This is a genomic window from Methanolacinia paynteri, from assembly GCF_000784355.1.
Taxonomy (GTDB): domain Archaea; phylum Halobacteriota; class Methanomicrobia; order Methanomicrobiales; family Methanomicrobiaceae; genus Methanolacinia; species Methanolacinia paynteri.
Genome location: NZ_KN360931.1, coordinates 134572 through 192242, shown reverse-complemented (window position 1 = coordinate 192242; position 57671 = coordinate 134572). Strand labels below are relative to the sequence as shown.

The window sequence follows — 57671 nt, the reverse complement described above, 5'->3', positions numbered from 1 at the left end:
CTATACTATCACCTCTCACGGTTACGGTTCATAAGGGCACCACGGGTCTTCTCCGCAGACCTCGCCTGTGCCGTAATACGGTTCCATCAGCCCGTCGCACCACCTGACGGGAACGGTTTTCGATCCTGCATATGCACGTGCCCGGCATCCGCCGCAGATATCAGTGTACCCGCACCTGCCGCACTTCCCTGTAAGAAGGCCCGGATCGCGAAGAGCCGCAAAGAGCCCGGAGTTCTGCCAGATATCACCGAAAGATTTCTCACGGAGATTCCCGGCACTCAGCGGGAGATAAGGACAGGGAGTGACTTCGCCGTTGGCATATATCCTGCAGTAGGATATTCCGGCAATGCACCCGCGTCCCCATCGCTTGTTGTCAATCCCCGATTCTTTCGCAATCCTCCTGAACTGCGGCGCACACGTCGGCCTGATATTCAGGTCGCTCTCATTGTATTTTTCAAGGATTTCCCTTATAATGGTTTCATAATTATCCGGGTCCTGGATTTCCAGGTTCTCTCCCCTTCCCGTATGAACGGGAAAGAAGATCTGGTAATCTGAAACGCCCATCGAAGATCCCATTCCAATAACCGATTCGACATTTTTCATATCCGGGCTGACCATGGTCATATTAATCTGGACATCGATATCTGCATCTTTGCAATACTCAATAGCAGATACGGCCTTCTCCCACGCACCCGCAGTTCCGCGGAACTTATCATGGAATGCCGGATCGACCGAATCAAGGCTTATAGCAACGGCTTTCAGCCCTGCATCCTTCAGCCTCCGGGCCATATTTTCGTCGAGGGTAAAACCTGAGGTGCCCATCGCCATCCTGAGACCTTTTTTCGTCCCGTAAGCGACAAGCCCGCAGATATCGTCACGCATCAGAGGCTCTCCGCCGCTGAGGATCAGCAGAGGACTTCCTGATTCCGATATCGAATCAATTACCTTTTCAGCCTCTTTTGTCGACAATACGTCTCCGGCCTCGGATTTCCCCGCGTCGACATAGCAGTGATCGCATTTCAGCGGGCATCGCAGCGTTACGTTCCATGAAATCAGCCGTGGCGGAGGGTATTTTCCGTTCAAGCTTTCATTTCCTTTATCGAGTGTTCAACACGTTCTCCCATTTCGGCATCGGCACTTTTCAGGTTCCTGATCATTCTCTTCCGGATCTCCATGTCGGCATGCATAAGGGAGTCGGCAATATTTCCGACGAGATGATCCTGGTCGATCTTTGACAGGGACCGGTACCTCTCCCCGGCCTGCCGGAAGTCGTTTGTCTTTTCAATCCTCTTTCGAACCATCACACCCTGAAGTGGTTTTCCGGGGTAAGTTGGAGCACCGCTTTCCTTTGGCAGCCCGCCTCCGAGACTGTTGGGCTCGTAGTTTGCAGTCCCGGAAAACTGGGGAGTTATTGTCATATATCCGTCCTGCTGGTCATTTGAAACTTCAACTTTAGGACGATTAACCGGAATCTGCAGGTAATTCGGACCAAGCCGGTGGCGGTGTGTATCCGCATATGAAAACAGCCTTCCCTGCAGAAGTTTGTCGGCGGAGGGCTCGACACCGGGGATCAGCGAAGCAGGACAGAAAGCGGCCTGCTCAATCTCCGCAAAGTAATTCTCCGGGTTTTTATTGAGGACCATTTTTCCGACCGGCATCAGCGGGTACCTGTCCTCGGGCCAGGTCTTTGTTGCATCCAGTGGATCGAATTCAAGTTCGTTTTCGTCCTCGAATTCCATAAGCTGAACATTAAGTTCGTACTCGACCTCCTTTCCGGATGCGATCCAGTCGTAAAGATCTCTTGTTGCACAATCGGGGTCCTCACCTGCAAGGCGGGTCGATTCAAAACGGTCGATCGTCTCGATCCCTGCCGCAGGTTTCCAGTGGTACTTGACGTATATGCCCCTGCCCATTTTATTGACCCATATGTATGTATTGACACCAAAGCCCTCCATCTTCCTGTAGCTCTTAATTGTTCCGCGATCCGAAAATAGCCAGATGATCATGTGGGTCGACTCGGGAGACAGCGAGATAAAATCCCAAAACCTGCTGTTCGCAGAGGAACTTGTCGGATAATTCGTATCTGGTGCGGGTTTGAAGGAATGGATCATATCGGGGAATTTGATTGCATCCCTTATGAAAAAGACAGGGATGTTGTTCCCGACAAGGTCGTAATTCCCGTCTTCGGTATAGAATTTTACTGCAAATCCACGGGGATCGCGAACGGACTCGGCAGAACCGCGTGAACCGACCACCGTTGAGAAGCGAACAAGAACAGGCGTTTTTACATCAGGATTTTGAAGGAATTTCGCCTTCGTATAAGGCGCCATGCTCTTATAGACCTGGAAATATCCATGTGCTCCTGCACCTTTCGCATGGACAACCCGTTCGGGGATTCTTTCACGATCAAAATGTGCAAGTTTTTCTATAAGATGTACATCCTGCAAAAGGACAGAACCTCTCTCTCCCGCAGTCAGGGAATTCTGGTTGTCGTTAACCTCCACTCCCTGGTTTGTTGTAAGGGTCTTCTTCATGGTTTTTCACATTTTAACAGATGCGTTAGATTGATTATATTATTTTCGGACTCCCGGATAAACCTAAAAAATCTCGGTTGAAGAATTTATTCACAAAAAAGATCTCGTCATGAAAATCTTCGAAGAGACAAGAAAAAGTACAAGCGGGGAGGGATGCTTGTATATCTCCTTCCTTTCTTCTGTCACATATTTTTTGTCAAGGCCATAAGCCCCTTCGGGGCAGGCCCAGCTCAGTCCACTTCGTGAACTTTCGCAAAATGAAGATAACCCGGTCTGGACACCACCCATCCGGGTGGCTCAATAAAATAAGATTTCATGAAATGAACTGGTGACCAAAGGTCGCCTTTAGGTTTCGAAAGGGCGACAGCCCTTCGGTTGCCACACTGCCGGATTTGTGAAAACTAACGATTCTCATCCTTCCTGCTCTCCATCTCATCCTCAATTTTCTCGATCAATTCACTGGTATTATCCGCATCCGTAATCTTCAACAGAATTCCGGCGGACTCAAAGACATATTCAGCCGATCTCCCGGTAAGTTTCTGTTTGGAAAACACCAGATCAGGCTTATATTTCAGCAAAAATTCCGCAGAACGCATTCCTTTCTGCTTATCTAATCCGGTGGCCGGATTTTGCAATATTTCTTTTCGCAGCAGCTTTGCATCCCTGAAATTAAAATCCAGAATTGCGAAATATGGCGCCTCGCCAAAATGAAGACTGATATCTCCTTCCCTGTTCTCAAGGGGCACGGCATACCGGATGAAGCTTCTCTCCTTCGGCTCATAATGTATGACAACTCTTTCAACATTGGGAACAAGGTCGCGAATCTTTGATTCAATCCTTTCACTCGCAAGATGTGCCTTTGAAAGGTCGGTTTTTTTCATGTTTACAACCGCTTCAACAAAGATATATCGCCCGGAATTTCTGGCGTTGAGCTCTTTGGTGCAGATCACGACAGGGTCCGAATTAATTGCGGATTTTATCAGGTCCCTTGTTTTGTAATCAATCGATGCATCAAGAAGAGTTTTCATGCTGTCTTTTAAGATCTCCCATCCCGAATATGCAATGAAACCTGCAACTATTATCGCTCCGATACTGTCCACCGGAACTCCGAAATACTGGGCAAAGAGTGCAAAAAATACAACAAGTGTCGAAAGAACATCGACCTTATGCTGTTTCCCGTCCGCAATTAATCCCGGTGAATTATATTTTTTCCCGATTTTAACTTCATATGTTCCCAGGAGATACGGGACAGATGCGAGTCCTGCAACCGCCGGCAGCACCCATCCGCTAAACTCCAGTACCGTACTGTCTTCATATATTGCATTGACCAGGATCTCCCAAGCTGTCAAAAAGACAAGAAAGGCGATAATTATGGATACAAAATTTTCGATTTTGTAGAGGCCGTATGGAAATTTGCTGCTTTTAAGGCTCGAAAGCCATATTCCGGCAATCAGGGCGAGGGAAGCGAAAATGTCTATCAAAGAATTGATTGCATCTGCCTCCAGTGCAAGGCTGCCCGAAATCCATGCAAGATAGAGCTTGACGATTACAAGGAAAGTATTGACGGCAAGCGAATAAAAGGCAACTTTCCTGATAACGGAATCCTCTTTTTTCCTCTTAGAAATCAGATCGTTCTCTTTTTCTTCCTGCATGGCGTCTTCCTTTTAGTGATGTAAAATTCCAGGGCAATTTCTGAATTTTCGATTTCCCGGTTCTCTAATTATCTTTTTAAACCGACAATACTGAATAATTTATCCCCCGGACAGACGACAAAAAGGCATCTTTATACTAAATACCAAAACAAACGGCATCGCACCATTCTCAACTGCAGTCTTTAAGCAGGACTAGTTATCTCCGCCGGTGCCGGAGTTGTGATCTTTTTCATCCGCCCTGAACACCGTAATTCCAACCATTTATAACTATATTTTGTTTCTCTTAATCCCCGGAACATATTACTCTCAAGAATCGAACCCTGTTAATCCCAGAACAAACATAATTATGAAATCTCAGGAAAAAAAGGAATCATCCCGACTTAATGATTTTTTTGAACATTAGAATGAGAGAGTATGAGAGGTCGTCGTGCCGAGGAGATCAATTAACGTTCCCCCCGAAAATAAGATTCATAGTTGCGGAAGCCAGGGATTATTAAAATAAAATTAAGATGCAATTTTATATATTGAAACACCTTCTTCTGAAAAAACCTCTTTAAGCCCTGAAGAAGGCAGGGACACATTATATTTATTTAGTTCAGACTGTCCCACAAAAAGATATACCGCATTATACTTCTGCATAAGATCAACGGTCATGGACGGGTCCTCATATATCGACTGAATATCATCTTCTCTCTCTTCAATCCTGACATCCCCGTTTCGCCAGTGTTCTTCATTATTTATCTGCCCGAGAATAGTAGACAGCCCGGTCATCACAGAAACACGTCCGAGATATAGATCGCCGCCGCCTGCAGCCTCAACTACAACATCTGAAGGTTCCGCATTTTCCAAAAGATAGGATATACCATCATAATCAGAAGGATTATACTCCTCCATCCAGTTTTTCCCGTCAAGACTGCCTCCGTTGGGGTAACCAAAGGTATCACCAACGCTGATATTAACAGGAAATAGAATAAAAATAATAAACAAAGCAGATACTATTGCAAGTACATGCTTTTCTTCCAAAAAGGTCCAATAATTTTCGACCCATTTCCCAATTATGATTGATACCGAAAGCAGAAGCATTATGCAGGCAACTACCCCGAATTTTACAGAAGTGTTATATTGCGTCGCAATAGCTCCCTGGATACCGTCATTTATGTACAGGAATTCTGTGATAAATAAAATTCCAAGCCCTGCTACCCCGAAAACCGTTTCAGGTAGTATATTGCGTTTTCCGACCAGTAAGAGTATACAAAAAAGCAATATTCCTGCAACAGGATAACCAAATAAGCAAAATAGAACAGGAATTAGGATTAACCAGGGATATTTTTTCAGGACATCCATTCCATGAATAATTATCACAGCGATTATGAAAAGGTATAAACCTAAAAACTCAATCAAACCCGTAGGATTTGATATTTCCACACCGCTGACAGCACTATTTACAGAAATCATTGACAGAAGGAAAGGAAGGTATACAAGTACAGACAATACAGGCACTATGGCGAACGGGATTATTTTCTTCAGATCATGGTTTTCATATTTGTACCAGACCGCAAAACCTATACAAAGATAAACTGGAGCATAGATGATTACGTCCCAGGTATGCATGCAGGGCATTGTACCAAGTGACAATGACATAAGAAATACCAAAAGATATCTCCCCTCTTTTTCCAGGTTTTTCCAGTTGACAATCATTACTGTCAGCATGCATAAGAAAAACATCTGGTTAAACCAGCTGAATACCATACCGTGAGGAGCACCTACAAGGATTTTAAGAAGAGGAATGGGATTCACACCATTTGCAGTATTAATTATATTTGACGCAACACCAGCAACTCCCAGATCGCCTAATTGAAAAATATACCATAACATAACTGCATTCGGAATAATCATAACCAAAAGAGGCAGCCATTGATGGCGCTTCAGGACCAGATTTCCGATTGCATAAGCTGAAATAGCAAAAAGGCCAAAGACAGTCGGAAGAGCCAGATTAAAAGCAACCGTATGAATCCCGCCAGAGAGAATACCTAAAATTCCCATCATCCAGTGACCCAGATAATAATAAACCGTGAGATCTTCACCGGCAAACCACGGATCAAAAGGTGTTACAACTGGCTGATTCATTATACTGCCAATAAAAGCAGCATTCATATATTGTTCCGGGATCTGAGTAATTGCAAGATTGTCAAATTTGATCCTGAAAGCAAGAGTGATAAGAAAAACTCCGAAAAATATGATATCCCATTTAACAAATCCTTTAATTTCATTAATGCTGTAAAATTTTTTCCATACTGCAAATAGACCTGCGAGAGCAAAAGGAATAAGAACAAGATAAACAGGGAGTTTCGCAAAACCAAGATACCAGGAAATTAGTGTAAGGAGAAGCATCCCGGAAGGATAAGCTAATCCATAAGACAAATTTCCAAATACAGGCCTAAGATATGGATAAATTGCAATCTGGCAGAATTTGATTACAAGCAACCAAATTATCACTGTAATGATCTGTGCTTCTAAAGATATCATCGTAATTTCATTCTTTTATTTGTAATATCGACAACAATTCCATTTCAACAACTATTACTGTTATACCTGATATATAATATTCTTATATTCATGCCTTAACTAACCTTTTCAGGTCATTTCCCAGCGAATCAAACATTCTGTCATTATTTTACCTATCATTTATTTTTTCAATTTGTAAAATTACGCTTTTATCGTATCGATCCCTATTTATTCTATAATCTGCATAATAATGAAATACCAGGGGATTACCGGAATTGCCACGACTTGATGATTTTCTTGAGCCATTAAACGAGGGAGTGTGGGAGGTTGCGATACCGAAAGAGTCGGTTACAGTTCCGCTCGATGCCGGGTGGAAGAAATCGGCACTCAATGTCCCGTCTCCCGGGACCATAGCAAGTTATCGGAAAGGACAATATCACGTCCACGAGACCAAAGACGAATGGAAGGTCCACCTCGACAGGTACGATCCGGATGAGCACCCGGTAATGCATCTCCTCGACGACGCCCCGCTTCTTCTCATGATCGGCGATACGTTCATCACGCTGATATCGAATATGAGGAGGAACGAATCCGGCGACACGAGGAAGATTCTTGAAACCCAGGATAAGGAATGGCATCTCCAGTTCATTACCGGAATATTTCTCATACTCGCCGGGCTGGATATTGCGCTGGACCCTCTCGGTGCCTTCCTCGGAACAATGAGCCTAATCTTTCCCATGGGAATCGTGATCCTTGGAATACTTGTCATGTTCGGGAAATTATGGAAAACCCATAACGAGCCATTCATCGAGGGAGATATCTTCAGGGGGCTGGTTATAATAGTTGCAGGAGTTCTTTCGTTCTCCATCCCACCCGATTTCTGGATTCTTATCTTTACTGCCATCCTTTCCCTCTGGATGTTTGCAAGTGCAGTCATTCTCTTAAAGAGGGTTAGGAAAGGAAGGTCCGCCGTCCCGGAAGGATTTGTCAGCCGCCTGGCCATTGGCATTTTTTCCCTTTTAATAGTAATTGGATCATTTTTCACCCCCATATACCTGATTGCCATATTAACGTTGGTGGTAGGAATCCTGCTAATCCTTATAGGGATCATGCTTGTAATCAACGGACTGAGGCTGAGGGGAATGATGAAAGCCCCGGTTACTGCCTGAATATCCCGGCAGGGCAGCCCAAAAAATAAAATTTTTACCTGGAACTCTTTTCAACACGAAGATGCTTTTCAGACATCCTCGAAAGGACGTTGTCGAAAACTTCAGGGATCTCCTTTTCTATGACATCCAGACCTTCGGCGGTGATACCACCTTCCGTAGCTACCCCCGATATAAGGGAACTGAAATCATAATCCATCCCCGACAACAGTTTTGCAGTTCCGATAAATGTCTCCCGGACCAGGAATTCTGCATCTTCTTCTGATATCCCACCTCTCCAGACCGCGGCAAGGGCATACTGCTGCATGATCGAGGCCATTATCGCCGGTGAACTGCTCGTAAGATCCGACAACAATGAGATCCTGTCTTCAGTCGTCACATAAGGCCTGCTTATCGAACCGAAGAGTGATAATATTTCTTCCCTGGCGGACTCCGGCACTCCTTCCCCGAATACAAGAACAGATACCCCTGCCCCGTATTCCGAAGTGATGCTCGGAATAATCCTCACGACATTAACACCCGACAATTCCGAGAGTTTCTTTAACGAGACATCCGATGCAATCGAGACAACAATTTTTTTCTCATCAAGAAAAGGCCGGATTTCAGGAAGGACATCCTTTACTTCGGCAGGCCCGACACAGAGAAATATGATATCCGATCTCGCGGCGACCTCTCCGTTTCCGGCACACCCGATTGCCCCGTAATTATTTACCAGATCGTTCATCTTTTCCGGCGTCCTGTTGTAAATAAAAACATCGCCGGGAGAAACTTTCCCCGATTCGATAAATTTGCGTGTAAGCATACTCCCCATGCTGCCGGTTCCGATTATTCCGATACGAGACATTCTTCATCTTATACGAGAGAAAAAATGAAAAATTTATCCGGCTGATTCAAACAGTAAAAAAATCCCCTGGTTAAGCGGAAGAAAACAGGTACAAAGATCAAACTTCGATAATTTTTATTTTGGATTTTTCAGTTCTTTTTTCAACTGGCTGAGTTCATTTTCCAGAGAATCTACTTTTCCTTCAAGAGTCCTGATATCATTCTTAATTCCGGGATAAACCGAATTCGGCTCATAAACTCCTATTTCATTCTCTTTTTCCGAATTGCCTATGGCATCGGAGATCAATTTAAGAGCAAATTCATTCTTCGAGATAGTCACTCCTAACTGCTTCTCTTTCTCGGCCCTCAGCTTTTCAAATTTCTTAAATAAGTCCTTTGGAAAATATAAGGACACTTTTGTCTTAATATCAGGCATTTCTGCTATAATCACAGTTTTAAAAATTTATAAATATAGCAACTTAGAGCACAGTAACTTACGTTAAAAAAGATTGCCGGATTTATTTGAATTTATAGTTCAGAACAGAAAAATCAGAACTCTTTGACTTTTTCCCGGGCACGGGACTCTTCTTTCCTGAGACGTGATATCTCGGCTTCAATATCCTTTTCATCAAAAAACCCTTCCTCTTTCATATCGAAAAGCATCTTCTTCGCACCCGAAATCGCGATCCCCGATACAAGATAATCATAAAATGAATTAACCGCTTCAGGGGAGGACTCTGCAAGTGACCGGAAGCCCGCCTTTGCGGATTCATGCATCCTCCCGTACTCCTCGACAACAGGATCGATGATTGTTCTTCCGGAACCCGTTTCATCGGCAACATCAAGGACCCAGTCGCGGGTTTCGGAAGCGGAAACAGATACGGCATACATCAGGAAAAGTTCGTCGACCAGTTCTTCCTTCCGCTCCCTCGTGCGCAACTTGCCGAATAAAGGTGAAATGCCCTTTTTAAAACGTGCACCAATCTGCAATACAGGAGAATAATACCTGGTGCCTGAAGGATAGATCCCTTCGGACTGGATCTTGTCCACGCGTGTATCGGCGTCATACAGGAGACGGTCGAGCACGCCCGGGGATACAAGTCCCGCATCATACATACGGCGGTAGCACTCCTGTTCATGCTCGATCGCCTTTATCCAGAAGAGTTCACGAATTGAATCACCGCCGGGGCAGTCCCTCCAGAAATCTGCAAACTTTTCCCTGAGGGCTTTAACGGCGGTATCATACTCCGAGGATGCACTATCAAGAGTTTCAGCCGGAATGTATCCTTTATCCTTCATCCCTAAAAGCGCCTTTCTGCTCTCATTCGCCGACCTGACCGAAAGCCACAGCCTCTCGAACTCAAGGACGTTGTCGGGCCTTTGCAGCTTAAAAAACCTGATAAGAGGGCCTGTGGTCGTTCCCTGGACAATAATTGTAAAGACGACTACGACAACGGTGAATGCCGCTATCATATCGCGATACGGAAATTCCTTCGGAAGCGAAAGTACAAGCGCAAGACATACCGCACCCCTCAGGCCGCCCCAGAAGATTACAGTCTGGTATGACCGTGACACGGGCCTGTCTCTCTCGATAATATTTGTAACCGAATAAAGACCATAGACCGACACCGCCCGTGCAACAACTACTGCAACGATTACGGCTCCTGCCAGAGCTACAAAATCCCATGAAAATATTAACGGTTCACCAAGACTGGTAATAGTTATTCCGACAAGAAGGAATATCATGCTGTTTGCCAGAAATCCGATATACTCCCAGAATTTATACAGGTCCTCACGGACAGCGGGGCCGAGCCTCCTGGAAGTCATCCTGTTGACAATAATTCCTGCGGCTACAACCGCCACTACTCCTGAAAGATCAAAAACCGCTTCAGATACCAGAAAAGCCGAATATGCTATCACGAGCGAGACGGTCTGATGGAGGTGGGGATGATCCGGAGACGCCCTGATCGTCCCGTATATTGCAAAAGCCATGATCGACCCGATGAAAATACCGCCGGCAAAGGAAACAAGTAGAGAGTATGTAAAGAAAACCGATATTTCCTCTATTGAAGATGCACCCCCGGAATATGCCTGGAGTGCGACAATCCCCATGATAATATTGAATGTCACAATTGCAGACGCATCATTAAGGAGGCTTTCTCCTTCGACAAGCGTGAAGAGCCTTTTCGGAACGCCCAGATCCTTAAAAAGTGCAATTACCGCGACGGGATCGGTAGCGGATATCAAAGCCCCGAAAACTAGAAGATAAATCAGCGGAACTGGGGTCAGGTATGATAAAAGAAGGCCGATGACAAACACCGATATTACCAGTCCCGCTATCGCCATTACCAGAACGGGAACGATGTTCTTAAAAAGGAGCCGTGAATTTAGTGCTATCGCCGATTCGAAGATCAGGGGAGGCAGAAAAATATACAAGATTAAGTCACTGTTCGGAACGTAGCCCGAGATAGGAGATAAAAAACTGACATTGGGTGCAATAAAATAAGCCAGGACAAACCCGATTATGAAAAGACCGATAGTGTAAGGAAATTTAACTCTCCTGAGTATTATCGACATGACTATGGCAATTGCCAGGAGAAGAATGATGATTCCTTCTTCACTGAGAATGACGGATTCGGGCATTTGCCTGAATTTTAGAGATATTATGATATATAGATATTTTTTTCTCCCGGAAGATTTGGTATCTCCCGATCACGTCTTTGACAACCCCTCGCCGCCAACCGCTTCGCAGGATGGCGGATCGGCCCCGACCTCGGGGCCTCTCTATTGTGATAGTCTCTCAGGGGATAGACGAGTATCCCCTGAGTGGCGAGACGTGATAAATCTACGACGACTATGGGAACGGAATATCCCAAAAAATGTTCATGTAAAAAACAAATTAAGCAGCCCGGGGGACCCTTGCCGGTCCCCGGGGCGTGCAATGGGAGAACTATCTTCGGGCAAGGCCCCTGGGCAGGGGCCATCCGGCGGCCTGGCCGCCGGTGCCGGGGTTGCCGAAGTAAGATATGTAAGCATAAGAGTGTGTGCTATCCCGGGATTATCTATCCACGTGAAACAACTAAGAGCAAATTTTTGTACTTGATGTTACAAAAAATAAAAATATAGTTCTAAAAATATTACTAAATTACTAACTTTTTCATAAAACAAGCCACCCTCGGCCATTTTTGGATATATTTAAGTAACCTGTGATCTCATTCTCATTGTGGCCGGAGATGCAGAATCCCACAGACCATCCTTCAGAAAAAATCTCTCCTGATGAAGATACCGAAAAGAAAAGGCAGGAAAATATCCGGAAGCTCATAGGCTACCTGAGGAGCAACGATCTCACCTTCAGGTGGAAAGCCGCGGAGATACTTGGGGATATGCGTGCAAAGGAGGCGGTTGAACCGTTAATCGAAGCGCTTTCGGACGAATATGTCGACGTAAGCTGGATCGCGGCCAAATCACTGGGAAAGATCGGGGATAAAAGAGCGACTCTGCCGCTGATAAGATGCCTTGAAAGCGAGGAGCAGTGGCTGCGAAAAGGTGCCGCAATCGGTTTGGGCATGCTCGGGGATAAAAGAGCAGTCAAGCCGCTGATAAAACTCCTCGACGATGAAAAGACCAAAGTCAGGATCGAGGCCGTAATAGCCCTCAAAAAGATCAATGACGAACGGGCGACAGGCCCTGTAATTGAAAAATTAAAAGATCCGCAAAAAAAAGTTCGGGTGGAGGCAATCGACGCACTCGCCGTACTCGATGGTGAAGAGGCTGTAGAGGCCTTAAAAAATCATCCTTCGGATCCGGAGATAAAAGACAAAATATCAGGAGCAATCGAAATCCTCGAAAAGAAGAACAACAATAAAAAATAATGCAATTTTAATGAACCCGATACAGACAAGATATTTATAAATTAATTTTAAATCACTCATAAGTGAAATCCCATGACTTTTTATCGCTGCAATATATGCAATGTTTTTGAATACAACCCAAAAAGAGGGGATTCTATTACAGGAATAAAGCCGGGCACAGACCCCGGGGAATTCCCGGAAGACTGGAGATGCCCGATCTGCCATTCAAACAGGACGCATCTTAAAGAGATCGAAACTCACAGGCAGCCTTCACAGACCATGCAGATCTTCACATGTCCGGTCTGCGGTGCAAAGAGCGAGATCAGTCTGACGGAGATAACAGGGCCTGAAAAATCAGGATATCTTGAGAAATGGGAACGGAAGACCGACAATATCGAAAGAGACATGGAGCTCATTCATAAGATCTCGGCATCGGGAGAACCTGTAACAGAGCCGATGAGAACAAAAAAGAGCGTTCCGTCATGGGACGACATCATAATCGCGGGAGCCCAGCTTGCAAAGATTCCCCTGAATAAGGATGAGGATGTAAAGACTGCAACCGTAATAGGGCCCAATGCAAAATATCCCCTGGTAATCGAGACACCAGTATATGTAACTCATATGTCGTTTGGAGCCCTTTCACGGGAGATGAAGATCGCTCTTGCAAAGGGAAGTGCGGCAGTTAAAACTGCAATCGGCTCGGGCGAAGGAGGAATCCTTGAAGACGAACGAAAGGAGGCATACAGGTACATCTTCGAATACGTCCCCAACCGTTACAGCGTCAGCGTGGAAAATCTCAGGTCCGCTGATGCAATCGAGATAAAGATAGGCCAGTCGACAAAGCCCGGAATGGGTGGAGAGCTTCCGGCCGAAAAGGTTACCGAAGAGATCGCCGCAATAAGAGGTTTTCCCGAAGGAAAGGACATCATAAGTCCCGCCTCCTTCGGCGACATCAGGAACAGGGACGACCTGAGGGAGAAAGTCGAATGGCTCAGGGAGACGTCGGGGGGAAGACCGATTGGAATAAAAATTGCCGCAGGAAATATCGAAGCCGACATGGAGGCCGCCGTATACGCAAATCCCGACTTCATAACAATTGACGGAAGACCCGGCGGGACAGGAGCCGCGGACGTGATCATCAAGGACGCAACATCGGTTCCCACAATATTCGCCCTTCACAGGGCCAGGAGATATCTTGATGAAAACGGAAGAGGCGACATCTCCCTGGTGATCACAGGAGGACTGAGACTTGCATCCGATTTCGCCAAAGCGATAGCCATGGGTGCAGACGCCGTCGCAATAGGAACCGCCGCCCTCATGGCCGCAGCCTGCCAGCAGTACAGGGTCTGCAACACAGGCGAATGTCCCGTGGGAGTTACGACACAGAATCCCGATCTCAGGAAAAGGCTAAGGGTTGATATATCCGCAAAAAAACTCGAAAACTTCCTAAAGGTATCGACAGAAGAGCTGAAGGATTTTGCAAGACTTACAGGCAACGACGATATACACGATCTCTCGATTGAGGATCTCTATACTACAAGTTCTGAAATTTCAGGGAATACCCTGATAAGGCACGTATAAAAATTATGTTTCACTACTTTTGGCAACCCCTCGCCGCCAACCGCTTCGCAGGCTGGCGGACCGGCCCCGACCTCGGGGCCTCTCATTGCGATAGCCACTCAGGGAACAGGCGAGTATCCCCTGAGCGGCGAAACGCGGTAAATCTATGACGATTACAGGAAAAGAATATACAAAAAAGCGGGTTCTCCGCTAGTCTGCGTGAGTATAAAAGCAGGTATAGTTACTTTTGGCAACCCCTCGCCGCCAACCGCTTCGCAGGCTGGCGGACCGGCCCCGACCCCGGGGCCTCTCAATGACGATAGCCACTCAGGGGACAGACGAGTGTCACCTGAGCGGCGGGACGCGGTAAATTCATGGCGTGTACGGAATAGAACATACCATAGCAAACTAAATTCAACAGCCCGGGGGACCCTTGCCGGTCCCCGGGGCGTGACGTGAGAAGATTATCTTAAGGCAAGGCCCCTGGGTAGGGGCCGTCCGGCGGTCAGGCCGCCGGTGCCGGGGTTGCCAGAATAAGATATGTAAGCAATACAGAACGTATGTGAATATGTCCCGAAATTATATACACACGTGAAATAAGCGAAAAATCAAAAAAAAGTGATTAAGCCAGATCCCCGGCTTCTTCATCTTCTGCATTCGTAATAATCTGGACGTTGGCTATGTCGTGCTGCCTTTCGGCAAGCTTGTTCGCCTTGAAGATATTCTTTCCCCCTTTTCCGATGGCGATACCCATATCCTCCTCTTCCACATCAACAAATGCCTCGAACTCTCCTTCCGCGTTCTCCCTTATGTCGACGGAGATAACCCTTGCAGGAAGGAAGCAGTTCTTGATGAACTGAACGGGGTCGTTCGAAAATTCGACTACCTCGATCTTCTTTCCCAGCTCATCGGATGCCTTCTTGATGCTGACACCGCTCTTGCCGATTGCACGGCCCATGTCACCGGGATTGATAACGAAGATTAAGCGCTCGTTCTTTTCGTCGACAACACAGTCGCGGCTTCCCGCACCTGTGATGTCTTCGAAGCTCTTCATCAGCTGAAGTGCCCTTTCATTGAGTACAATCTCTGACATCTTTATTCCTTCTTAAGAGTAAGGATGTCGGATTCCCCCGCATCCTCGATTGAAAGAGCACTTACCATGAACGGATTGCCTGATGTTTTTCCGAGCTGAACGCTGGAATCATTTGATTTGTATACGAAGATATCCTTTTCCGAAAGATAATTCCTAAACTCTTCAGGGCAGTTGCCTGCGATAATTACCATCTTTGAGTTTCCACTCTCTACGGAGTTTTTGGTTTCATTTTGACCGAAAATTACTTTTCCGGATTTAATTGCGCGTCTGAGCGATGTTTCAAAATCCATTTGATTTCACCTGAATTTGGTATAGTTTTCCTTAGTTAATTTTACATCTATAAATTTATGATGATCTGTTTGCAATCAGCTTCACATCACCTGTTCCAAGCTGGATCGGCTGTCCCACAATGACATTTTCAGTGACACCCTCAAGGATGTCCTCTTCATTCGCCACCGCAGCATCCAGAAGATGGTTTACCGTAACCTCGAAAGCTGCACGTGAAAGCACACTCTCTTTCTCCCCGGCAATACCATGACGACCGATCTGCTTGACTTCACCTTCCATGCACATCATATCCGCAACAAGCATTATATGACGGACATCGACCTCGATACCCTGTTCACGCAGTGTGCTCAGGGCCTCATCGATAATTGCATTTCTGCCTGCTTCAATACCGAGAACTTCCGATATTTCAGCGATGTTGTTTGTTCGGGTACGGGTAGTATCTACGCCATCGACCTCAAATACACCTTTAAGGTTGGAGCCTTCAGTATAAAGAATATACTCTCCGTTTTCCTTTCTGACGACAACACGCTCTATATCGTCGATACCCTGGACGATTACGTTTCTTACGTACTCCGCAAGGGTGAAGAGGTTCTGGTAACTCTCCGGGTCCTTCGGTAGGAAGGTAATCTTAAGATGCTCGGGGTCGGCCTCTGAATCGAAATCGCGGTAATGTGCACGATCGCGAATCTTTTTCGGAGCCCTGTCCATGATCTCTTCGACAGATATTTTCCTCTTTTTGCAGACGTCCTTATTGAGCACGACCTCGACAACCATCTCGACCATATCGGTCTTGATGTCGCCGAATTCGTGCAGGTGTGCGGCTTCGATCTGCCAGCTTACTTCACGGGCACGGTCACGGTTGTCCGAGTAACCCTCTTCAAGGAAGATGGTCATCGTCGGAGTGCTAGGAGACTTCCTCGCATCCATGATCTCGATAAGCCTCGGAAGACCGAGGGTTACGTTGATTTCAGCCACACCCGCGTAGTGGAAAGTACGCATCGTCATCTGTGTACCCGGCTCTCCAATCGACTGTGCCGCGATGATACCGACAGCCTCACAGGGTTCGATACGTGTTTTACCGTACTCTTCAAAGATCCTGTTCATTATCTCATTGAACTGGTTCTCGGAGAAGTCATTCTCCGACAGGAACTTTATAAGATCGTTTTTGGTCTTTACAGGAAGATCAGCTGCATCAATCTTTTTCTCGAATTTGGCATCCATAGTATTACACCTCCTCCCGCATGACACTCTCGACAATTCCCTTTACATCCACGGGATCGCCCATACTGCTCTTTGCAGGATCGGTCGAGTCTTCACCGTACCTGAACTGGATGATACGTCCTCCGGATGTCCTTACGGTTCCGTCGTAGCCGACTTTTAAGTCCTGGAGAGCGTTGATCATACGCCTCTGCAGGTAACCGCTCTGTGACGTACGAACCGCAGTATCGACAAGACCTTCACGGCCACCGATAGCGTGGAAGAAGAACTCGGTTGGAGTCAGGCCGCTCTTATAACTGTTCCTGACAAAACCGTGAGCCGGAGCACCCCTGTCGCCCTTCTTGAAGTGCGGCAGCGTTCTGCCCTCGTAACCACGGGTGATACGCTCACCACGAACAGCCTGCTGACCGATACAACCGGCCATCTGCGTCAGGTTAAGCATAGAACCACGGGCACCACTTACCGCCATTACCACGGCACTGTTGGACAGACCAAGGTGGCGTCCCGCAATGTCTCCAGTGCGATCACGGGCCTTTCCGAGAACCTGCATGATCTGCATCTCGAGAGTCTCTTCAAGAGTCCTTCCGGGCATCGGTTCAAGCTGACCCTCTTCATAGATCCGGATACGGCGTTCGACGTCATCTTCGGCTTCGTTGAGAACTTCGTCGATCTGGCCGTACTCGATCTTGCTCAGGTCTTCGTCATCGATACCGAACGAGAAACCGTCATACATGATTCCGCGGATCGACAGTTTCGTGACATCGTCGACAAACTGCCTGCCCCTGTCAAGACTTACCTGCCTGATGATCCTCTGGAGGATCTTTCCTTTGAATGCACCGATGGATTCCTTGTCGATTACACCGCATATCAGCTCGCCGTCTATGATCTTTACGTATGCATCCCTCTCGCAGTCCTCTTTCTTGCATGTATCGCAGTTGATACAGGAGCTTGCCTTATAAACCATGTTCAGGTTATCAGGCAGGATCATCGAGAACACCTGCTTGTTGGACCAGTATTCGATACCGTTCTCCACTTTACCAGGTGCTGGGAGATGTTCGGGGGTGCTCGCCCTGAGAAGGTACAGGACACCTTTCTTGTCGAACCACTTGACCTGGTGGGTCAGGATGAAGATACCCGAAATGTGATCGTGGATACCGCCGATAATCGGACCGCCGAACCTCGGGGAGAGAATGTTCTCCGCAACGCTTGCAAGCATGAAGGCCTCTGCACGGGCCTCTTCTGTCTGTGGAACGTGAAGGTTCATCTCATCACCGTCGAAGTCAGCGTTATACGGAGGACAGACCGCAGGGTTCAGCCTGAATGTCTTTCCGTCCATCAGCACGACACGGTGGGCCATGATACTCATCCTGTGAAGCGACGGCTGACGGTTGAACAGTACGATATCGTCGTTCCTGAGCTGCCTGTCGACAGTCCACCCGGGCTCGAGCATCTCGGCGATGTTCTCGCGGGTCATATCGGAGAGACGTACACGCCTTCCGTCCGGCCTGATGGCATAATTCGCACCGCATGGGGAATTGACATCAGGTCTTACCGGACCGGTCAGGACCATCTCCCTGATCTCTTCGATATTGAACGGTGTGACCCTGATCGGGACACTCATCTCGTTTGCAACCGCAAGCGGGATTCCTACCTGCCCGATGGACAGGTTGGGATCAGGCGAGATGACTGTACGGGCCGAGAAGTTCACACGCTTTCCTGACAGTGAACCACGGAAACGCCCGTCCTTTCCTTTAAGACGCTGGGAAATAGTCTTCAGCGGCCTTCCGCTCCTGTGGCGGGCGGGAGGACAGCCGGCTACCTCGTTGTCGAGATAGGTCGTGACGTGATACTGGAGAAGTTCCCACAGGTCCTCGATAATGAGCTGCGGGGCTCCGGCATCCTGGTTCTCCTTGAATCTCTGGTTGATACGGATGATATCGACGAGCTTGTGGGTAAGGTCGTCCTCCGACCTCTGTCCGTTTTCAAGGATGATGGAAGGCCTCATTGTGACAGGCGGAACCGGGAGAACGGTCAGGCATGTCCACTCGGGCCTTGCGACCTCGGGGTTGATTCCGAGAAGCCTGAGATCCTCGTCGGGTATCTTCTCAAGCCTTGCACGAATATCGGCAGGTGTCAGCTTGTGATCGATCTTCCTTCCGTTCTCGTCGGTCATGACCTCGGAGAATGTCGTAGGCTTCTCGAAGTTGATCTTGAGCTGCTGTTCGCCGCAGTAAGGGCAGACACGTTCCTTCTTGATATCCTTTTCAGAGATAACGTCCTCGTTTCTCTCGTCTTCCGGACCGAGAACCTTGTGGATCTCATCCTCGCTCAAAAGCAGTCTGCCGCACTCACGGCAGGAGACCCTTAAGAGCTTCCTGATAAGTCTCGTATATCCTACATGGATAACCGGTTTCGCAAGCTCGATATGGCCGAAGTGGCCCGGACAATCGCTTGCACGGTTTCCGCAGGTCTTGCATCTCAGACCCGGATCAATTACACCGAGGTGGAGATCCATCAGACCCTGGGGGTAGGGGAAACCATCGTCGTCATAGGTATCCGCCCAGATGATCTTCCTGACACTCATCTTGCGGATATCTTTCGGAGAAAGTAACCCGAACTCTATTTTTCCTACTCTTTTTGGACTTGCCATATTTTCGGCCCCCTTATACCTGGTCCTCCAGGTGAAGCCTGGGTGCAATACCCATACTCTTCATCTCATCAAGGAGCAGTTTGAATGCGTAACTCATCTCGACCGAGTAGATATCGGTCTCATTACCGCATGCAAGACATCTCGTCACATTGCGGTTGTGGTCGAGGAACGCAATCATACCGCACTTTGCACAGACATACTGCTGGACTTTGTCGGACTCATCGAGGAGACGCTCCTTTAAGGCCATTGCAGCGCCGTGTCCTATAAGCACATCACGCTCCATCTCTCCGAACCTCAGACCTCCTTCACGTGCACGACCTTCTGTCGGCTGGCGTGTGAGAACCTGAACAGGTCCGCGTGAACGTGCGTGCATCTTGGAAGATACCATGTGGTACAGCTTCTGGTAGTAGATTACCCCGACATAGATGTCGGCCTTGAACTGCTTTCCCGTGATACCGTCGTACATCACTTCACGGCCGTTGTGGGCAAACCCGAGAGCCTGAAGCGAGTCCCTGAGCGTATCCTCTTCTTCCCCGGAGAAGGCGGTCGCCTCGATTCTCCTTCCTTCGAGCGAACCGACCTTTCCTCCGAGCATCTCGAGCATGTGCCCGACAGTCATACGGGATGGAATCGCGTGCGGGTTGACAACAAGGTCTGGGGCTATTCCTGCCTCAGTAAATGGCATATTCTCCTGCGGGATGATAAGACCGACAACTCCCTTCTGACCGTGCCTCGATGCGAACTTGTCGCCGACTTCCGGAACACGGATATCACGTGTTCTTACCTTCACGAGACGTGAGGAGTTCTCTCCTTCGGTAAGAATGACAGTATCGACGATACCGCGCTCGTTGCTCCTCATCGTTACCGAGGTGTCACGGCGCTTCTCTACAGAGATCAGCTCTCCGCTGGGCTCTTCAAGGAAACGCGGGGGAGATGTCTTTCCGATAAGAACATCCTTCTCGCGTACGACCGTCTCGGGATTGATTATACCATCGGAATCGAGGTTCTGGTAGGACTCCGCACCGTGCGAACCCGAAACTTCCTCGTCCGGTACCTCGATCTTGTCGATCTGTCCTCCCGGATAACGCCTCTCCTCACCGTCATATGTCCTGAAGAAGTGCGATCTTCCTACACCGCGCTCGATGGAGGCCTTGTTGAAGATGAGAGCATCTTCAATGTTGAATCCTTCATATGAAAGAACGGCGACTACGAGGTTCTGTCCTGCAGCACGATCGTCCGACCCGATAACCTTCGAGGTCTGTGTGTGGACAATAGGCTTCTGGACGTAGTGCAGAAGATGACCTCTCGTATCCGGCCTGAGCTTCATGTTCGATGCGCCGAAACCAAGCGCCTGCTTGATCATACCGGCACCCATCGTGACACGCGGAGATGCATTGTGCTCGGGGAACGGAACATGCGCCGCACCGATACCGAGAATCAGCGAGGGATCGATCTCAAGATGGGTGTGCTCGGGAGTGAGGTCCTCCTCTCTTATTGCAATAAAGAGATCCTCTTCTTCCTCGGCATCGATGAACTCGATAAGTCCGCTGGATATGAGATCAGGGAATTCTATATCGTTGGTATCCAGTTTCCTGATATCATCGTTGGTGATAAGGGGTCTTCCGTTCTCGACGACGATCAACGGGCGTCTTGCACGGCCCCTGTCGGTATGAACGACAATATCCCCGTTAAATTCCTTGTATGAGATATTGATCTCGGTGGAAAGTTCCCCGCGCCTTCGCATCTTCCTGACGTTCTGGACGAGGACGGTGGGGTCCTCGCAGAGCCCGATGAGTGCTCCGTCTACAAAAACCCTTGATTTTTTAACTATATTTGCGCTCATAGAAACTCCTGTTTTAACTCCTCGACACCGAGATTGTACAGCACTCTCATAACGACCTGCTCGTCCTTTACACCCTTTGATATCTCGACCATCTGGGCGAAGTTCTTAACAAGACCACAGTTAGGACCTTCAGGAGTCTCCGACGGACAGATCCTTCCCCACTGTGTCGGGTGAAGATCACGGGCCTCGAAATGCGGCTGTGAACGTGAGAGAGGAGATATTACACGCCTCAGGTGAGAGATAACCGCCATGTGATCGACGCGGTCGAGAAGCTGGGATACACCGGTCCTTCCACCGACCCAGTTTCCTGTTGCAAGCGGGTGCAGGAGACGCTCGGTAAGAACGTCGGCACGGACCGCGGTGCTTATAGAGAGATCGCGGTGCCTCATGCTCGCACGCTCAAGCTGGTATTTTACATCTCTTGTGAGCCTGTTGAGCGAAATACGGAAGAGGTCTTCCATAAGATCACCCGCAAGCTTCAGGCGCTTGTTGGAGTAATGATCCTTGTCGTCGATCTTTCTCTTCTCGAGAACGAGATCGAAGCAGGCCTCCGCCATCCTTCCGAGGAAGTGAGCCTTTGCGAGCCTTACACTCTGGACGTGGGCGGCATAGCCGGGATCTTCCTCTTTTATGCCGTCGGGCATGAGTTCGTTTAAGTGCGGAAGAAGATAGTTGTCAAGAACGAACTCCGCACGCTTCCTCTGGTAATCGCGTGTCTGGTTCGGTGCGAGCTTCTTTCCGACATACATTATGCCCTCTTCGACAGTGTCGCATTCTCCCTCTTCGAGATTCTGGAGCATGAATGTAAGGATATCTTCGTCTGTCGAGACCGCGTTAACGATATCGTGGTCGCCGGTAAGGCCGAGCGATCTCATGAGATCGACGAACTTCAGGTGACCTGCCACGGACGGGAAGGACACCTCAAGAAGGTTCCTCTTGTTCCTCTCGACGATAACAAGCGCACGGTAACCGCGATACTGTGAGAATACCTTTGCCACAAAGATCTTTTCATTGTAGCGTTCGGTGAACTCGGTCATGATCTTGTTTGAGGCGAGATCCTCAAGCGTCATCAATACGCGCTCGGAACCGTTTACTATGAAATATCCGCCGGGATCGTGCGAATCCTCACCGTGCTCGATTCTCTCCTCATCGGACATCCCGTGCAGGTTGCAGGCCTTAGAGCCTACCATCACGGGAAGCTGACCGATAGTAGTCGTTACAGGATCGCTGCGGACATCTCCCTGAACGAGGACCATGTCAAGCAGTATGGGAGCCGCGTATGTCAGGTTTCTCAGTCGTGCCTCACTTGGGAAAAGGCTCGACTGGGAACCGTCCGCTTCACGGACAACCGGTTTTTCAACCCTGATATTTCCTAATTCCACCCACACGGGGTCATTGTCCTTGCCCCTCTGGGCAATATCTGTCTCAATGACCCTCTGTTCATCAACCACTTTCTGGAGATTGTATTCCAGGAAATAGTTGTATGAATCAAGCTGATGTCTTGCGACGTGTTCTCTTGAAAAGTAAGATTTTGATAATGTCTTTCGATCTAACAAAAAGACCACCCGGATAGTTTTTATTTCTTAGGCCTTTTTACAACCTGACGATACGCTTCAGCACGCCCCGCAGTCTGACTGTTGCGAACAATTCTGATTACATCATTGATCTTTGCGCCAATTTCCTTTACCGCCGGATCATCATGGTAAATCTTAGGAAGTTGGTCGCGGGTGATCTTGTAGGAGTTCAGAAGCTCTTCTACTTCCTCCACGCTCATAATCTGATGGTCTGGAACCATCATGTGTCCAATAACAGAAAAATTGGTGCTCATCTTTTGCCCCTGCCATATGTATTAATCTTTTTCAGATGTATCACCGCTAAAAAAACATGTACTCAGCCACACGAGTAAATCGTGTTAACGGGCCCGGAGGGATTTGAACCCCCGACCACCTGGTTAAAAGCCAGGCGCTCTGCCTAACTGAGCTACAGGCCCATTAGTATCTCCAATCAGCATTATTACAATGCATTGAAAGCACTTAAACTTATCCCTGTATTAAATATTAAAAATCTGAAACGACGGGTTTTTGAGAATCCTTCCGCGCAAGACGGCATTAAAAACGACTTTCCAGGCGCCGAAAGAAATATACGTGGATTGAAAAAATCAGAGGTAAAAAGAGACATATAATAAGAATCCGGCATTCAGGGGATAAATGTCTTTTTTATCTGCTTCAGTCGTTCTTCCTGGAGATTGATCGACATCTCCATACTTTTTATCGCCTGCGCGATATTTTCGCCGACCTTTAGCTCGTCGTTGCTGATATTGTAGGTAGACTCGAGTATTTTCAGCAAACGGCGGGATACGTCGACACTCTTGCTGAGACGTTCATATTCCTCGATAATCCTGTCCTCGATTCCCGCTTCTTTTGCCTCTTCGATCTTCTGGGATATCTCGTCCTTTCTTTTGAGAATATATTCTATTGCTTCGTATAGCTGACGATGAGTGGTGGGTTTCATCACGTAGTCTTCTATATATGCACCGTACTCCTGCGCCTCTTCGGGGGTGAGCTGTTTCGCAGTGAGCATCATAACAGGAATATCCCTCGTATCCGGGTTCGTCTTTATATTTTCGAGGGTCTCCCAACCGTCCATCGGCTCCATCATGATATCAAGAAGGATCAGATCCGGTTTCATATCCTTCAAAATCTCAAGACATTCAGGTCCGCTGTAGGCCGCTGTAGGCCTGTATCCCCCTCGCTCCAGCATTGCGACAAAAACATCGACAATCATCGGGCTGTCGTCCACCACAAGAATATCGTACATGTCAGAGATCCTCCCCTACTTTTTCAGATATTGAAGCAAGTTTATTTTTGAATGAAGATATATCGACGGATTGATTAATAACTGTGGCGATGATATTTCTCTTACCTGCCCTTTTTATTACCATAAGTCCGTCATTTTCCATCGTCTCTACCACAATAAAATCGGGGCGGCTTATATGAAATGTACCGAACGCCGCTTCAGACGAGGCAAATATCGTTGCACCGGTTATACCGAGAAAAGGAGAAGGGAAATCCGAATTATTGGATTTTCCGACTATTTTTCCGTCAGTAGAAACTATGACACTTGCAATCACACCGTTCAGCGATTGTATTTCATCAATATATCCCCTGATTTTAGTCTTCAAAGGGTTTTCATCAGTCATCTCGAGTATACCTCAGAAATAATATATACTGATTGTTAATATTCTTCTTTAAGGTATTTATCAAATTCTAATTATTATTCGGGCAGAATCATATATTTTATTCAATTCGTAACAGGCATTTATAATAACGATTTGGTCAGATAAATTAGATTAAGAATAAAATTCAGACAGGGGTAAAGAGACGGACTCAGCATAACCATGGTTACTACATATACTATAGCATCTGGAAAGGGGGGTACCGGAAAGACAACACTATCAGTAAATCTCGGAACGGCCCTTGCATCTTTCGGAAAAGAGACTTATATCCTTGATGCTGATATGGGAATGGCCAATCTGGGCATAGTCCTGGGTCTTGAAAATGTTCCGGTTACGCTGCACGAAGTGCTGGCGGGAAAGGCACATGTATCCGACATCATATATGACGGCCCTGAAGGCGTCAAAGTGGTTCCGAGCGGCATATCGCTGCAGGGTTTCCAGGATGCGGACCCGGAGCGTCTCCGGGACGTGATGAAAGAGATCATCAATCACTGCGAGATTCTTATCATCGACGCACCTGCCGGCATAAGCAGGGACGGGGTGATCCCGCTGGCAATTGCTGACGAAGTGATTCTTATAATCAATCCTGAACTCTCGTCGATGGTCGACGCCCTGAAGACGAAGATTCTTACAGAACTCATCGGGGGAAAAGTCAAAGGGTTTATATTGAATCGTGCGACATTTGAAAATACCGAGGTGAGTGTAAAGAAGATCCAGGAGGTTTTGGATCTGGATCTTATCGGGGTCGTCCCGGAAGATCCTAATGTAAGGAGGTCCGCGGCCTACCGCCAGCCGATTATTATCAGGTACCCTGATTCGCCTGCATCCGTCGAGATAAAGAGGATTGCGGCCAGGCTGGCAGGAATGGAATTTGATGCGGATAGTGTAAAAAAGAAGAAAGAGGACAAGTTCCTCGACAGACTGGCACGTTCTATGACAAAAAGAGGGGATTAAAAGATGGAGTTTGAGTTTGTTTCGTACCTGATCATTCTTTTCGGTATCGTAATTGTATTTCTGCTGTTTCTGCTCTACCTGATGCAGAGGAGAATCTATCAGCTTCTGGATGAAGTTGATGAGCTGAACAATACGATGACCGTAACCTGTGGGGAGATCGAAGCGCTTACAAAGAATGTAAACGACTTCAAGAAAAATAAAATTTAATTTTCTTCTGAAACGAAAAGATAAGTTAAATAAAGAGTTTCATCTAATATATACTGTCAAAGATTAAGGGGCCATAGGGTAGCTTGGACCATCCTAGGAGACTGGGGGTCTTCTGACCTGCGTTCGAATCGCAGTGGCCCCATTCGTTTTTTTAGCCGATTATTGCAGAGATTTTATGATACGTACAATTCAATAGAACAAGTGAATTACATGCTGATGTCAGAGAGATGCTCCGAATGCCTGCTGGGGAGGATAGAATATGAATGCAGGCTTGTTACCGATGATGAAAATATCATCAGGCAGGCGGTTGAAGATTGCAGAAAAATGGTGTCCGAAGCAAAAAAAGATGCAGGACCCGCACCCGAAATCTCGAGCGCACTCCACCGCCACGCGTGCAGTATTCTGGGCAATCCCGATCCTTACAGGAAGATCAAGGAGATGAACAACAAAGACGCCCTTGAACTCGAGGAAAAAATTGAGAAAGAACTTGTTACATTGCACGACTATTGTCTGGCTGCATCCATAGGAAACACCCTGGACTACGGTTCGCTGGAGCATGAGGTAACGGGCAATCTCTATGAGTTCTTCCGGGAGGAATTTTCAAAGGGTTTTACTGTAGAGAACATTGCGGATTTCGAACCTCTCTGCAGGAATATATTATACCTCTGCGACAACTCGGGCGAGATTGTCTTCGACAGGCTTCTTATAAAATATCTCAAGGAAAACGGCGCAAGAGTTGTAGTCGTTGTCAGGAGAAACCCGATAATCAACGATGCGACAATGAAAGATGCCATTGAACTCGGCCTGGACAAAATTGCAGACAAAGTCCTGACAAATACGGAAGAGATCGCCGAACTCGGGGTAAACCTCTCGTTGATCCCGGAGGAACTCGAAGAAGAGATCGGGAATGCGGATCTCATAATCTCGAAGGGCATGGCGAATTACGAATCTCTCAGCGAACTTAAAAAGACGCACCGTCTTCCCCCTGTGGCTTATCTTATGATGGTCAAATGCGAGCCGATCGCAGAGGATATCGGCATCCCGAAAGGATCGAGGATCGCCTGTCTTGTGAAGTAAAACGGAGCAGGACGATACTTAATATATCCTGCTAATACATTATCTGTTGATAATGATTGACATTAGCGTCATTGGATGGACCATCATTGCGATAGGCCTTATATTACTTTTGATCGAAGCCTATAATCCGGGTTTTTTTCTTGCGGTCCCCGGAACCACACTGATTATTCTCGGGATAATCGCCCTGCTTTTTCCGGGAATCTTCCAGTCGTCGATGATTATTATTATAGGAATTATAATCGTAATTGTCTCCAGCGCCATCTCCATATGGATATACAGCCATCTTACCCCTGAAGGAGTTGTTCCGATAACGATAAGCAGGGACTCGCTCACGGGAAAAACCGGTATTGTGAGGGAGACTGTAATACCCGACTCAATCTCCGGGAAGGTCGAGATCGACAACGTTGAATGGAGCGCAAAAAGCAGGGAGAATATAATCGAAAAAGGAAAAAAAGTCCGTGTAATCTCCTCGGAAGGAGTGCACGTGATAGTTGAAGAGGAAAATTAGATGCTTGATAATTTATTGTTCATAATCATATTCGCACTTGTAATCATCCTGATTGCAGCAAAAGGAGTAGTAATAATTCAGCCGTACGAACAGGCACTACAGATAAGACTGGGCCAGTATATCGGCCGGCTCAACCCGGGGTTCAGGTGGGTTATTCCGTTTATCACCGAAGTGATAAAGGTCGACCTGAGGACCCAGGTTATGGATGTCCCGCAGCAGGAAGTAATAACAAAGGACAATTCGCCGACAAATGTCGACGCTATAGTATATGTCAGGGTCGTCGACCCCGAGAAGTCAGTCTTCGAAGTATCCAATTATAAGATGGCAACCGTCGCGCTTGCACAGACAAGCCTCAGGGGAATTATCGGCGATCTCGAACTCGATGAGATTCTCTACAACAGGGAGCTTATCAACAACAGGCTGAGAGACTCTTTGGACAGGGAGACCGACCAGTGGGGAGTCAAAGTAGAAAGGGTCGAGATCAGGGAAGTCGATCCGGTCGGGGCAGTCAAGCAGGCAATGACCGAGCAGACTGCTGCTGAAAGAGAGAGGAGAGCCGCAATTCTGAGAGCAGACGGCGAGAAGAGGGCAGCCATTCTGAGCGCGGAAGGTAAGCGCCAGTCGATGATCCTCGAGGCTGAAGGAGAACGGCAGAGCAAGATCCTTCGTGCGGAAGGAGAGAGAAAATCAAAAATACTCGAGGCACAGGGACAGGCACAGGGACTCAGGATACTTTCATTGGGATCTCGACCGCTCGACAAGAAGGCAATTACGGTTCTCTCCCTCGACGCTCTCAAGCAGATGTCAGACGGGCAGGCTACGAAGATCATCTTCCCGTTCGAACTATCGGGACTGATCAAGCAGAGCGCAAAGTTCCTTGGAGCGGAAGAGGAAGAGTTCACGGACGAAACGTGGAAGGAGTACAAACTCGACGACTCGATCCTCGGAAAGCCGCCTTCGGATGTCGAGGTGGAAGACGCGACCGAATTTGTAAAGACAATCGAGAGCACGATCAAAGATATCGGGACCGATGTTGCACCTGAACCGGGAGATCCTGTAGGGTCGGATAAACCGGAAGAAAATAAATCTTAATCTTTTTTTGCCTCGTAAAATACGTTGAACTGCTTTATTGTTTACAGATCTTATCCGGCAACCCCGGCACCGGCGGCCAGGCCGCCGGACGGCCCCTCCCTAGGGGCCTTGCCCTAAGATAATCTTCTCACGGCACGCCCGGGGACCGGCAAGGGTCCCCCGGGCTGTTGAATTTAGTTTGCTATAATACATTCCGTTCTGTACAACGCCATGAGTTCCCGCGTCCCGCCACTCAGGGGATACCCGTCTATCCCCTGAGTGGCTTATCGCAATGAGAGGCCCCGAGGTCGGGGCCGATCCGCGAACCTGCTGTGCGGTTCGCGGCGAGGGGTTGTCAAAAATAGTGAAATTTTGTTCCTGCAAAATTATTTTGAGCTACTAATAACGAAACCGACAATAAAAATATTTTAGAAATATTTCTCAGGCGGACAGCTACCTGAACTGCAAAAATGATAAAGTTAAGCTTAAATACTCCAAAAATACGACCAAATCGCCGATTTTAGCATCCACACAGAAGCCCCAGAATGGACTATATCCACTCGATCCATAGTAAACATCGTCTGAAAAAAACAGGTCTTTCTCGTGCCGTTATATCGATGCGATCCATGCTTTAATCGCCGTAAAAACACCATATTGGCGTTATTTATTTTTGATCTCCAAAACCCCTTGTAAAAACCAAAAAGAAGCCCGAATTGCAGGTTTTCAGGCCGCATCCTGATCACCGGATCGTACCTTCCGGGTCCGTCCAAAATAATAAATAAGGTTATGATCATTGTATTCTATTGCAATAGAACAGAGTTGCAGAGTTCTATTGCTGTCAGTCTCAACTTAAGAAGGAGGAACACATGAAAACGGGAATTAAGCTATTCGATTCTGAATTGAGAGTCATGGATGTTCTCTGGAAGGAGGGGGAAACCACCGCAAAAGAGATCGCCGTGATCCTGAACGAACAGGTTGGATGGAGTAAGACCACTACTTATACGGTCGTAAAAAAATGCCTGGAAAAAGGAGCGATCGAACGCAGAGATCCAAATTTCGTCTGCCGTCCGCTTATAACAAGGGAAGACGTTCAGGAATTTGAAACTAACGAACTTATCAACAGGATGTACGACGGTGCTGCCGATCAGCTTGTCGCCTCGATACTTGAGAACAAAAATCTCTCGGGGCCCGAGATCGAGCGCCTGAAACAAATTGTCAACAGCCTTGAATGAGGTGATGATACGTCGATAGCTGACATGACATTCTCCGCATCAGTCCTCATCCTTGCGGTCATAATCATCCGTGCCCTATTCCTACACAGGGTACCGAAGATGACCTTTTCAGTTTTGTGGGCCGTTGTTCTGTGCCGCCTTCTTGTTCCTTTCTCCGTACCGTCACCAGTTAGCATCTACACGCTGGCAGAACGGGCGGGAAGCACGATTACAAATCCGGCGGGCACTTCTACGATCTCTACGGGTGAAGCAATAATACCATCGCCCGTTCCTGCCTTCGAAGCACACGCAGGCGTTGCGAATTTGTCTGCGACCGTATCGCCGCTGGTCCTTGTATGGCTTGCCGGCATGATCGTATGTGCCATCTACTTCGTCTTTACACACCTGAGATACCTCGGGGAATACAGGACAGCGCTTCCTGTCGAAAACGAATTCATAAAAAGTTGGCAGCTGGAGAATCCAACGCGACGGCATATACAAATCAAACAACTTGATACGATCTCCGCTCCGCTGACATACGGAACGATTAAGCCTGTAATTCTGCTGCCGAAAACGACGGACTACAGCGACGAAGAAAAACTTGGATATATTCTCGCTCATGAGTACACGCACATCAGGCGATTCGATACACTGGTAAAATGTATACTGGCAGCCGCACTCAGTGTCCACTGGTTCAACCCGCTGGTATGGATCATGTACATCCTCGCCAACCGCGATCTCGAGCTTGCATGCGACGAAGCGGTCGTGAGGATGTTTGGAGAAAGTAAAAGATCAGCATATGCCCGTGCCCTTATCGCAATGGAAGAGAGGAAAAGCAGACTGACGCCTTTATGCAACAATTTCAGCAAAAATGCAATCGAAAAAAGGATAGTGTCAATTATGAAAATGAGAGAGAAAACAAAGTATGGTGTTCTCCTGGCAGTACTTTTGATCGTTGGGATGACAACCGTATTTGCCACCAGTGCTGCTGTCACAGTTGCTTCTGAAATACAAACAACATATGTGATTACTGCGGAGGATAGTTCACAGATAGAGAGAAACATAACGGCGGAACAGGAACTGTTATCCAAATACGGTGAGTATGGCATTTCATTTGATGAAAACAACAAGATGCGCTTTAATAATGAACTTGTCAGATATTTCTGGGATGGTGTAGAATTAGGTGATACCATGTCAAGCGCCCATTACAAATATCTTAATAGAGATGGCACTGTTGACGTGCATACGATAAGAAAAGTTATAGACAATGGTGATGGTAGTGTAAATCAATTTGGCGAATTAACAGGAATTGTAAAATACAGCCAGGAAGAATTTGAAAACAGAAATTTGTCCGATTTAAAGGGATCTTCGGATGCAGTCACATACACAATGGAAGGTGTACCAGGAACACAAGGTGAAACATTTGCGCAGAGATTTTCTAAGTATAAGAATTATGGAATTGAATACAAAGAACAGCAGCAGGGAAGCGGCCTTGGCAATGTCTATTATAATGGTCAGTTGGTAAAACAGTTTATTGACGAAAAGAAAGACGGTGGAATATTCAGCTATGAATCTGCCGACGGTTATGATTGTGAAATCATTATTCATACGATATATGATGAAAATGGAATGCTGACCGGAGTGGATAAACAATATACCACTAAGGGAAACGCTATTGAAACTGATGATACTGTAAACCCGGCTGAAAAGGAGAAGATCGAACAGCAGAGAAAGGAGCAAATTGCCGGAAAATATTCCATCTACGAACAATACGGTCTGACCTATGATGCAGACAGGGACCGGTTTTACTACAACAATATTCCGGTGAGATATTTCATCGATACGATTGATGCGGAAGGAAATCTCAACGGATTCTCATATACGGACGGAGAAGTAGATTTGAAAGCTGTCCGGGATGCCAATTACAGACTGACAGGAATTGAAGTCTTATCAGAGGCCGAGTTCGACAGCAGGACACAAAGAATTCTGGAGGCGCAAAATGCTATGAATGCTGTAGCTGGAAGTGGTAGCGGCTCCTATTCCTATGATCCCGACTGGAAAGACGATAGTTTATCGGCCTATGTTTCTGTCGGGGTATCCTATGACGAAGCAACCAAAACATGGACTTACCGGCAAAAGCCCGTTCATCTGTTGTATGATGAAGGTGTTACTACATTCTATAATCCTGCGGACAGCGACGGACAGAATTTAAGGGCTGTCCGTGATGAGAATGGTAATCTTGAAACGCTGGAAGATTTGTCCAATAACGAAACTCTTCAAATTATTGCCTCCATAACAGAATGGCAATGGCCTTGAAAAAATATTCAAATCCATCTTTTTTCCAAGAAAAAAATGAAAATCCCGGCCTGGTAGAGATGGCAATATCCGGGATTCTCTATACCCGGATGGAGTTTATTACGGAATAGTGATCCAAATCCCATAAAATCTATTGATCTTCCTGTTTCAAATGGATAAATGAATTTGAAATAAAATCTGAACAAATAACATAAAGATAATAAAATTTGGGCTATGAACATGGAAAGAAACAATGCTGGTTTGCATAATGATGAAATAACCGAAATCCTTTCAAAGGCAGATCCTTCATTTAACTCTGATAATGCCAGGATTGAGCGTTTAAAACCAAGAAAGACCGGCAGGTCGCTTAATACCCCGATAACCGTCACTTCAGACGGCAAAGCATATTATCTCATCGAAAAAGCACTTCTCATTACTAAAGAGGAAATCAGGAAAACAGATCTGCTGCGACGAAGATCTAACCTGCCGATACCACGGATATATCATTTAGATCCGGACAGGGGTGTCATGCTGACAGAAGACCTGAATACCGGATTTATTCAGGGATCTGCGTTTGATGAAGAGACGAAAAACGGCAAATTCGTAAGATCAAATTACATTTCCTGTCTTGGAGCGGCTGCACGATTCCATGCAGAATTTTGGGAGAATGAAGATGCCTTCAGGAAGATCGGGCTTCCCTGGCATCTGGAAAATTTTCATGTGCATCTGAGGGGTTTGGAAAAAAACTACCTTCAATATAAAGCTAAATATAAGGATCGGATAAATCCCTCCGATTTACAATGCTTTGATGATGCAATTTCTTATCTCAGGGATAATTATCCAAATGTCATAAGTGAAAGATTCCATTCGGGTAAAAATGTAACAATTATCCACGGCGATCTGCATCCCGGCAACACTTTCATATCACCGGTAGATCAGTCTGTAAAATTTATAGATTTTGAAGCTGTAAGAATGGGTCTTTGTACAGATGATCTTGCAATGCTTGTGGCATATCATATCGCTCCCGATAAAAAGGATGCATTGCCGTTGCTGGATCATTATTACAAGTATTTATCAAAAAAAGTTGACGGATATAGCCATGATGAATTTAAAAAAGATTACATTACTTCAATTATTGAAAACATGTTCTTTTCCATCCGTTTAATAAACCAGGGAATTCCGGCTTTTAATATCAGAGACAATTCATTAATTGCCTATAACACGTTTAGATCTGAAAATATCACCGATTGACAGGATTTCTTTTGGTTTCTCTTCACGGGTTTTATCACAGGGCAAAAGATAGACAGAAGAAAAAAACCAAATACAACCAATCCACATAACCACCTGTCATGAGCTTAACTGAAAAACAGAACGCGGAAATTCATGCTGTAATGGACACCTATTCCACGGCTTTCCAGGAAAATGACATCGAAGGAGTTATGGCAGTTTTTTCCCCTGAAGTCCGCGGGTTCGGCAGCGGGGCGGACGAGGACTTCATCGGCCACGAAGCTCTTGCCCGGCAGTTCAAACGCGATATGAGCCAGGCGGCTGTCAATGCAATGAAGTTCACCGGAATCCAGATCGACGGCGAAGGCCCGGTGGCTTGGGTCATGACCCTGAACTCGGTCGATTTCACTATCCCGGGATCGGAGACGCATACGATCGACGGCAGGTCGACGATGGCCCTGCGAAAGATCTCCGACAGGTGGCTCATCGAACAGATCCACTTCTCCGTTCCTTCCTCGGTGCCCGAAGAGTGAATCGGCATTCACAGGTTTGCTAAAAATACGGCACAAAAGACAAGGCCAAAATATCTTCAGATTTTTTATCATCCTTAATCGGATCGAATGAAAATATTGAAAAAAAGGATCTTTTCAAATCATCCCGTAAACGAGATCCCTGCATCCGCCAGGACACCGATGAATATCGTTCCGATCAGTGCGAAGAGCACGATAAATATTACAGCACCCGAGATGACCTTTCCGAGAGACGGCCTTCCGATCCTCTCCGCAAACCTGTCGGCAGCCTCGCGAAGAATATAACCGCCGTCGAGTGGGACGAGCGGAAGGGCGTTGAATGTTCCGAGAACGAAATTCCACCAGAACAGCCAGAATACAACCTGTATTACCTGGAAGTAGCCGGGGAAAGGCTCGTTCCATGCAACCTGGTACGGCCTGTCTATCAGGAGGAAACCAAGACCCGAGGTATCGTCGCCCATGAATACGTTGATCGGGATGTAGCTCAGGAACATCGGCCCGAGTGGACTGAGGGTATATGTACCGAAGGTATCGGTGATTACCTGGTTGTTATAATACGAGATTCCCATGAATCCCGAATCTTTTGCACCCGAACCCTCGGGCCATTCTGAGAGAGTAATATTGTATAACGACTCTTCCCCTGAATTCAGGACCGTCATGGAGATCGTATCGCCCGGACTCGTACCGTTCAGGACCCTGCTTACATCCATGTAGCTGGAGACGGTCTCACCGTCGATCGCAAGGATCAGCGAATCGGGAGGAATAGATGCGTTATATGCCGGATACCCGGTATGAACGCCGTATATGTATGCCGAATCCGAAGGAGTAAGCATACCTACAAGACCTGCAAGCAGGACGAGGCATATAAGAGATACTACGAGATTATTGGTGATACCTGCCCCATACATTCGTATCTTCGGCATTCCCCTCGCTTTCTCGACATCCTCCTCGTCCGGTTCGACAAACGCCCCTATCGGAATGATGAAGAAGAGCAGTCCTGTGCTCTTCACCCTCATATCCTCGACACGGGCAAGGATGCCGTGGCCGAGTTCGTGGATCGCCATTGCAAAGACAAGCCCGAATATAACAGCGAAGGTTAAGGGGATGAAGTCGTTTACTCCCGGGATCGCGAGAAGATTTGTGGCATGGAATATCTCGGTGTTGGGAGGAGTCTCCCTCAGGTAGAACAGGAATGAAAAGATCATCAGTACCGAGAAGAATACGGAGACCACCGCAACAACAACAGCACCAATCGTTCCGTATATCCTGAAGAAACCGGAATAGTTCCTGAACCAGTCCAAAAAACGGACATTATCGGTCTTCAACGCGAGAAAAGGCCCGAAGAAAGTGATATGCTTCTCCCACAAGTTATTTGATTTGATATATGAGATCACTGCAAGATACAGCGCCACAATGAATAAAATTATGAATATCCAGTTAAGTGTTATCAGGTCGCTCATCTTCCCATCTATGTTTTAATTATATTCTGAAATAGTTTAGCTAAAAGATACACCCGGCAAATATTCAAAGAGATAGTTAAAAAATTATCCCTATTTTGTCATGTATAGACTGGTTATTATTCAAAAGCTACATTTTATCTTTCTTTGATCTAATCATGGAAATCTAAAACATAGGATTGTGAAAAAGATCATTTTGTTGTGTTTTTTGTTGCTGAATGTTAGCTTTATGCTCTCCCAAGATAATTAGATTTTATGATCGAATATGATAATCATAGTTTCAATAGTGAAATAGAAGCACGTTGGGCAGTTTATTTTAAAACTGCAGGAATAACATATGAATACATATCTGAAAGGGATGAAAACGTAGTCAACAAATTGTACACTCAGTTTTGGTTACCACAAGTTAGAATGTTTGCAGCTATAAAAGAAAAAGTATTTACCCAGAAAGACATCAACAGATTAAAAGAAATAAATGAAAATTCTGGCTACCCTTGCTTATTATTGATAGGTTTTCCTGACTTTTGTTCATATTTTGCTACAGACGGTTTTGACTACATTCTGACAAATTTTCATAATTATGTATTAGACGAAAAACGATTTTACTGCTGTACAGAATATGATAGCAATAGCCATTTCCCATTACCAAACAAAATACCAACTGAAATTGAGAGAAATAATTATGATTTAATTAAACCAGTAACTGAGGCAACTTTACTGAAACTTTGAATAAAATATATTTTTACGAAGCCTCGATTTTAATGTTCACGCCCTTTTCAGGGCAATGCCCTCCGGAAGACGCGATCTGATGAAATCCAGCACTTCTTCATAATTTTCATCGGTGCAGAAGAGACCTACCGGGCTTATCAGGGACTTTCTGTACGCGACTATCGTCTTCTGGGAATCGTAGGCTGTGATCTTTTTAACGTCGCCCCATGCCATCGATTCCGATTCCCTTGAAATATTGATCATGCTCCCGCCGAGAAGCGCCGGGGAGCCCGCCAGGATTCCGCCCGTCATCGTAATCTTATTAAGAGCCCTGGAGTTTTTGCAGGCATCATAGTACATTCCTTTATCGTCAAGGCTGAAGGTCGCAGACAGGCCGCCCCTTGTTGCAGCATGGATCATCCCCATCGCAACAACGGAAAGTACTGCAAATATTCCAAGCAGGAGAACGAATACCATAAATGCCTCCACGATCATATCCGTGTCGAGGACAATCAGGAAGATCATTAAAAAAAATGCCGGAATAATGATAACCATTGCGAGCTGTTTTAGGACTACAGTGTTTGAAAACAATGGGATCTGTTTTTCCCAGACGATCTTCTTCACCGGTCCTTTACTACTCAAATCTTCGGACATTCTATACTCATCAGTGATTTTTGTTGATTTACATGAAAATCACGTTGTGATTTACATGAAACAGTCCATGAAACCTTTGTTTCATAAACGTTTTTATTATAATGATCTATAAAGTTGCAGTATCCCGAACAAATATCCTGAAACACAGCGTTGGCAACCCCTCGCCGCGGGCCTGCCGGGCGGCCCGCGGATCGGCCCCGACCTCGGGGCCTCTCAATGGCGATAGCCACTCAGGGGACAGACGAGTGTCCCCCGAGCGGCGAAACTCGGCAAGCTCGCTAAATGTACTGTAAATAATTCATCCGAAATCAGAACTCAAACAATTTCTTCTGGTTTTTTTTAGCCATCATATTCGAAATCGTCTTCCAGCTCATTCGTGCTATTGACGGGGGCTCCTCTCTTTCTTCGATATAACGCTTAAGGAAGGCAATGGTATCGGGATCGGACGGGTAGCCGCTGCCGATATTACCCCATTGGGATTTCAGATCTTCGATCATCCTGTCACGGGTAACCTTGGCAACTATGCTGGCCGCACTCACGACTGCATAGAGATCGTCCGCCTTATGCTTCGACACTATGGTAATGTCGTTCTTCAGGAAGCCCGAGATCGTCTCCGCGTACCTCACCTCGTTTACATCGCAGGCGTCGACATATGCCGTATCGGGCATGAGATCCGTAATCGCACGTGCATGCGATCTGGCCACAATCTCGTTCATTGTCATGGAAGAACGGAGTTCGTCTATCATCGCCGCAGACAGAACGACCGTCGTTGTTTTAAACTCCGCAACAATCTCTTCGTAAAACTGCTCGCGCCGCCGGGGGGAGAGAGTCTTCGAATCGGCAAAACCCTTCTTCACGAACTCTGAGAGATCTTTTCCTGCAACTCCGCCGATTACCATCGGACCCAATACCGAACCTTTTCCGGCTTCATCTATCCCACAAATCACTTAAATAGTAATATTTGATTTCATAGATTATATCTATGGTCACGGAGAATATGTGAATTGAGATGTATATCATAATTATCGGCCTTGGCGGAATCGGGAAAAACCTTGTCGCAACAGCAGCCGAGCACGGCGACAGCGTCGTCGTAATCGATAAAGACGAGGAGAGATGCAACGAAATTCTCGAGCATTACGATGTCCTGGCAATTACAGGTAATTCAACGAACAGGGCAATCCTGGAAGATGCGGGAATCGACCGTGCCGATGCGGTCGTAACCACCACCAGCGACGATGCCGTAAATCTCATGACATGCTGGCTGGCCAAGAGATTCAATGTAAAGAGCCTGATCTCCATCGTAAACGAGATCGAGCACTCGGAGTTGTTCAAGGAAGTCGGCGTTATAATCAGCGAAAACCCCGACGAACTTGTCGCAAACAGGCTCTACTACTGGTCGGAAAACCCTGACATGCAGCAGCTCGCGTCAATACCCGGCGGAACGATATTCGAGATTACCGTCGAAAGGAACGCACCGTTCGTCGATCACGAAATAAAAGAGCTCGAGGTCAAGGATTTCGTCTTTATCGCGATAAAAAGGGACGGGAAGGGCCTGATTATTCCGAGCGGCACGATTACCATTCAGCCGGAAGACACGATTATCGTGTTCACCAAGAAAGACTCAGAAGAAAAATGCATGAAGATCCTCAACAAGCAGCTGAAAGCCTCGAAATAATACCAATAAGATATCAAACAAAAAAATTTTCAGGGATTCCGTCAATTCTATCTATAAATTAAGAGCATTGTTTTTCAGCCAGGCAAGATCTTTTAGGATCTTAGGACTGAAGATCCCCGGATCAAGTTTCACCAGTTCTCTAACCAGTGAAAACGTCGAGAGCTCCTTCACTATAATATTGCTGATGGAATTCAGGATTGCATTTAGCTGGTTGTCGTCAAGTTTTACAAAGATCTCCTTAATCTGGTAGCTATGCCTGATGACGCCGCCAAGCTTTGATTCACGCCAGGTTTTATCATATTTCATGAGAGCACTCCTGCTCCAGTCATTCTTTGCGATACATTCCACGGCGATTTCCCCTGCAAGCTTCCCCGAATACATCGCATTGTATATGCCCCCGCCACTGAAGGGATAACTCAGCCTTGCCGCATCCCCGACGACTATAAGCCCGTTTGCAACAGTGCACTCAAGGGGTTCGCATACCGGGATACCCCCGGTCATCAACTCGAGGGCCTTTCCTTCAGGGAAGTGCTCTGCTACATATTTGTCGAGGTAATCTCTCGCCCTCTTCCCGTCACCGGATCGGTTCCCCGGGATACAAACACCTACATTTGCAGATCTTTCGCCCTTCGGGAATATCCAGGCATAGCCCTCCGGCGCCGCATCTCTCCCTACAGAGAAAACAATCACCCCGGGTTCGATATCGATATCGGTCATAAGGTACTGTGCGCAGGTCTTAATTCCGTTTAGAGGGACCGTAGAATCAATCCCGCAGTACCTGGAGAACTTGGATTCAACGCCGTCGGCAGCAATGACAACCTTTGCACGAACTTCGGATCTCTCTCCCCCATATTCGAGGACCGCACCCTTCAAATATCCGTCTTCTACGATGGCGTTCACAGCACGGGCCTTTATGTAGCATTCTGCTCCCGCATCGACAGCCTGCCGGACTAAATCGCGATCGAAGAACTTGCGATCGAGGATATATCCGACCTCATCGCCCGACACGGCCGGACGGAGGTAGAATGAAGAACCGTCTGGAGCTACGATCTTCGCCCGCCTGATCTTTGCAGAGATCCATTTGGGGTCCATTTCATTGAAAAATTCCGGGAGCACACTCGCCTCGATACCTTCCGCACACCTCACGGGAGTACCTATTGCCGGCCTCTTTTCTACTATACAGACCGAAAGCCCCGAGCCTGCAGCGACCTTTGCCGCAAGTGCACCGCCGGGCCCCCCGCCTATTACAAGGACATCATATTCATTCTTCATTCGACACACCCAACGCACAGGGAGGACAGACCTTTATATAAATCCCACAGTCTCCGCAAATCTCCCTGCGAATAACGATCATTTATTAAAATATACATCCGGTTACGTCCTAATTTTTATCAATTGAGATCGCTGCCGTGCCCGATAATTACAGAATAGAAAAATATGTTTCAGGTTTTTATTCAAAATATTTCTTAAGCCCTTTAAGATCCTTGAGCACCTTGGGATTGAGCCTCATCAGTTCCTTGATCAGGGTGAGTGTCGAAAACTCCTTCATCGCGAGATTGTTGACCGAATTCAGGATTGCATTGAGCTGCTCATCGTCAAGTTTTACAAAGATCTCCTTAATCTGGTAATTGCGCTGGAGAGCCTTGCCCATCCTTGATTCACGCCAGATTTCGTCATATTCCATAAGGGCATCCCTGCTCCAGTCATTGTTCTCAATGCATTCCGCCGCAACCTCTGCTGCAAGTTTACCCGAATACATTGCGTTGTATATGCCGCCGCCTGTTATGGGATCGCTGAGCCTTGCCGCATCCCCGACGACCACAAGTCCGTTTGCAACAGTACACTCAAGGGGTTCGCAGACAGAGACACCGCCTATTATCAGCTCGATGACTTTTCCTTCGGGGAAGTTCTCCGCTACATATTTGTCGAGGTAGTCCTTCGCCCTCTTCCCATCCTTGGACTGGGTCCCCGAGATGCCTATGCCGACATTCGCAGATCTCTCGCCCTTCGGAAATATCCAGATGTAGCCCTCGGGAGCCACATCTCTTCCGACGTAGAAGACAGTTACGCCGGGCTCGATGTCGATATTGGTCATGAGATACTGGGCACAGGTCTCAAGCTCTCTCAGCGGAACGGTCGTATCGATCCCGCAGTACCTTGAGAACTTCGATTCCACGCCGTCGGCCGCAATTACGACCTTCGCACGAACTTCGTATCTTTCTCCCCCGTATTCGATGACAGCGCCCTTAACATAGCCGTCCTCGACAATCGCATCCACAGCACGGGCCCTTACATAGCATTCGGCACCCGCATCGACAGCCTGCCAGACGAGATCGCGATCGAAAAATTTGCGATCAAGGACATATCCCACTTCATTGCCTGCCATTGCAGGGTCAAGGTAGAATGAAGATCCATCGGGAGCGATGATCTTGGCCCGCTCGATCTTTGCCGAGATCCATTTGGGATCTACCTCATCGAAAAATTCCGAGATCAAATCCTCCCCGATACCCTCCGCACACCTGACAGGTGCACCGATTGCCGGTCTTTTTTCGATAATACAGGCGGTAAGTCCGGATTCGACTGCGGTTTTTGCAGCGAGCGCACCGCCGGGTCCCCCGCCAATCACCAGGATATCATATTCACTCTTCATCCGAAACCCCCAGTGCACCAAGAGGGCAGACCCTTACGCAGATCCTGCAGTTTTTGCATTTTTCCGTATCGATTTCAAGATATGCATCTACAAGTTCCAGCGCAGCTTCAGGACAGACTGAAACACAGGCTCCGCAGTATCCGCAAATCTCCCTACGAATTACGATCATTCTTATATTATACATCAGATAATGCCTTTAACCTTTACCAATTGTTAGAATTGCAAAAAGTAATTATATCACGTCACCGGGGTCTTCACACGAAAGCCAACAATTTAACCCATTCAGGCCGATAATATATTATCAATGGGACTCAAAGGCGGACCGACCCAGGACGAAATAATGGCAGTTTCTCTCCAAAAGCTCAATATTGAAGACGGAGATGTTATGGCCGATATCGGATGCGGCACTGCGAAGATATCTATTGAAGCATCGAAAAAGTGCAGCACCGTTTATGCAATAGACAGAAGAGCCGAAGCTGTAGATTACGCAAAATCGGAGATCGAAAAGGCAGGAAGGGAGAATATTATCCTTATACACGGGGAGGCGTCCGCCGCCCTGGACGATATAGGAGCTCTCGACTGTGCATTTCTCGGGGGGTCCGGAAATATCGAGATTATTCTTGAAAAACTTAAATCTGTTGTATCCGGAAGAATTGTAGTAAACGCAGTCCTCCTCGATACTGTTTCAAGGACCATAAATAAGATGAAAGAGCTTGGAATTTTCAGGGAAGTCGTGCATGTTCAGGTTTCCCGGTCATACGAACTTGTGGGCGATATCATGTTCAAACCGATAAACCCGGTATACATCATTGTCGGGGAGGTGGCATAGATGCTCGTTGCGGTAGGTATCGGCCCCGGAGATCCCGAACTTCTTACTGTAAAGGCCGTACGGCTGATACAGGAAGCGGACCAGGTCTTTGTCCCCGGAAAGGTCGCAAAGGAGATAATATCCCCTTACAGGAAGGACCCGGTGGTGCTCTCGTTTCCCATGACAGACGACCAGGAATACATCAAAAGATGCATCGAGGAGAATGCGGATAAGATCGCTCCCGTGGCAAAGAACGGCCTTGCGGTATTCTGCATACTCGGGGACCCGAATTTCTACGGAACCTTCGGAAGACTTTGCAGTGTCCTTGACGAAAAATACCCGGAGATCGAATACGAAACGGTCCCCGGTGTAAGTTCGATTACGGCACTGGCCTCTGCCGCCGGGATCTATATAAACGGAGGAATCGAGATCTCGGACGGATCGGAGACGGACTGCAGGATCCTGCTTAAGGTGAGAAAGCCCCGGCAGAAGGCCGAAGAACTGAAAAAGGAAGGTTACAGCAATTTCATCCTTGCCGAGAGGATGTACATGAGCGGCCAGAAGATCTACAGGAACGACAATCTACCGGAAGAAAGCGCCTATTTTAGCGTACTGTTTGCAGGGAAGTAAATAAGAAAAAGCGAAAACACGGAAAAGTGAAGAAAATGCCGAAGATCTATATCGTTGGTGCGGGATGCGGAGATCCCGGCCTTATTACAGTTAAAGGAAAAGAACTGCTGGACAATGCCGATCTCCTGATTTATGCAGGTTCGCTCGTGAACTCGCAGCTTGTCGACGAATGCCCGGCACCGGAGAAATACGACAGCTGGGGCATGAAGCTTGAGGTCATGACCGAGATCATGATAAGGGCGGCAAAGGAAGGAAAGACTGTCGTGAGACTTCATTCCGGCGATCCCGCCCTCTACGGGGCGATAATAGAGCAGGTCGAGATCCTGAAAAAAGCCGGGATTGAGACCGAAAGGGTACCCGGGGTATCTTCGATGTTCGGTGCAGCAGCCTCGCTCGGCATCCAGTATACACTCAAGGGAGTCTCCGAATCCGTAATCATTACACGGCCTGCAGGGAAAACACTCGATACGGACCAGATCGCGGAGATGTCGAGACTCGGTCAGACGATGGTGATCTTCCTTGGCACTGAGCATATGGAGGAGATATTCGAAAAGGTTGAATGTCCTCCCGATACTCCTGCCGCAGTCGTCTATCATACAACATGGCCTGATGAAAAGATCGTAAGAGGTACTGTCTCCGATATTGCACAAAAGGCACGGGAAGCCGGAATAGAGAAGACGGCCCTCATTATAATCGGCGAGGTTGTGAATGCCTCGGGACCTGAATACGTAAATTCGCACCTGTACGGATGAAGGATACTGTCGTAATCTCCCTGAATAAGTTTGCTCCGGGGGCAAAGGAGCTGGCAGAGAAGCTGAATGCAGACTTCGAGCTTTATTCAAAGGAAACTTTCGGCGATATTTTCAGCAGGTACAAAAGAATAGCTGCAGTAATGTCCGCAGGAATAGCAGTCAGGGCTGCAGCCCCGTACCTTGAGGACAAGTGGACCGACCCGTGCATTGTCGTAGTCAGCCCGGACCTGAGATACGCAATTCCGGTAATCGGCGGACATCACGGCGGAAACGAGCTGGCAAGGGAGCTCGGGAAATATGGTGTCCATCCGGTGATTACTACCGCGACGGAGACCCGTGGTCTCCCTTCTGTCGAAGGAATCGCGGATGAGAGAGGTCTTGAGATAATCAACAAGGACTCTACACGGGCGGTCAACTCATCCATCCTTGACGGAAAGACGACCATTCAGATCATAGAGCCGCCGGCCATTGCAATTGTTCCCCCGGGTGTATCGGTCCTGCTTGAAAAAGGGGAATATATAGTGGGTGTCGGGTGCCGAAAGGGAATTTCGAAGGAGGAAGTCCTCCGGGCGATCGACTCCGCATTGTCCGATGCAGGAATCGGGAGAGAAGAGGTTCTGGCATATGCAACGACATGCCTCAAGAAGAACGAAAAGGGCCTGATCGATGCGATCGGGGAGATTAACGGAAACCTGATCTTCCTGGACGATGAAACACTGAAAGAACAGAATCCCGAATCGCCGTCAAGAGCACAGGACAAACTCGGCCTTCCCGGGGTTGCTGAACCTGCGGCTCTTGCATTGTCGAAGAGAAAGGAGATCATAATGAACAAACGAAAATACGGAGGAGTAACAGTTGCAGTCATCAGGTAACGATAACAAAGGAAAATTATTCATTGTCGGAACAGGCCCGGGTAAGAACACACAGCTTACCGGAAGGGCAATAGAAGCGATCAGGGAATCTGATATTATTATCGGGAACGACTTTTACCTTGATCATATCCCGGAATACATCGAAGGCAAGGAAGTTATTCGAAGCTCGATGGGCAAAGAGGTAGACCGGGCAAAGAGATGCGTCGAGCTTGCAGAAACAAGGAAAGTCTGTATGGTCAGCGGGGGCGATCCCGGAATCTATGGTATGGCAAGCATCGTCCTTGAGGTAATCGCTCACGAGGATTCGTGTATCGACTACGAGGTCGTACCCGGTGTTACTGCCGCGACTGCAGCAGCTTCTCTTGCCGGATCCCCACTCTCGGGGGACTATGTCACGATATCCCTCTCCGATCTCCTGACTCCGCTGGAGATTATTGAAAAGAGGCTTGACCTCGCATTTCAGATGGGAATTCCGGTTGCGCTCTACAACCCGAAAAGCAGAGGAAGGCCCGCTAATCTTTCTCTGGCCTTATCGATCGCCCTGAAATATAAAAAAGAAGAGACGCCTGTTGCCGTTGTCAAAAATGCATACAGGGAGAACGAGGATAAAAGATTTTTCACGCTGAAATCGCTCTTCGACGACGACAGCTTTGTGGACATGAGTTCTATAGTGATCATCGGCGGTGAAGAAACCCGTATACAGGATGTATGCGGTAAAGATATTATGATTACTCCGAGGGGTTATGACAGGAAATACGTATATTGATCCGGGAGCGGACACAAAAGAAGGCTACCAGATCTCGTCGACGAGCAGGGGCCTTGCAAGGATGGTAGTTGGAGACGAAACGCCTGAGGACAGGATACGCCAGAGATGCGCAATCGCGGTCGGGGATTTCATCATGGCCGATCTGATGGCCTTTAAAAATAATCCGATCGATGCCGGTCTTAAGGCTCTCGAATCCGGGGCACCGATCATCACCGACATCAGGATGGTCCAGACTGGAATCAGAAAGAAAGAGCATAACTCGGAAGTCCTGTGTGTACTGGATTATGAATCCGAAGTTTCCAAAAACAAAGAGATTACCAGGAGTTCTGCGGGCTTTATCGCATTGAAAGACAAAATCGAGGGCTCGATTATCGTAATAGGCAACGCACCTTCGGCCCTGCTTATGGTCTGCGACTTTATCGACAAGGGCATAAAGCCGGCACTTGTTATCGGGACGCCTGTGGGATTTGTGAATGCAAAGGAATCCAAGGAGCTACTTCGTACAAAAGACGTTCCGTCCGTCTCGAACAGGGGAACACGTGGAGGAACTCCTCCTGCGGTTGCCTCGATGAACGAGATTATCACGATGTTTATTGAAAAACAGCAGATCTGATGAAGGTAATTGATCCCGTAACCGGTTTTGAGTACCCCGAAGACTGGGTCAGGCTTTGCAGAGATGAAGAGGCCCTGGAACTTGTCAGAAGGGGTCTTGCCATACTTACCTCGACGGGAGAGATACTTAAAAGAGGATTTACTACGGGAACTACCGCTGCCGCCGCATGCAAAGCGGCAGTTCTGTCCCTCAGAACGCCTGTATCGGAAGTCGATATTCTGCTGTCGTGCAATCTCCGTTTTGGAGTAAAGGCCGAAGGAAAAGACGGGACAGGGACTGCATACAAATATTCCGGGGATTACAAAAACGATATAACATCCGGCCTTCAGTTTTCTGCCAAAGCCGTTGAGACCGGATCAGGAATTGATTTTACCGCCGGAGAAGGGATCGGACGTTTCGAGAGGGAGACCCCGAGATACAAAAAAGGCGATCCTGCGATAAGCCATCCGGCAATGAATGCGATCCTCCGATCGATAGGAGAGGCGGCAGAGGTCCTGAACCTTAACGGTGTCTCCGTCGAACTCAGCATTCCGAAAGGAAAAGAGATCGGCGAACAGACTCTCAACCCGAAGGTAGGGGTGATGGGTGGTGTTTCGGTTCTCGGGTCTACCGGACTTGTTGAACCCTGGGCCGATCACCTCTCGGAAGACGTATTCGACAGAATCAAAAATACTGACACCCCGGTCCTGACGACCGGAAGAACGGGCCTCAGGTACTCGAGGATGCTCTTCCCTGACAACGAAGTGGTTCTTGTCGGGAAATTCATGGGAAGAGCGATCGAGGCAGCGATGGGCAGGGCAATACTCTGCGGGCTCCCGGCGCTCATCCTCAAGTTCATCAATCCGGAGATTCTTGACGGAACGGGATACAAGACTGTTGAGGAGCTGACAATGTCGGAGAGATGGGAATCGATTCTCAAAGAAAATCTTAATGATTATAAGAAGAAGATGCCTGGTATGAGAGTCATGATCATCGGGCGCAACGGTGAAATTATCGGAGATTCAGGATGAAGATTGTAGGGGTTGGATGCGGACCGGGGATGCTCACGGAAGAAGCCATCAGTGCCATTGAGAGTGCTGATCTTATCTACGGCTCGGAAAGAGCATTGGAACTGGCATCTGCCCATATAGGAAAAGAGTGCGATGCCCGGATAATCTCGGATTACAAGAGCCTCAGGACGCTACCCGACAATGCGGTGATCCTTTCGACAGGAGATCCGATGCTCGCGGGTCTCGGGTATCTTGACGGTGAGATAGTGTCGGGGATTTCATCGTACCAGTACGCCTGTGCAAAACTGAAGATCCCGATGACAAAGACGACTATCGTAAACGCTCATGCGAAGGATCACGAAAAGGCGTTCGATGAGATCTGCTTTGACATTTCAAGAGGAAAGATCGTATTCATAATTGCAGACCCGGAGTTCAGTACTGAAAAACTTGCAGAGAGGCTGTTGGTTGGATCTCCGGATTGCAAAATCGCTGTCTGCGAACGGCTCGGGTACCCGGACGAGAACATTCAGAAAGGGGATGTCAGGAATCCTCCTTCTCCGCGGACGGGGTTGTTCGTTCTTTTTGTCGGGGATTTTTAAGATATCATTTTGTGACTTTAGGGGCTTAAGCCCCTCATCAGATCATTTTTCACGAAATTTTTGAGAATTTTTTTGGGCATAAGCCCGGTTTTTTCCTTTAATGTTCTGTGAATAATAAGGGCATAAGCCCCTTCGGGGCAGCCCGGTGCTCAGTTTGCTGCGCAAACTTTCGCAAATTGTGATAAGTCACCTTCGGGATGGACAAGCATCCCTCCGGCTCCAGAGATCTTCTTCAAAAAAAATGATAAATATTCTGACTTATTTAATTCCCGGCCGAGGCTACCCGGAGGGGTAGCGTCCAGGCCGGGTTATCATCTTTACGCAGTTTTGCGGAGCAAACTGCGTCCGGGTTGCCCCGTCAGGGGCTTATACCCAACCGGTAAAATCAAGACAGTCCCACAAATTCGTCCATAGAAACGACATCGACCTGTTTCCCGCTCTCCTCACAGAACCCATTGACACGATCAATTACTCTTTTGATCATCCCACCGGTTGTAATAATCATACTGTTCTGCCCGGATATTGCCTTTAGCAGGCATTTATCGATGACACCGTATGTGAAATTCAGATCGATCCCGTCGGTTTCAGCCTTCTTCTTGGCGTAAGAACCCATCGCACCGACAAAATCGACCGTGAGTGATTCGAGACACTCCTTCAGGGATCTGTCGCCAAGCCTGTCTGCATCGACCAGATATATGGAACCGCACCTTTCGCTTTTGCCTTTATCATTTGCACCGTTCTCTCTCTCCACCAGATGAACAAAATCAAGAACAGATTTCGGGGGGCTCTCCGCTTCGGGAAGCATATCCATCTCGAACAGGGAATGATAAAGTTCGAGCAGGACAGGTCTCGATAATTTTGCATCCCGCAGTATCTTTTCATCGGAGAAGGCGCCGGAAGGATTACTACAACTTAGTATCATGCCGTCGTTCATCAGGATGATCCTGTCGGCCCACGGATATGCCAGTTCGACGTCATGGGTCGAAATTATGGTGGTCTTTCCTTCATGGTTCAGTTCGTCGAGCAGCTCCATGATGCCTTCGGAGCTTGCGGGATCGAGGGCGCTTGTCGGCTCATCGAATACAAGCACGTCGGGGTTCATAGCCAGAATACCGGCTATCGCCACCTTCTTCTTCTCTCCCCCGGAAAGCTGATGTGGAGGACGGCGCTCGAAGCCTGAAAGATCCACGTACATCAGCGCCTCGGAAACAGCCTGTTTTATCTCGTCCTCCTCATAGTCAAGATTCACCGGGCCGAATGCAACATCCTGGAATACAGTCGGGGCAATTATCTGGTGATCAGGATTCTGGAATACAAAACCGACGTTTTTTCTCAGGTCCCTTAATTTATTGCGGGTATATGAAACAGGTTCGCCCTTAAAAAAGACAGTCCCGGAACCAGGCTTCAGCATTCCGTTCAGCATAAGGAGGAGTGTCGATTTTCCTGCACCGTTCGATCCTACGAGGGCGATCTTTTCTCCTTCAAAGATCTCCAAATTGATTCCCTTAAGCGCCTTCTGGCCGTTGGGATAGCTGAATTCAACATCTTTTAACCGGATGATACTTTTCACTGGATAATGCCTCCGTAAAAATTAATATTGTTCGTCATTATCATCACCACGACGAAAACGGACAGGAAGATCACCGACAGCAGTAAAGCAGGACAGAAGAAACTACTCTGTTCTCCCATGATCGAAAATTTGCCGTTATAACACCTTGCATCCATTGCACCGATAAGCCTCTCCCCCGCGTCCCATGAGTTGATGAAAAGAGCTCCCGCCATCATCCCGAAAGAGTTGACCGAACCCTTTCTCCTCCCATAAGCCAGCCGCATGACCTGTGCACTGTGTATCATCTCCGCCTGCTCGATCAGGATGAAAATGAACCTGTAGATGAGCATCGAAAGTTCGAGGAGAAAATCCGGAACCCTGCATTTCTTCGCGAGAGTAAAAGTCTCTGTCGTCGGGGTAGTCAGCGAGATGAAAAACAGCGAACACATTCCACCGAAGACGCGGGAGAATACAAGAATGCCCTCGTTCAGGCTCCCTTTCGTCGCAGTCAGGTTGAGCACCCCGAACAGGTTGTATGAAAAAACTACATCGCCGCTGTTTCTAAGAAAAATTATCACGATGACACTGAAAATTGCGAATCCCAGAGGGATCAGGAGCAGCTTCAGGTAAAAACGCGGACTTATACCGCCGATGAATATCGTAACAAGGCTTATCGCCACTGCTATTAAAAGCGGAGTCAGAAAGCTGTTGGAAGATATGCAGATAAGTATGCAACCGAGACCCAGCACCAGTTTAACTGCAGGATTTACATCCCTTATACGACTTTCCTGCGCTATATCTTCCAACAATTCGTAATACATCAGTTCACAATTCTAAAAATAGTTAATTTGTAGTCTTTTTAATTTTTCTCTCTGTGTACCACGAGCCGAATATCCAGCCGATCAAAAGACCGCCGAATGTAGCCTGAAGTGCGAAGAGACAGGATTCGATCTCTCCTGACGGAGGAGTGAACGTGTAGTCGGAGTTATCTATCCAGGGCACATATCCCTGAGCCTCGATCATTTCCGACCCTACGCCGTCGGTTCCTGCCCAGCCTTCCTCGCCCGAAGCCTGAACCATGGTATCCGTATACAGGAATATGCCAATGAAAACGATAATCGCGATCACTGCAATTGTCTCGTAAAGATATTTCATTCTTCAATTCCTCCCTTAACTTTGTCCATCTTCTCCTGGGTCATGACTTTCATCTTAACCAGAAGCTCGGGCTTGAGTATGATGATGTACTTGAAGATAACCACGAACACGAAACCTTCGACAATCGCAAGCGGAACCTGGGTAATTGCAAAGACACCAAGGAAAGCTGCGAAGGATGCCAGGAGTCCTCCGGCGGTCGCCGGGAATGCAAGTGCAAGCTCAAGCGATGTTACACAGTAAGTGACGAGATCGCACAGGAATGCGGCAACGAACACGTTAGCAAAGAAGTTGAAGTTAATCTTGTCAAGACCTTTGAATACCCAGTAACCGACAAACGGACCTACAATTGCCATCGAGAACATGTTGGCGCCGAGTGTTGTGATACCACCATGTGCAAGGAAGAGCGCCTGGAAGAGCAGAACGATAAAACCGAGCACGGTTGTAATCCACGGGCCGAACGATATCGCCGAGAGTGCGGTTCCGGTAGGATGCGAACAACTACCTGTAACGGACGGTAACTTAAGAGCCGAAAGAACGAATATGAAACCTCCTGCGACTCCTAGAAGCGGAAGAACCTCGCGATTCTCCTCCATCAGTTTCTTCAGTTTATAGCAACCGTATATTAAACACGGAAGTGCAATAATCCACCAAATCTCCCACCAGGGACTTGGAAGAAAACCCTCCATAATATGCATTTTTCATTACCTCCTCAATAATAAATTACCAAACCCAATTAAATTGGATCTAACAAAAAATAGTTAGGTCTAAAACTATTTATTTTTACTTTTTTAGGAATCCTCAAAAAACCCAAAATCAGTTAATTATGCAAAAAACACAAAAGAATAATACCATACCGGCGATAACTGATCCTAATGATCCCCGCCATAATTATTGCAGGCACCCACAGCGGATGCGGAAAAACCACAATTGCAGGTGCTCTTATGTCTGCACTTGTAAAGAGAGGACTTAGGGTACAGCCATTCAAGGTGGGTCCTGACTTCATCGATCCCACACATCACACTGCGATATGCGGACGGCACTCAAGAAACCTCGATCCGTTCATGATGGAGGAAGACGGGGTAATCGATACATTTGTCAGGGCATGTGAAGGAGCCGACATAGCTGTAATAGAGGGTGTAATGGGCCTTTATGACGGGCTTGAAGGCGAAGATTACGGAAGCACTGCACATGTCTCGAAGATACTCGGTTGCCCCGTTGTCCTTGTTGCCGATACGAAAGGAAGCTCAAGGAGCATAAACGCGGTTGTGAAGGGCTTTGATATCTTTGACAGGAACATAGATATCACCGGAGTCATCTACAACCGGATCGGAAGCCCCCGCCACAGGGAGATGATCGAATGTTCGGTTGTCAAAAAAGCATACGGGTGGATTCCGTTCGAGAAAGGGAAAAGTGTGGAAAGCCGTCACCTCGGAATACAGATGGCCTATGAGACCAGTTCGATCTCGGAGTTCGGAGATGTGCTGGAGGATAACTGTAACATAGATGAAATAATTGAAGATGCAAAAAGCAATTTCGATTATAAAGAAACCGACGGGGAAAAAGCATCCGGGGACTGTAAAATAAGGATCGGGGTTGCCTATGACAGGGCGTTCAACTTTTATTATGCGGATAATTTCGATCTTCTAAGGCGTAACGGGGCAGAACTGATCTTCTTCAGCCCTATATCCGGCAGGCTGCCTGATGTCGACGCACTTTATTTCGGCGGGGGCTATCCGGAACTTTTCGGAGAAGAGCTTGAGGGATCGAAATGCAGGGAAGATGTTAAAAAGGCTGCAGACTCCGGAATGCCTGTATATGCAGAATGCGGCGGCCTGACATATCTCACAGAAAGAATAGAGATCGACGGCAAAAAATCAAAGATGTGCGGGCTTATTCCCGCAGAGACCATAAAGATGGACAGGTTCCAGGCACTCGGATATGTCGATGCCGAATGTACTGTTTCAGACTGCATAATACCCAAAGGCACATGCTACAGGGGGCATGAATTCCATTATACAAGACTGACCGGACTTGAGGATGTTAAATATGCGCTAAAACTGAAGAGAGGCAGGGGAATAGAAGACGGAAAAGACGGGATCTATACCAATAATATTCTCGCCGGATATACTCATGCTTATTTTACGGATAAATTCGCAAAAACCCTGATTGAGACCAAATTCCAATAAAATAAGCCATTACCATTTATTATATAAACTTTAAAAGGGCAAATAATTCAAGCATATATGATCTCAAAAAAGATCCTTGAAGACGGTGAAACGTTTTCACTCATTATCCAGCTGACCGATATAGCGACGGCTGCACATGAAAGAGGAGATCTGGATACCAGGGACAAGGCGCTTGAAGAGATCAAAGAGATAAGAAAACAGATTCTCGGACAGATTAAAGAGAGCAGTTCTGATTGATAATTTAAAACTTTAAAATCCTCAGATCAGCATTTGGAGTTCAAATCCAATACCCCCACTAAAAGGGTGAGTGGATTGAACCAGATTCTTTTAAATTTTTTAATCAGGACTTACAAATATCAAGACCTATACGGCCCTCCTATTCTTCAAATAAAAGCAATATCAACAATTCCGGAGAATCCGGAATTTTGTTTAGATGAAAGGATTTTTTGATAAATTAAATGATTGAAAAAATCAGTATATAAAAATTAGAGGGAAATAAATTTAATTTTTTTAAATATTAAAAATACGTTGCCAAATTAAAAAAGGTATTTAGGGTGGGGAGATGGTCTGTTGTTAAAATTTCAACCTTAATTTTGTAATAATATAACTGTTCATATTTTTTGGAATAATCAATGATTTGATCATTCTTTTTTATCTCATCACAATTTTTCATCCCATTACAATATTTTTTTATTTCTTTGTATTGAATAATAATTTCATCGTAAAAACAGCAAAGATTCAAATAATCTTGTTCCGTATTCTCTTTTGCGAGTTCTATTAAATCAATAAACTTAATTTTAACGGATTTCTTATTGGATCTCAAGAATCTACCAGAATTCTTTAACTTGTCAATAAGAGGACCTTTATCATATGGGCAACATATTTCTTCAATATTGACCTCCAGTTTTTTATTATACAAATCCAACCCTTTTTTAGGATTCTTTGGATCTAAATACTTTGAATCTAAATATAATCTGCTTAAATTTAGAACAGCCCCCATATAAAGGCAATGCAATCCATTAACCGGCCCATATTTCATTGAAAGTTTAAGAATTTTGATATATCCCTCTTCTGCCTTATTAAGACATTCTTTATCGTTTTTAAATAGTCCATAAATATAACGGGCATTGGACAAATTCAATAAACTAGCGATATAATAAATATTATCCTTATCATTCTTATCTTTGTAAAAATTTTCAGCAAGTTCAAAGGCTTCTTCAATTTTTTTCAATCCAGTTTCAAATTCTCCACAGGCATAATGAATTCTTGTTAAATTCTGTTTGGGAAGAATAAAACTAGGATGAGAATCACTTAATCCCTTTGGTTTTATTTTTTCTGCCTCTAAACATAATTTTTTAGCTTCATTGTACCTTTTTAAATTATATAATACTTTTATTTTTATCAATAACATAGAGAGGTAATCTAAATTTACGTTATATTCTGAATTTATATTTTCTTCTAAATGTATATTATAATCTGAATTTATATTTTCTTCTAAATGTATATTATAATCTGAATTTATATTATAATCCGAACTTATATTATATTCAAAACAGACCCTGCCTTCAAAACAGATAATATCTTCTAAATACACATTATCTTCCAAATGTAGATTATATTCTAAATATACATTATATTCTAAACATATATTATATTCTGGGTTTTTTAATTCTTCATCACACAATTTTAAGGCAGTTCGAAAACAAGACTGAGGATCTGAATAAACACTAAATTTATTATCAATTTTATTTATTTCGGAAAGAATATCAGAAGGCATTTCTAGGATTGAATATGTTTTCAGATATTCCCCATATTCATTAATATGCATAGCCTTTAGCATCAAACATATTATTCCCAACGAAGGAAACTTTTCTAAAGAACCAATTTCTTTTCTAATTTGACTTCCTTTATCTACACAACAGAATGCTAATTTGTAATTTCCTAATTCCATATTTAAAAATGAAACATACAAAAGACCTGCTGCATATAAATGATTTTTTTCACCTCCAAAGACAATTTTACGAATTTCCAAGGCTTTATCCATAATTTTTAATGCTAAATCATTATTAAAATCTAGTCGAAATATGACCCCATAAATCGAAAAACTAGCTGCGAGATCTTTATGGTTTAAACGATGCTCATTATCTTTTTGGCCTAAAACATACTCTTTATAGCGAATATAAGTGGCAATGCTACAGTTTTGTTTAGCTAACTCTAACCTCCCCCAATCGTTGTATAAACGAGCCAAATGACCGACTGATGTTGCATAATTGATTTTCTTACCGTATTTTTTACATATTATCTCCTTTGCATGGATTAATTTGCCTTCAGCATTAAAATAGTCCCCATTTATAAAATAATAATTTGCTTGGAGTGTAAGTAAATTTGCATATAAAAGATATTCAGTGCCTAAATTTATACGAATAAATCGTAATATTTCGCTCAATACCGAAATAAATTTATTATTAAAACGGTAGTCACCCTTTGAATTAAGATCTTCCAATTTTATTGATTGAATTATTTCAATACAGAAATTAATTATATCCAAGTCATATTCAATATTACCTGTATGCCCATTTGCTTTATATTTTAAACGTTCAAGCATAGTCTTTACTTCATCTAGCTTCTGTGGAAAATTATTAATTTCTTGTTTATCTCCAAATATTCCTGTAGATCTTTCATATAATATAATGCAGAAATACGTAAGGATAAATGAATACTGAGGGTAAACTGAATACAATTCTTCTTGATCCAAATCACTCAAGTAATAATTAAGTTTTTGAAGGATATCATCAAAATCCTTTTTACCATTATCAATGTACTGATAAAAGAAATAAAAAAAACCCCATCCTATAGCAACCAATGCTGTTTCCAATTTTTTAGAGTAAGCATTTTTATAAGCTAGATCTAAAAAGATTATAGAATCACTGTATAATATTTCACTTAGTTTTTGAGACGGATCGTCATGTTTTTGATTGTAATGTTTCAATTTTCTTTCTAAATTGATAATTCCCTGAGCATAAATTGTTAAGATTTCAATTATAATAATAAAACCGCGTTCATACTTACTCTCGACAGACATTGAGCAGCAATCTTTTAAAGTAAAGATAAACAAGGAGTTAATTTCTTCTTTTTGTATTGGAGCAACATCTGATGCTTGAATTTTACCCTTCAAAAATGGAATTTTACTCTTCAAATATGTGAATTTACTTTTCAAATATGTAAATTTACTCTTCAAATATGTGAATTTACTCTTCAAATATGTGAATTTACTCTTCAAATATGTGAATTTACTCTTCAAATATGTAATTATAACCTTCGAATTTAAAGAAATTCTAAACAATTCTTTTGAACTATCTTGAAAAAAAGGAGTGAAAAAAAAGCAGTGATCCTTTTTTTTCAAACATACAAATTCAGAATTATCACACTCATTCGGTATTTCTATAGAATTGTTACATTCATTAGCATCCGTTTCTTTATTCTGGCAGAAAGAATCAAATAATTCTTTTTGAAGTTGATATAATCCGTGAAAAAAAGTAGAACTTTCATGATTTAATATTGATTTTGATAAAATATCTAATATTTGTTGAATATAAAAATCACTATCTTTTTCAGAGGTTTTTTCTGGAATTATAGTTTTTTTAAGATCTAAAGTGAGTCTATCTAGAGTCTTTTTAACATTTGTGTATTGAACAATGTATACTATTAATCTCGAAAAACTACAGAAGAGATATGAAATTATGAATATTATCAAAAGATATAATGAGCCTAAAAGTAATGGAAAGTCGTGATCTTCATTATTTAATATATCTATAAAAATAAGAGCTAAGATTTCAATTACAATAAAACAGGCATAGAAAATTAAAGTATACTTAACTTTTTTGTCAGTTATCACCGCATCTGTCGCACTAGGAGTTTGATATCTTCCCATTAGCTGAGAAATTACAATTAATGTCGATAATATTAAAGAGATAAAAGCTACCTGAATTTCAATTACTGTAACCAAGAGAGAGTGTAAATATTGAAAATCAGAATGAACATAATTTAGATGCCAGCAACCTTTATAATAATCATTATTGAAATTTGAAAAAATAATATCGCACTCATATAAATATGCTAATATTATGATGAAAAAAAATAACACAAATAGTATAAAAGAAGTAAAACCAAAATATTCCTTAATGATTGAAAAATATTTATTTCTCATTTAATAATTAGTAATTATTGCAAAATTAATATTAATATTTTGGTTTTATAGAAACTCGGATTATTAAAACATTCATGCATAAAGCTCCCTAGAAGATGCAGAACTGAAGTATCTCTTCAATTCCCCGTATCCAAAGATCCCTCGCCAACTCCCAAAACGGAAACATCTCTTCTCGAAGTGATCGCCTCCGCCGGCACCCTGTGCAGGACATACATCACCAAGCAGGCGACCGCATTTTAGTTGTCCCCGTCCTCCCTCTTGACAAACCCTTAACCTGCTGACCGGGCTCACGAACCGCCCCGATGATCACCTAAAAGTACGACGTGAAACCCGGCCACCCAAAATCAAAAAAAAAGAAAACGAAGTTATGACGAATCAGAACCCTGTCCGTGTTATATAATCACTCCAGATCAAAACCGCCGTACTTCCCGCCACCACCGGGATGAAGCACGACATCTTCGTTTCTGAATTTTATTATTGCTTCCGCCGTCTTCTCATCAACGGAAGAGAGCCTTTCATAAGGGATATCGAGCAGGATCGAAATTTCATCTCCAAGGCTTTCGATAAAAGATTTGTAAAGACCTGCACATTTCTTTGTACCGGGAGATGAAGCACCCACGGTCTTCTGTATTATCTCCCCGAGAGGAATAATATGCATGTAAGGGGGCCGGTTCCCGGGCCGGGCCTTCTCATCGCTGTGGGAGAAAGCCCTGTCGCGGACTCCCATCTTGATGCTCCCGCCGTCATCCGGGCATCTCCATGAAAGTCCCTCGGCCTCGGAAACGGAAAACTGCCTGTAGCAGCGGGTGCATGCGGTCCGGTTGTATTTTCCCTCTTCGGGGAAGAAACCGGCATTAAGCACGATCTTTCCCCCGAACACGGCATCGAGGATCGACCTTATGCTTCGATCGGAAATGTCGAGCCTGTTGAACTCCCGCCCGAGTTTATGAAGCTGCGGGCTGTGTGCGTCGGAGTTGGAGAGGAAGGGAACTCCGGAGAGTTCGGGTATTTGTTCCCCGTAAGACGTATCCGCACTGAGGCCGAGTTCGAGAAAATCAACCGGCTCGCCCCTGTAACATTCGCAAAGGGAATCGAATCTCCCATACATGCCAGTCCAGGGGGTGAAGGCATGAGCAGGACCTATGTATGCTCCGGCTTCGTGCACGATCTTTGCGATCCTCCCGCCGTCAAGATTCACGTGCGGCCTGCCGTCGGAGTCGATATTTTTAGAATACGGCCTGAAATCTTCGGCGATAGTCTGAGCCTGATCGAAATCCTCCATCAGGATCAGGTGATGAACCCTTCCTTCCGCCTGAACCTCTGTAGTAGGGATAACCGTTACATCCTTTCCGCCGCCGGGGCCGTAATCAGCCCACATCTTTCTCCAGACAGGATGCAGTGCATCGCCTGAACCGAGAATGTCAAGCCCTTTGATCAGGCACGAATTAATAAGATTTTCAGGAGTTGTGTTTTTGGACGAAGCCATCGAAAAAAGAGAATGTATATGGAAATCCGCATTGCAGATCATACATCACCCGATATAGCTCAGTTCGTCCTCTGTCTTCATCTGTTCCATCGTCTTGAGCCTTTCAAGGAAGACTTCCATCTCGGACGCCCTCTCCTGGAGTTTTGCGGAGTCTATACTTATTCCGAGCATCTTTGAAAGAACAGCAAGTAGACAGTTCGAGCTCTTCGGATCGACGATATAGCCGGACGTCTCGCCCATCAGGCAGATACCCTCCATTCCGCGTTTTGCCCCGAGGCCGAGAAGGAGGCCCGAAGCTCCGATGATACCTCCGCCGGGCTCGTCCTGTGCAAAAACAGCCCCGGCATTTGTGACCTCTTCCTTAAGTTTTTCGTCATTGACGGCCGCGATGACACGGATGTCCTGAATGAGACGGCCC

At 46.0% G+C, this 57671-nt stretch carries 54 protein-coding genes and 2 tRNA genes (2 of these 56 only partly in view); 25 read left to right on the top strand and 31 right to left on the bottom strand.

What is annotated here, in order from left to right; translation table 11 throughout:
• The 5 genes from METPAY_RS07940 to METPAY_RS07920 all read right to left on the bottom strand — a co-directional run.
• Positions 1-19, bottom strand: partial view of an Lrp/AsnC family transcriptional regulator gene (locus METPAY_RS07940; protein WP_157199033.1) — the beginning only. It extends 545 nt beyond the left edge of the window; the window shows 19 of its 564 coding nt (coding positions 1-19); the start codon lies at positions 17-19; its stop codon lies off the left edge, out of view.
• A gap of 2 nt (positions 20-21) precedes the next feature.
• The gene (locus tag METPAY_RS07935; protein ID WP_052418730.1) at positions 22-1083 is read right to left on the bottom strand and encodes a radical SAM/SPASM domain-containing protein; all 1062 of its coding nucleotides are present in this window, start codon (positions 1081-1083) and stop codon (positions 22-24) included.
• Positions 1080-2534 (bottom strand): catalase, encoded by a 1455-nt coding sequence (locus METPAY_RS07930; protein WP_048151059.1) that lies wholly within the window; start codon positions 2532-2534, stop codon positions 1080-1082. Before METPAY_RS07930 ends, METPAY_RS07935 begins: the two co-directional genes overlap by 4 nt.
• Before the next feature lie 401 nt (positions 2535-2935).
• Complete coding sequence (locus tag METPAY_RS07925; RefSeq protein WP_048151058.1) at positions 2936-4186, bottom strand: cation diffusion facilitator family transporter; 1251 nt, start codon at positions 4184-4186, stop codon at positions 2936-2938.
• A gap of 504 nt (positions 4187-4690) precedes the next feature.
• Positions 4691-6712, bottom strand: coding sequence for a DUF2298 domain-containing protein (locus tag METPAY_RS07920; RefSeq protein WP_048151056.1), 2022 nt, complete (start codon positions 6710-6712; stop codon positions 4691-4693).
• Positions 6713-6966: 254 nt separating this feature from the next.
• Between METPAY_RS07920 and METPAY_RS07915 the strand changes: the two genes are divergently transcribed.
• A complete protein-coding gene (locus METPAY_RS07915; protein ID WP_048151053.1) occupies positions 6967-7860 on the top strand; it encodes a hypothetical protein in 894 nt (297 codons plus the stop codon).
• Between the two features lie 34 nt (positions 7861-7894).
• Here the strand turns inward: METPAY_RS07915 and METPAY_RS07910 are convergent, their stop codons facing one another.
• The 3 genes from METPAY_RS07910 to METPAY_RS07900 form a co-directional block, all read right to left on the bottom strand.
• Complete coding sequence (locus METPAY_RS07910) at positions 7895-8701, bottom strand: pyrroline-5-carboxylate reductase family protein (RefSeq protein ID WP_048151052.1); 807 nt, start codon at positions 8699-8701, stop codon at positions 7895-7897.
• Between the two features lie 114 nt (positions 8702-8815).
• Positions 8816-9115, bottom strand: a complete 300-nt coding sequence (locus tag METPAY_RS07905) for a hypothetical protein (RefSeq protein WP_048151048.1) — start codon at positions 9113-9115, stop codon at positions 8816-8818.
• Positions 9116-9228: 113 nt separating this feature from the next.
• The gene (locus METPAY_RS07900) at positions 9229-11322 is read right to left on the bottom strand and encodes a cation:proton antiporter (protein ID WP_052418729.1); all 2094 of its coding nucleotides are present in this window, start codon (positions 11320-11322) and stop codon (positions 9229-9231) included.
• 590 nt (positions 11323-11912) lie between these two features.
• Between METPAY_RS07900 and METPAY_RS07895 the strand changes: the two genes are divergently transcribed.
• Complete coding sequence (locus METPAY_RS07895) at positions 11913-12551, top strand: HEAT repeat domain-containing protein (RefSeq protein ID WP_052418728.1); 639 nt, start codon at positions 11913-11915, stop codon at positions 12549-12551.
• A 72-nt stretch (positions 12552-12623) separates the two neighbouring features.
• On the top strand, positions 12624-14111 hold the full coding sequence (locus METPAY_RS07890; RefSeq protein WP_048151046.1) for a glutamate synthase-related protein: 1488 nt from the start codon (positions 12624-12626) through the stop codon (positions 14109-14111).
• Between the two features lie 601 nt (positions 14112-14712).
• Here METPAY_RS07890 and METPAY_RS07885 read toward each other — a convergent pair.
• The 10 genes from METPAY_RS07885 to METPAY_RS07835 form a co-directional block, all read right to left on the bottom strand.
• Entirely contained in the window at positions 14713-15183 is a 471-nt protein-coding gene (locus tag METPAY_RS07885) for a NusA-like transcription termination signal-binding factor (RefSeq protein WP_013329662.1), read from the bottom strand.
• Positions 15184-15185: 2 nt separating this feature from the next.
• A complete protein-coding gene (locus METPAY_RS07880; protein ID WP_048151045.1) occupies positions 15186-15473 on the bottom strand; it encodes a 50S ribosomal protein L30e in 288 nt (95 codons plus the stop codon).
• A gap of 55 nt (positions 15474-15528) precedes the next feature.
• Positions 15529-16692, bottom strand: a complete 1164-nt coding sequence (gene rpoA2 / locus METPAY_RS07875) for a DNA-directed RNA polymerase subunit A'' (RefSeq protein ID WP_013329664.1) — start codon at positions 16690-16692, stop codon at positions 15529-15531.
• Positions 16693-16696: 4 nt separating this feature from the next.
• Positions 16697-19339 carry a DNA-directed RNA polymerase subunit A' gene (locus METPAY_RS07870; protein WP_048151041.1) on the bottom strand — a complete coding sequence of 881 codons (2643 nt, stop codon included), beginning with the start codon at positions 19337-19339 and terminating at the stop codon, positions 16697-16699.
• A gap of 13 nt (positions 19340-19352) precedes the next feature.
• Positions 19353-21182, bottom strand: coding sequence for a DNA-directed RNA polymerase subunit B (gene rpoB, locus METPAY_RS07865; RefSeq protein WP_048151039.1), 1830 nt, complete (start codon positions 21180-21182; stop codon positions 19353-19355).
• The gene (locus METPAY_RS07860; RefSeq protein WP_048151038.1) at positions 21179-22738 is read right to left on the bottom strand and encodes a DNA-directed RNA polymerase subunit B''; all 1560 of its coding nucleotides are present in this window, start codon (positions 22736-22738) and stop codon (positions 21179-21181) included. The genes rpoB and METPAY_RS07860 overlap by 4 nt, the downstream gene beginning before the upstream one ends.
• A 20-nt stretch (positions 22739-22758) precedes the next feature.
• Entirely contained in the window at positions 22759-23010 is a 252-nt protein-coding gene (locus tag METPAY_RS07855; protein WP_013329668.1) for a DNA-directed RNA polymerase subunit H, read from the bottom strand.
• Positions 23011-23098: 88 nt separating this feature from the next.
• Positions 23099-23172 (bottom strand) — tRNA-Lys (locus METPAY_RS07850).
• A gap of 206 nt (positions 23173-23378) precedes the next feature.
• The gene (locus METPAY_RS07840; protein ID WP_013329669.1) at positions 23379-23999 is read right to left on the bottom strand and encodes a response regulator; all 621 of its coding nucleotides are present in this window, start codon (positions 23997-23999) and stop codon (positions 23379-23381) included.
• Between the two features lies 1 nt (position 24000).
• Positions 24001-24381, bottom strand: coding sequence for a roadblock/LC7 domain-containing protein (locus tag METPAY_RS07835; RefSeq protein WP_013329670.1), 381 nt, complete (start codon positions 24379-24381; stop codon positions 24001-24003).
• Between the two features lie 198 nt (positions 24382-24579).
• On the opposite strand from METPAY_RS07835, the gene minD reads away from it, so the two are divergent.
• The 10 genes from minD (at position 24580) to METPAY_RS07780 (ending at position 33500) form a co-directional block, all read left to right on the top strand.
• Positions 24580-25371, top strand: coding sequence for a cell division ATPase MinD (minD, locus tag METPAY_RS07830; RefSeq protein ID WP_048151031.1), 792 nt, complete (start codon positions 24580-24582; stop codon positions 25369-25371).
• Between the two features lie 3 nt (positions 25372-25374).
• Positions 25375-25578 (top strand): hypothetical protein, encoded by a 204-nt coding sequence (locus METPAY_RS07825; protein ID WP_013329672.1) that lies wholly within the window; start codon positions 25375-25377, stop codon positions 25576-25578.
• Between the two features lie 67 nt (positions 25579-25645).
• Positions 25646-25720 (top strand) — tRNA-Pro (locus tag METPAY_RS07820).
• 68 nt (positions 25721-25788) lie between these two features.
• Positions 25789-26655: a damage-control phosphatase ARMT1 family protein gene (locus METPAY_RS07815; RefSeq protein ID WP_048151029.1), complete on the top strand. Its 867-nt coding sequence runs from the start codon at positions 25789-25791 to the stop codon at positions 26653-26655.
• A gap of 52 nt (positions 26656-26707) precedes the next feature.
• Entirely contained in the window at positions 26708-27163 is a 456-nt protein-coding gene (locus METPAY_RS07810) for an NfeD family protein (protein ID WP_245611568.1), read from the top strand.
• Positions 27164-28255, top strand: coding sequence for an SPFH domain-containing protein (locus tag METPAY_RS07805; RefSeq protein WP_048151027.1), 1092 nt, complete (start codon positions 27164-27166; stop codon positions 28253-28255).
• 845 nt (positions 28256-29100) lie between these two features.
• A complete protein-coding gene (locus METPAY_RS07795; protein ID WP_048151022.1) occupies positions 29101-29466 on the top strand; it encodes a BlaI/MecI/CopY family transcriptional regulator in 366 nt (121 codons plus the stop codon).
• 24 nt (positions 29467-29490) lie between these two features.
• On the top strand, positions 29491-31761 hold the full coding sequence (locus tag METPAY_RS14225; RefSeq protein ID WP_084600729.1) for a M56 family metallopeptidase: 2271 nt from the start codon (positions 29491-29493) through the stop codon (positions 31759-31761).
• Positions 31762-31974: 213 nt separating this feature from the next.
• Positions 31975-32991, top strand: a complete 1017-nt coding sequence (locus tag METPAY_RS07785) for a phosphotransferase family protein (protein ID WP_048151019.1) — start codon at positions 31975-31977, stop codon at positions 32989-32991.
• Positions 32992-33089: 98 nt separating this feature from the next.
• Entirely contained in the window at positions 33090-33500 is a 411-nt protein-coding gene (locus tag METPAY_RS07780) for a nuclear transport factor 2 family protein (RefSeq protein WP_048151016.1), read from the top strand.
• A gap of 119 nt (positions 33501-33619) precedes the next feature.
• Here METPAY_RS07780 and METPAY_RS07775 read toward each other — a convergent pair whose 3' ends face one another.
• Complete coding sequence (locus METPAY_RS07775) at positions 33620-34957, bottom strand: site-2 protease family protein (protein ID WP_048151013.1); 1338 nt, start codon at positions 34955-34957, stop codon at positions 33620-33622.
• Positions 34958-35209: 252 nt separating this feature from the next.
• Here METPAY_RS07775 and METPAY_RS07770 point away from each other — a divergent pair, with 252 nt between their 5' ends.
• A complete protein-coding gene (locus METPAY_RS07770) occupies positions 35210-35683 on the top strand; it encodes a hypothetical protein (protein ID WP_048151009.1) in 474 nt (157 codons plus the stop codon).
• Between the two features lie 36 nt (positions 35684-35719).
• On the opposite strand, the gene METPAY_RS07765 is transcribed toward METPAY_RS07770, so the two are convergent.
• On the bottom strand, positions 35720-36316 hold the full coding sequence (locus tag METPAY_RS07765; RefSeq protein WP_048151006.1) for a hypothetical protein: 597 nt from the start codon (positions 36314-36316) through the stop codon (positions 35720-35722).
• A gap of 308 nt (positions 36317-36624) precedes the next feature.
• Positions 36625-37263 carry a ribonuclease HII gene (gene rnhB, locus METPAY_RS07760; RefSeq protein WP_048151004.1) on the bottom strand — a complete coding sequence of 213 codons (639 nt, stop codon included), beginning with the start codon at positions 37261-37263 and terminating at the stop codon, positions 36625-36627.
• 62 nt (positions 37264-37325) lie between these two features.
• On the opposite strand from rnhB, the gene METPAY_RS07755 reads away from it, so the two are divergent.
• The gene (locus METPAY_RS07755) at positions 37326-37991 is read left to right on the top strand and encodes a potassium channel family protein (RefSeq protein WP_048151000.1); all 666 of its coding nucleotides are present in this window, start codon (positions 37326-37328) and stop codon (positions 37989-37991) included.
• Positions 37992-38042: 51 nt separating this feature from the next.
• Here METPAY_RS07755 and METPAY_RS07750 read toward each other — a convergent pair whose 3' ends face one another.
• The 3 genes from METPAY_RS07750 to METPAY_RS07740 all read right to left on the bottom strand — a co-directional run bounded on the left by METPAY_RS07750 (position 38043) and on the right by METPAY_RS07740 (position 40810).
• Positions 38043-39263 carry an NAD(P)/FAD-dependent oxidoreductase gene (locus tag METPAY_RS07750; protein WP_048150997.1) on the bottom strand — a complete coding sequence of 407 codons (1221 nt, stop codon included), beginning with the start codon at positions 39261-39263 and terminating at the stop codon, positions 38043-38045.
• 178 nt (positions 39264-39441) lie between these two features.
• The gene (locus METPAY_RS07745) at positions 39442-40641 is read right to left on the bottom strand and encodes an NAD(P)/FAD-dependent oxidoreductase (RefSeq protein WP_048150994.1); all 1200 of its coding nucleotides are present in this window, start codon (positions 40639-40641) and stop codon (positions 39442-39444) included.
• Positions 40631-40810, bottom strand: coding sequence for a 4Fe-4S binding protein (locus METPAY_RS07740; protein WP_048151145.1), 180 nt, complete (start codon positions 40808-40810; stop codon positions 40631-40633). Before METPAY_RS07740 ends, METPAY_RS07745 begins: the two co-directional genes overlap by 11 nt.
• 111 nt (positions 40811-40921) lie before the next feature.
• On the opposite strand from METPAY_RS07740, the gene cbiT reads away from it, so the two are divergent.
• From cbiT to METPAY_RS07700, 8 genes are read left to right on the top strand one after another with little or no spacing between them, the layout of a single operon-like run.
• The gene (gene cbiT / locus METPAY_RS07735) at positions 40922-41470 is read left to right on the top strand and encodes a precorrin-6Y C5,15-methyltransferase (decarboxylating) subunit CbiT (RefSeq protein ID WP_281174094.1); all 549 of its coding nucleotides are present in this window, start codon (positions 40922-40924) and stop codon (positions 41468-41470) included.
• On the top strand, positions 41471-42079 hold the full coding sequence (locus METPAY_RS07730; protein WP_048150988.1) for a cobalt-factor II C(20)-methyltransferase: 609 nt from the start codon (positions 41471-41473) through the stop codon (positions 42077-42079). It abuts the gene before it with no gap.
• Positions 42080-42114: 35 nt separating this feature from the next.
• On the top strand, positions 42115-42831 hold the full coding sequence (locus METPAY_RS07725; RefSeq protein ID WP_048150985.1) for a cobalt-precorrin-4/precorrin-4 C(11)-methyltransferase: 717 nt from the start codon (positions 42115-42117) through the stop codon (positions 42829-42831).
• Positions 42828-43703, top strand: coding sequence for a cobalt-precorrin 5A hydrolase (cbiG, locus tag METPAY_RS07720; RefSeq protein WP_048150982.1), 876 nt, complete (start codon positions 42828-42830; stop codon positions 43701-43703). The genes METPAY_RS07725 and cbiG overlap by 4 nt, the downstream gene beginning before the upstream one ends.
• Positions 43687-44469: a precorrin-3B C(17)-methyltransferase gene (gene cobJ, locus METPAY_RS07715; protein WP_048150980.1), complete on the top strand. Its 783-nt coding sequence runs from the start codon at positions 43687-43689 to the stop codon at positions 44467-44469. Before cbiG ends, cobJ begins: the two co-directional genes overlap by 17 nt.
• Complete coding sequence (locus METPAY_RS07710; RefSeq protein WP_048150977.1) at positions 44447-45082, top strand: precorrin-8X methylmutase; 636 nt, start codon at positions 44447-44449, stop codon at positions 45080-45082. The genes cobJ and METPAY_RS07710 overlap by 23 nt, the downstream gene beginning before the upstream one ends.
• A complete protein-coding gene (locus METPAY_RS07705; protein WP_048150976.1) occupies positions 45082-46092 on the top strand; it encodes a cobalt-precorrin-5B (C(1))-methyltransferase in 1011 nt (336 codons plus the stop codon). Before METPAY_RS07710 ends, METPAY_RS07705 begins: the two co-directional genes overlap by 1 nt.
• Positions 46089-46670 (top strand): cobalt-precorrin-7 (C(5))-methyltransferase, encoded by a 582-nt coding sequence (locus tag METPAY_RS07700; protein WP_048150972.1) that lies wholly within the window; start codon positions 46089-46091, stop codon positions 46668-46670. Before METPAY_RS07705 ends, METPAY_RS07700 begins: the two co-directional genes overlap by 4 nt.
• A 385-nt stretch (positions 46671-47055) precedes the next feature.
• Here the strand turns inward: METPAY_RS07700 and METPAY_RS07695 are convergent, their stop codons facing one another.
• The 4 genes from METPAY_RS07695 to METPAY_RS07680 are packed head-to-tail and all read right to left on the bottom strand — an operon-like array spanning position 47056 to position 50069.
• Positions 47056-48240: an energy-coupling factor ABC transporter ATP-binding protein gene (locus METPAY_RS07695; RefSeq protein WP_048150969.1), complete on the bottom strand. Its 1185-nt coding sequence runs from the start codon at positions 48238-48240 to the stop codon at positions 47056-47058.
• The gene (gene cbiQ / locus METPAY_RS07690) at positions 48237-49028 is read right to left on the bottom strand and encodes a cobalt ECF transporter T component CbiQ (protein WP_245611566.1); all 792 of its coding nucleotides are present in this window, start codon (positions 49026-49028) and stop codon (positions 48237-48239) included. Before cbiQ ends, METPAY_RS07695 begins: the two co-directional genes overlap by 4 nt.
• Before the next feature lie 34 nt (positions 49029-49062).
• Complete coding sequence (locus METPAY_RS07685; RefSeq protein WP_013329694.1) at positions 49063-49374, bottom strand: energy-coupling factor ABC transporter substrate-binding protein; 312 nt, start codon at positions 49372-49374, stop codon at positions 49063-49065.
• The gene (locus METPAY_RS07680) at positions 49371-50069 is read right to left on the bottom strand and encodes an energy-coupling factor ABC transporter permease (RefSeq protein WP_048150962.1); all 699 of its coding nucleotides are present in this window, start codon (positions 50067-50069) and stop codon (positions 49371-49373) included. Before METPAY_RS07680 ends, METPAY_RS07685 begins: the two co-directional genes overlap by 4 nt.
• A 177-nt stretch (positions 50070-50246) precedes the next feature.
• On the opposite strand from METPAY_RS07680, the gene METPAY_RS07675 reads away from it, so the two are divergent.
• Complete coding sequence (locus METPAY_RS07675) at positions 50247-51560, top strand: cobyrinate a,c-diamide synthase (RefSeq protein WP_048150959.1); 1314 nt, start codon at positions 50247-50249, stop codon at positions 51558-51560.
• Between the two features lie 57 nt (positions 51561-51617).
• Positions 51618-51797, top strand: coding sequence for a hypothetical protein (locus METPAY_RS07670; protein WP_048150957.1), 180 nt, complete (start codon positions 51618-51620; stop codon positions 51795-51797).
• A 280-nt stretch (positions 51798-52077) separates the two neighbouring features.
• On the opposite strand, the gene METPAY_RS07665 is transcribed toward METPAY_RS07670, so the two are convergent.
• The 3 genes from METPAY_RS07665 to METPAY_RS07655 all read right to left on the bottom strand — a co-directional run.
• Positions 52078-55767, bottom strand: a complete 3690-nt coding sequence (locus tag METPAY_RS07665; RefSeq protein WP_048150954.1) for a tetratricopeptide repeat protein — start codon at positions 55765-55767, stop codon at positions 52078-52080.
• Between the two features lie 400 nt (positions 55768-56167).
• Positions 56168-57253 (bottom strand): endonuclease Q family protein, encoded by a 1086-nt coding sequence (locus METPAY_RS07660; RefSeq protein WP_306413923.1) that lies wholly within the window; start codon positions 57251-57253, stop codon positions 56168-56170.
• Positions 57254-57298: 45 nt separating this feature from the next.
• Positions 57299-57671, bottom strand: partial view of a proteasome assembly chaperone family protein gene (locus METPAY_RS07655; RefSeq protein WP_048150948.1) — the final stretch only. It continues 383 nt past the right edge of the window; the window shows 373 of its 756 coding nt (coding positions 384-756); the start codon falls outside the window, past its right edge — the gene reads right to left on this strand; it ends in the stop codon at positions 57299-57301.

Coding starts and splice junctions, on each gene's coding strand:
- METPAY_RS07930 (WP_048151059.1), bottom strand. CDS start 2,534: ATGAAGAAGACCCTTACAACAAACCAGGGAGTGGAGGTTAACGACAAC.
- METPAY_RS07925 (WP_048151058.1), bottom strand. CDS start 4,186: ATGCAGGAAGAAAAAGAGAACGATCTGATTTCTAAGAGGAAAAAAGAG.
- METPAY_RS07920 (WP_048151056.1), bottom strand. CDS start 6,712: ATGATATCTTTAGAAGCACAGATCATTACAGTGATAATTTGGTTGCTT.
- METPAY_RS07910 (WP_048151052.1), bottom strand. CDS start 8,701: ATGTCTCGTATCGGAATAATCGGAACCGGCAGCATGGGGAGTATGCTT.
- METPAY_RS07905 (WP_048151048.1), bottom strand. CDS start 9,115: ATGCCTGATATTAAGACAAAAGTGTCCTTATATTTTCCAAAGGACTTA.
- METPAY_RS07900 (WP_052418729.1), bottom strand. CDS start 11,322: ATGCCCGAATCCGTCATTCTCAGTGAAGAAGGAATCATCATTCTTCTC.
- METPAY_RS07895 (WP_052418728.1), top strand. CDS start 11,913: ATGCAGAATCCCACAGACCATCCTTCAGAAAAAATCTCTCCTGATGAA.
- METPAY_RS07890 (WP_048151046.1), top strand. CDS start 12,624: ATGACTTTTTATCGCTGCAATATATGCAATGTTTTTGAATACAACCCA.
- METPAY_RS07885 (WP_013329662.1), bottom strand. CDS start 15,183: ATGTCAGAGATTGTACTCAATGAAAGGGCACTTCAGCTGATGAAGAGC.
- METPAY_RS07880 (WP_048151045.1), bottom strand. CDS start 15,473: ATGGATTTTGAAACATCGCTCAGACGCGCAATTAAATCCGGAAAAGTA.
- rpoA2 (WP_013329664.1), bottom strand. CDS start 16,692: ATGGATGCCAAATTCGAGAAAAAGATTGATGCAGCTGATCTTCCTGTA.
- METPAY_RS07870 (WP_048151041.1), bottom strand. CDS start 19,339: ATGGCAAGTCCAAAAAGAGTAGGAAAAATAGAGTTCGGGTTACTTTCT.
- rpoB (WP_048151039.1), bottom strand. CDS start 21,182: ATGAGCGCAAATATAGTTAAAAAATCAAGGGTTTTTGTAGACGGAGCA.
- METPAY_RS07855 (WP_013329668.1), bottom strand. CDS start 23,010: ATGAGCACCAATTTTTCTGTTATTGGACACATGATGGTTCCAGACCAT.
- METPAY_RS07840 (WP_013329669.1), bottom strand. CDS start 23,999: ATGTACGATATTCTTGTGGTGGACGACAGCCCGATGATTGTCGATGTT.
- METPAY_RS07835 (WP_013329670.1), bottom strand. CDS start 24,381: ATGACTGATGAAAACCCTTTGAAGACTAAAATCAGGGGATATATTGAT.
- minD (WP_048151031.1), top strand. CDS start 24,580: ATGGTTACTACATATACTATAGCATCTGGAAAGGGGGGTACCGGAAAG.
- METPAY_RS07825 (WP_013329672.1), top strand. CDS start 25,375: ATGGAGTTTGAGTTTGTTTCGTACCTGATCATTCTTTTCGGTATCGTA.
- METPAY_RS07815 (WP_048151029.1), top strand. CDS start 25,789: ATGCTGATGTCAGAGAGATGCTCCGAATGCCTGCTGGGGAGGATAGAA.
- METPAY_RS07810 (WP_245611568.1), top strand. CDS start 26,708: ATGATTGACATTAGCGTCATTGGATGGACCATCATTGCGATAGGCCTT.
- METPAY_RS07805 (WP_048151027.1), top strand. CDS start 27,164: ATGCTTGATAATTTATTGTTCATAATCATATTCGCACTTGTAATCATC.
- METPAY_RS07795 (WP_048151022.1), top strand. CDS start 29,101: ATGAAAACGGGAATTAAGCTATTCGATTCTGAATTGAGAGTCATGGAT.
- METPAY_RS14225 (WP_084600729.1), top strand. CDS start 29,491: ATGACATTCTCCGCATCAGTCCTCATCCTTGCGGTCATAATCATCCGT.
- METPAY_RS07785 (WP_048151019.1), top strand. CDS start 31,975: ATGAACATGGAAAGAAACAATGCTGGTTTGCATAATGATGAAATAACC.
- METPAY_RS07780 (WP_048151016.1), top strand. CDS start 33,090: ATGAGCTTAACTGAAAAACAGAACGCGGAAATTCATGCTGTAATGGAC.
- METPAY_RS07775 (WP_048151013.1), bottom strand. CDS start 34,957: ATGAGCGACCTGATAACACTTAACTGGATATTCATAATTTTATTCATT.
- METPAY_RS07770 (WP_048151009.1), top strand. CDS start 35,210: ATGATCGAATATGATAATCATAGTTTCAATAGTGAAATAGAAGCACGT.
- METPAY_RS07765 (WP_048151006.1), bottom strand. CDS start 36,316: ATGTCCGAAGATTTGAGTAGTAAAGGACCGGTGAAGAAGATCGTCTGG.
- METPAY_RS07755 (WP_048151000.1), top strand. CDS start 37,326: ATGTATATCATAATTATCGGCCTTGGCGGAATCGGGAAAAACCTTGTC.
- METPAY_RS07750 (WP_048150997.1), bottom strand. CDS start 39,263: ATGAAGAATGAATATGATGTCCTTGTAATAGGCGGGGGGCCCGGCGGT.
- METPAY_RS07745 (WP_048150994.1), bottom strand. CDS start 40,641: ATGAAGAGTGAATATGATATCCTGGTGATTGGCGGGGGACCCGGCGGT.
- METPAY_RS07740 (WP_048151145.1), bottom strand. CDS start 40,810: ATGATCGTAATTCGTAGGGAGATTTGCGGATACTGCGGAGCCTGTGTT.
- METPAY_RS07730 (WP_048150988.1), top strand. CDS start 41,471: ATGCTCGTTGCGGTAGGTATCGGCCCCGGAGATCCCGAACTTCTTACT.
- METPAY_RS07725 (WP_048150985.1), top strand. CDS start 42,115: ATGCCGAAGATCTATATCGTTGGTGCGGGATGCGGAGATCCCGGCCTT.
- cbiG (WP_048150982.1), top strand. CDS start 42,828: ATGAAGGATACTGTCGTAATCTCCCTGAATAAGTTTGCTCCGGGGGCA.
- METPAY_RS07710 (WP_048150977.1), top strand. CDS start 44,447: ATGACAGGAAATACGTATATTGATCCGGGAGCGGACACAAAAGAAGGC.
- METPAY_RS07705 (WP_048150976.1), top strand. CDS start 45,082: ATGAAGGTAATTGATCCCGTAACCGGTTTTGAGTACCCCGAAGACTGG.
- METPAY_RS07700 (WP_048150972.1), top strand. CDS start 46,089: ATGAAGATTGTAGGGGTTGGATGCGGACCGGGGATGCTCACGGAAGAA.
- METPAY_RS07685 (WP_013329694.1), bottom strand. CDS start 49,374: ATGAAATATCTTTACGAGACAATTGCAGTGATCGCGATTATCGTTTTC.
- METPAY_RS07680 (WP_048150962.1), bottom strand. CDS start 50,069: ATGCATATTATGGAGGGTTTTCTTCCAAGTCCCTGGTGGGAGATTTGG.
- METPAY_RS07675 (WP_048150959.1), top strand. CDS start 50,247: ATGATCCCCGCCATAATTATTGCAGGCACCCACAGCGGATGCGGAAAA.
- METPAY_RS07670 (WP_048150957.1), top strand. CDS start 51,618: ATGATCTCAAAAAAGATCCTTGAAGACGGTGAAACGTTTTCACTCATT.
- METPAY_RS07665 (WP_048150954.1), bottom strand. CDS start 55,767: ATGAGAAATAAATATTTTTCAATCATTAAGGAATATTTTGGTTTTACT.
- METPAY_RS07660 (WP_306413923.1), bottom strand. CDS start 57,253: ATGGCTTCGTCCAAAAACACAACTCCTGAAAATCTTATTAATTCGTGC.